The sequence below is a fragment of the Candidatus Falkowbacteria bacterium genome (assembly GCA_018674305.1).
Taxonomy (GTDB): Bacteria; Patescibacteriota; Patescibacteriia; order UBA11705; family JABHMO01; genus JABMRF01.
Genome location: JABHAL010000004.1, coordinates 115,343 through 171,381, shown reverse-complemented (window position 1 = coordinate 171,381; position 56,039 = coordinate 115,343). Strand labels below are relative to the sequence as shown.

The window sequence follows — 56,039 nt, the reverse complement described above, 5'->3', positions numbered from 1 at the left end:
CTTTATAACGTAGGATCAATTTTCCGAACCTGCGATGCCATTGGTGCTGAAAAATTATATTTAGCTGGTTATACTGCTTCACCAAATGAAAAACCAATTCAATTAGCCAAGACTGCTCTTGGTGCTGATTTAACTGTCCCCTGGGAAAAGATCAAGACCTTGGCACCAACCATCAAAAAATATAAATCTTTGGGTTATGAAATTATTGGACTGGAAGAAGTTAAAAACAAAAGTTTGGATTACAGAAAATGGCAACCAAAAAATAAAGTGGTTATTATTCTTGGCAATGAAGTAACCGGTATTCCTTCAAATATTCAAAAACAATGTGATAAAATCATTTCACTCCCAATGTTAGGCATAAAGAAAAGCCTTAATGTAACTGTAGCTTTAGGTGGCTTATTGTATTATATTTTAGCCACTAAGTGACCCCTTCGGGGCTAAAATTAAGTAAGAAATATTGACATTAAATACCTTTCATGCTATAGTGGCTAGTTCTATGTTCATTTTACTTCATCTAGCCATGTAGGAGCATATCATGAATTGGTCCAATATATTTGGAACAATGACCATGGTATTTGGAATTGCCATGGTTATTCTTGGGCTTTCAGCTCAAGTGCTAAAAAACTTCAAGGAAAAAAGAAGTGGAAATCCTTTAACATTAGCGGTCTTAGCTTGTGCAGTTTATCTTTCTCGAGCTGGTTATGCTATAACAATTGATTCTTTCTACATCTTGATTCCTGACACCATTGGCATTTGTCTTTCGGCAATTACTATTATTCAGTGGTTTTACTACAAGAAACGAATATAGATCTCAATGCCGGGTTGGTGGAACTGGTAGACACTGGGGACTTAAAATCCCTTGGGGTAATTCCCGTGCGGGTTCAAATCCCGCATCCGGCACTAATTGTCTCAAACTTTAAATGGAGGTACTCATGTACTGCATTAGATTTTATATCGAAGGCAGAGGAAGTAGAGAAGTGATTATTACTAAAACTGAAGCTGTTTATGACCTGATAGGAATTCTTGAAAAATCAAATATAGCTTCAAGAATACATGTATTCCACTGCGGAACAGGCTCTGAATTGGACATTGAGAAGGGACTGGAAGTTATTCCCTTTGATGTCAGACAAGCCCGTGATGAAGCAGTTCTGGCTACAATGTCTTCTCCTTAAATGAACACAAAAAGTTCTAGTCTCTCACGACTGGAGCTTTTTCTTTTTCTAATATTTACAACCTATATTTCTTCTGATATACTCTGAAGTACAATCGCTGGAAACCTTGGGGAGGAGTGAGTATGAGAGACAAAACCTTTCGTAGACACCATGATCAAAGGATGAAAGACCGAGCAGAAGATCTGGTTCTGAATACATTCAGAGAAGATCCTATTGATCCAACCACCAAAGCAATGGCTGTAAAAAGGGCAGATCACTTGAGTGCACCGGCAAAGGTTGCCAAAGAAAAACTTCCCTTTGATAAAAAGCCATTAGCGGTAAGAGCAGAAATAACAGAAAACGAGTTTCTGAGAGAACTATAGAACAAACAACAAACCAAGCTTCAAGCACACCACTTGAAGCTTTTTTATTAGCCCTTGACAAAACATTAATTATTCTATATAATTTTAATACTTTCACATAATAGGAGGTGGATGATGGCAGATGAATTTGGAAACAACGAATTTACTGGAGTTGGTCTTGCTACCATGCGAAGGACATTGGTCCATGAGGAGATGGAACGGAAAAAGTTCGCACGAATTCAGACGCCGGAAATAAAGCCGGATTTTCAGCCTCTTACGACGTTCATTGAACCCAAGGAAAAGGATCCTTTCCCTTGGCTTAAGTAGCCTACATTACCACATTAAATCACAAAGCTCCCAGTTTACACAAAGCTCTTACTGGGGCTTTTTTTTATATTGACATTCATAATAATTTTGCTATAATGACCTTACATTTGATTGCGGGAGTAGCTTAGTCCCGACGTCACGTTGTTCGTCGGGATCCCGAAATTTAGCTTTGCTAAATCATCGGGATTGGTTAGAGCGCAAATAAACAAAAATTAATTTTTAAAGGTTGCGCGATTTTTAAAATATTATGCGGGAGTAGCTTAGTCCCGACGTCACATTGTTCGTCGGGATCCCGAAATTTAGCTTTGCTAAATCATCGGGATTGGTTAGAGCGCAAATGAATTTAAAAAGGTTGCGATCAAATTAAAAATTTATGCGGGAGTAGCTTAGTTGGTAGAGCGCAACCTTGCCAAGGTTGAGGTCGCGAGTTCGAGTCTCGTCTCCCGCTCCATTCTTCGCTCTGTATTTCATCAGAGCTTCGAATGGCAAGCCATAACAAGTCATGACAATCCATTACATTAAATAAGCCTCGGTGGCGGAATTGGTAGACGCGCTGGACTTAAAATCCAGTGGTTGTATAAACCGTGCCGGTTCGATTCCGGCCCGAGGCACCATTCTTCGCTCTGTATTTCATCAGAGCTACGAATGGCGCGGCCATAAAAAATACGGTATCTTACCGCATTTTTTATTGACAAATAATATTTCCATTAATAATATTCTCTAAGATATAAATCTGATCGAACAGATCCCAGAAAACCAATAATTCAAAAACGCCCACGATAACCATCGGAGCGTTTTTTATTTTATGTTTTACTTTATGAACTTTACAAACTTTCAACTTTTTACTGCTTAATAGGCATCACAATATACAAATAATCAGTTGTTCCTTTTGGTCTAATTAAACAGGGGAGATTATTATCGACTAAACTTATTTCAACTTCGCTAGCATCAACATTATTTAATCCATCAAGTAAATATCTATAGTTCAAAGTTGTATCATTTGTTTCACCAGTGAATTCAACATCAATATCAGCTTTACTTTCACCAAGTTGAGAGTTTGTAGCTTGTACAGTTAATCCTTTTTGAGCTTCAAACACTAAATTAATATCAAATATTCCTGTCTTGGAAAATAGGGCAACTTTTTTTATAGCTTTAACTAATTCTGAAGTTGAGGTAATAATCTTAGTTTTTGTTTCTTGTGGAATAATCTGTTTATAATCTGGATACTGTCCTTCAAGTAGTCTAGATATTAATTCAATATTAGCACAAGTAAATAGAACTTGATTTTCGGTAATATAAATTTCCAAATTTTCTGGAGTATCAGCCTTGTCCTTTAAGTTACCAAGGATTCTAAGTAATTCTTGTAAAGTTTTTAGTGGTACTATAACTTCTTGTTCTTGTTCATTCTTTTCTAATTCCACAAATTTTTCAGCTAACCTATAACTATCAGTTCCGACCATTACTAATTTGTTTTTACTAAGTTTATTAAAGTTCATTAAAATACCACTTATTTCAGGTCTTGTTTCTGAACTTGCTACTGAAAATATAACCTGCGATAGAGCTTTTTTAAAATCACTGATTTTAATAGTAAACGGATCTTTCTTTTCAATTTGAGGAATAACTGGGAAATCATCAGCAACAATTCCTTTCATTTTAGTTTCAGAGGATAGACAGGCTATCTTCATAAAATCATCTGCTAATAATTCCATATTAACTTGGTCTTTGGCTAAAAGATTAACATAATCAGCCAGAAGTCTTGCGTCCACTGTGAAGCTTCCTTCTTTTTCAACTTTACATCTAACAACACTACTAATCCCTATTTCTAAATTTGTACTAGAAAGTTTCAAGCTTCCTTCCTTGGCTTCAAGCAGTACATTGTTTAAGATAGGTAAGTTGATATTTTTATTTACAAGGTGTCCTGTAGTTTGTAACCCGAAGTTTAAGTTCTCTTGAAGACATGTGATTTTCATAGATTCTCTTTTTTATAATTCTATATATATAAAAACAATAATAATAATAAGGCTGTGGATACGGGTGGATAAGTGCTTTTTTGTAATTAGTTTATTGAAAAAATCATTGCGTAACCCTGTTGACATGGGTGTAGATGAACAGTCCTTAAATGTTTATAAGTGGTCTTTTGGTGATTTCGAAATACTTATGAACAGAAATGACTAAAAGTTATAAACAAGAATGTGGACATTTTTTTATATGGTTATGCACAACTTATCAAGATGAATATACCTTTTGTTTGATTAAATTTATTTCTTGACGCAATTTTTCATCTTCAGCAATTAATCTAGAAATTTTATCGTAAGCATGCATAGCAGTTGTGTGATCTCGACCACCTAGTTCACTTCCTATCATTGGATATGAACAGCTTAATTCTTCACGAAGGAGATACATTATGATTTGGCGAGGAAAAGCTAATCTTTTTTCTCTACTTTTACCTAGAATATCGTCCAGTGATAGTTCATAAAAACCACTAACCAAATCAATTAGCTGTTTTGCAGAAACAGCACCACCCTTTTTACTTGATTCAGAAATTGAAAATAGTATCTTTTTGATATTTTCTAGAGTAGGTTCAAGTTTATTTAATTGATGGTAAGCAATAATCTTATTTAGGGCACCTTCGAGTTCACGAATATTATTTTGAATATTCAAGGTGATGTACTGAATAATGTCTCTTTCTAATAAAAATTCTTTTTCTTGGCATTTAGTTTCCAAAATGGCAATTCTGGTTTCAAGATCAGGTTGAGAAATATCAGCAATCATTCCCCATTCAAAACGAGATAATAAACGATCTTCTAGGGTAGAAATAGCTTTTGGTGGACGATCAGAAGTTATAACAATCTGTTTATCTCTCTGATGAAGATCATTGAAAGTATGAAAAAAAGCTTCTTGAGTTCCTTCTTTGCCAGTTAAAAATTGAATATCATCAATTAGTAGAACATCAGCAGTACGGTAAGTATTATTAAAACGAACAGCCTGGCCAGAAGAAATTGAACTTATAAAGTCATTGGTAAATTGTTCACAAGTTACATAAACGATCTTTTTTTCAGGATTTTTTTGTGAAACGGCATGCCCAACGGATTGTAGTAGGTGAGTTTTTCCTAATCCAACACCACCATAAATAAAAAGAGGGTTATAAGTTAATCCTGGTTTTTCAGCCACAGCTAAAGCTGCAGCGTGAGCTAGTTCATTAGCTTTACCAACAATAAAGGAGTCGAAAAGATATTTAACATTGAGTCCTTGTTTTTTTGTTTGCTTAGCGAGAACTTCATTTTGGGTAGCTTCTGGGATTTGTTCTTGAGTAGAAACAGTTTTCTTTAATTCATCTATTTGTTTGTTGTAAGATTTTAAGCTTTGAACTTTATAGTTTATTTCTTTAATTCTCTCTTTGCTTTTTGTTTGAATAATCTTGTATATCTGTTGGTGGTATTTTTGTTTTAACCAGGCTTGTGAAAAAGTATTAGGCACACCAACCTCAATACATCCTTCATCATTTTTTATAATAAAAGTATTTTTTAACCAGGTGGTAAAACTGGCTTTACTTAAGGAGAGTTCAAGTTCACCAAGAACAGCTAACCAAAGTTGCTCATTTTGATCTTCCATAGCTTTTTATTTTTATTAGAGATTACTTATAGTAGAGGACTGTTTTTATTTTAGCACTCAACTAACATGTGGACAAGCTGTTGAAAAGTTACTAAACTGTTAATATCATGTTGATAACGTGGAAGGTAGCTCTAGAGAAAATTTTATAATAGTCTGAAAAAAAAAGCAAGCTATATTAGCCTATTGACAAAAACAAAATAAAGAAGTATACTTTTGAAAGTTAATATCTAGCACAAAAATATGCCAAAAAGAACATTTCAACCGAATATTCGGAAAAAGCTGAAAAAGCATGGATTTCGATCCAGAATGCAAACTAAAAACGGCCGATCAATTTTAAAGAGAAGACGAGATAAAGCTAGAACAAGCTTAAGTTCTTCTGACCGTTGATAACTGGAACAAATATAGAAAAGAAGCTACACTATAAGTGGTTTCTTTTTTGAATAAAAGAAACCAGAAATTTAGTAATGCTTAAAAAGTCTATTATGTTGAAAAAGGAAAACAGAATAACTAAGCAAAATGAATTTGATGCCTTTTGGGGCAAAGATTTTAAACAAAAAAAAGGGTTGAATATAGCTGGAAAATTTTTGATTGTTAAAATATTTAATAATAGCCTTAAATATAATAGATTTGGATTTATTGTAAATAATAAAATAGATAAAAGAGCTACTGAGCGAAATAAAATAAAAAGGCGACTTAGGAATATAGTTCAAAGAGAGCAAAGTCAGATCAAGGGAAATTATGATTGTTTAATAATTACTAAACCAAGTATAAAGCATAAAGAACTTGGGGAAATTAAAACTGAGCTAATTGGACTTCTTAAAAAATTGAATCTTTTATGAAATTAAACCATCACTTAAAATATTTTCCTAGGATTTTTGTTCTAAAGTTGATAAAAATTTATCAAAGTACACTGTCTTTTGATCATGGCCCATTGAAGGATAATTTTCCGGGAGGCTATTGTAAATATAAACCATCTTGTTCAGAATATGGCTATCAGGCAATTGAAAAATATGGAGTATTTGTTGGTGGGGCAAAGGCAGCTTATAGAGTGCTTCGTTGTAATCCCTGGTCCAAAGGTGGTCATGATCCAATGAAATAATTTTTTGAGAAAATGAAAAAGAGCGTTGATGATATCAACGCTCTTTTGTTTTTGACAGACTATTCTTCGTTTTCTTCATTAATAGAAGATTTCAACTTGATTAGAAAGTATATACCAATAATGGCAATTACCACTAGTAGTAGACCCAAAAGCCACTGTATTCCAATTATAAAAAGAAATGTTCCTAGGCAAGCAAGACCAGCATAAATCAATGCTCGGAGAAGCGGGCGGGTGGATCCTTTAAAAAACCTTCCTTGAACAAAAGTTACAATGAGTACTATTATAAAAATGAAAAAGTACATTTTCATGGAGACTCCCTACTTAGATTGTCGGACAAAATGAACCTTGATCTTAGTAATCTCAAGTCCATAACTGTCAAACAATGGTTTTAGGCCAGTTCGTACTTTATCAGTGAAAACGAAATTATTATCTACTTCAACAAAAGATAATTGCTGAAGTAGTTTAATAATCCTTGTTTTAGTATTATTTTGAACTTCTTGCAATAGACGTACTAATCCATATTTAATAGTAGTAGCAGAAAAAGACATACTCAAACTAATTTTAAGATCAACGTGAACCTGGTCTTTGGTTTTAAGCGCCTCATTACCAATCATTTCTAGGCCGATTTTTGCTTGTGAACTGGACTTTCTGGTTGAAAGCCAATAAAGCAGAGTTCCAAGAATTAAAACAGCACTAATAGTAATTATTTCAGCCATGGTTATCTCCTTCTAATTGATTTTAAGGAACTTGTTATATTAACATAGAGATTAAGCTTTGTCAAGGTTGCTATTTGTCGTAAAATACATAAGGGTTGAAGTGGATTTTTATAATAAAAAAGCTCCTGTTTGTAGTTACAAACAGGAGCTTGTGGTTTTACTTAGTAATTAGTAGTACTTACTACTACTTTGCAGGATCAACTGGCGGTACCGGAGCCTTCTTGGCAGGTGTCGGGGGCGGAGTCGGAGCAGCGGTCGTTGCAGGAGCATCATCAGCCGGTGCATCCTGAGTCAGCCGATCAGATACTGCTTCGGCCAGTCCACCAACCTTTTCAACGACACCATCGACCAGTTTACGAGCAGCGCTACCCTCGGGCATGCTGGCCATAAAGCCTTCGAGAGACTTCCCAATTCCCATGGCGTTGTTGTACTTACCAACGATGTCCGCAGCAGAGGTGGGATCCCCAAACAGCGTCATTTCCGCATTGCTCAGCATCGTACCGAGCGCCGTGGCCTTGGCGATTTCCACTTCCTTCATGGCCTCGATCTTGGCCAGAGTGATCTGCAAGTCGATACCAGCACGGCCGAACTCTTCCTTCTGCTCCAAAGCCTTACGCTCCACAGCAACTTCAGCGTCCTTCACTGTCACGGATGCGCGGTCAACTTCGACCTGCTTGGCAGCCACGTCGACCACAATCATCTGACTTGCGCGATCAACTTCGACCTGCTTGGATCCGACCTGTACAGGCACCATGTCCGCAGCTTGCTTACCAGCTGCCTCACGTTTCAGAGTCTCCTCTACGGCCTGAGCTGCCTTGACCTTGGCGGAGAAGTCAGCTTCTGCAGCTTCCTTACGAGCTTCAGCATCCTTCTTGACTTCATAGGCAGAAGCATCAGCCTTACGCTGAAGGGTTACGTAGTTCTTCTCTGCGTCGGCTTCGGCAGCAATGATCTGCTGCTCTTTGTCACGCTTAGCAGCCTCGACGACCTCGACGGTCTTCACAGCCTGCTCATTGGTTTCACGGAGAGCCTCAGCGGCCAGTCGGGCAGACTCAGCCTTGGCGCGCTCTTCTTCCTTGGCCGCGATTTCAATTTCCTTGTCACGGTCAGCCAGAGCCTGTGCCTTGTCACGTCCAACCTCGGCTACACGGACAGCCTGCTCACGGGCCTTGTCAGCCAGTTCCTTCTTCTTCTCGGCATCGATAATCGCGGCTTCCTTGTCGCGTTCAGCGATCTCAACCTTCCGAGCCTTGTCCACGTTCTCGAGCTCAACTGCTCGATCCTTGCCGATCTCACGCTTGGCAACAATTTCCTGCTGCTCGATCTCGAATTCATCGGCCTTACGCTTGGCTTCGGAGTTGGCCATTTCTACGTCACGTCCCTGCTCTGCCTCGGCCCTTTTCTGGTCGAGTTCGAGAGTCAGGACCTTTTTGCGAGTCTCAACGTCCTTGTCCTTGATGTCGCGCTCAGCGTCACGCTCCAGTTTATTGGTAACGACACGGGCAGCCTGAGTAATCTCAGCTACGCGCTTGCGACCCTGGGCGTCGAACACGTTGGATTCATCAAAGTCCTTGATGTCAGCCTGGTCCAACTGAGAAACAGTAACTGTTTCCAGCGTCAGACCGTTGTGCGTCAAGTCCTCGGTTACGGCTTTCTTCACGTCGTCCGCAAACTTTTCACGTTCAGAGTTGAGTGCGAAAAGCGTAGACTTCGCAGCCACGGTTCGTAGTGCAGATACCAGCTTCTCAAATACCAGGTCCTTGATGGTTCCCGGATCAACCGAGCGATCACCAAGTGAACGAGCGGCACTGACGATGTCCTCGTCTGCAGGCTGAACCTTGATATAGAATTCTGCCTCAAGATTGCCACGCAGATAGTCCTCGGTAATGAGAGCTTCTCTGCCTGCACGTTTAACGTCTAGCCGCATGGTCTGCAAAGAGACCTCGATGACTTTGTGGATGACGGGAATAACCAAGATACCTCCATCGAGGATAATCTTTTTCCCGCCCATGCCTGTTCGCACAAAGGCCATGTCGGCTGACGTTTTGCGGTAGAGTTTTGTAATAACTACCACAATCGCCAGAATGAGAAGGGAAACAATCCCAAAGGCCATCATAATGAATTGCGCCAGGCCTCCCATCTCGAATTTGGGAATCAGTGCTGGGGCCAAAAACGGCCCAATTGCCAGAATCAGTGATACCACCAACCAAAGAATGTAACCCATGTTTTTCCTCCCTATTTGAGTGAATGGGCTCTACAAAGAAACGACCACTATAAATTAATAGCAGTAATTTATGATTTTACTAGTTCTGGGGGTGCTTTCTTTACCAAGAAACAGCCCTTTTCTTTATTGTAGGTAACAATCAGAACAGAATCTCGAGCTTTGATTGGATTATCAGGGTCAATGTTAATACCCTTTTTTTCCAGCATGGTATGATTGTCGTCAACGACTTGGAAAAATCCAGTGTTGTCGCTAAAATCATAGTTTGCTTTACCGATTTTTCCGTGTAATGAGGCAGTGCCTTTTACATAGGTTTCCTTGGTTGGCAAATATCGTCCGATTAATCGAGCAATTGAACCAGTCAAGAATAATGCACCTAGGAAGGCTACTGAATAGGAAACTGTTCCAAAAATGACAGACGTGAAAGTGATCGGCTTGAGAATCAATAGACTACCAATTCCAATCCCTGTAAAAAGGAAAAGGAACGTCATCATAATGATGGACAGTGGACAACGACCAATTCCCAAAAGATTGAGAATTGAGTGCATTAGTCCGTGAGCCTGTTCGACTTCGTGGTCATGTTCACTTTCGTGACCAACGTCATGATCAGTTTCAACGTCGTGTTCCACGTCAATGTCATGATCAATATCGTGATCAAGGTCATGTTCAGCTGCTGCGTCATGCTCTCCGACACCCATTACCGCCAGGACTAGGAACATCAAGCCAAGAATGAACGTGGCTAAATATCCTGCACCGTACCAGGCAATGAAGTCAGGGAGAGTAAGGGCAGCTACCGGTAAAAATGGTAGAAGCCTAGAAAAATTCATATCAACGCCTCCCTTTGGTTTTACTCTTGGGTATTTTCACCCGCATTTTCAATAGTTGAATCAATATCAGCAGCCTTGGTGTCTACCACCTCAACTTCAACTGCTTGAGCAACTATTGTTTCTGGTTCATTTGCCGGGGTCAAATCACCCAAAGCCAGGGAGTCGAAAGCTGGCGAGGACAGAAGCATAGTCGCTTTGCTCGCAGGCCCTTCGATCACTTGCGTTTCACCGGTAGCAGCACTCAAAGCCATCTCAGCCTTGAATCCTTCTAATAGTCCAGCTACTTTCTGAGTTTCCAGCTGTTTGTTGATTGAAAGATCAGCCCGCTGGCCAGATACATCAGCAAGAGCATCTCCAGCTGTCAGCTGAAGAGCTTTACGCTCGATTTTGCCAGCGATTTGGTCAAACCTCTGTGCTGCGCCATCAATGTTAAAGCCAACCAGTTCCGCTTGAACTTGTTCTCGGATCTTGTTGATCTGCTGGAGAGCTTTGAGGTTTTCCAGTTTCTCCAAGCGTGTTTTTACCTGTTGCTCATTGGTCCGGAAGGTGACAATAGCATTGTCAGCTGCCGACTTTTGGCTCTCATACAGCGTCGCAGTCGTCGCGAGCTTACCTTGCAAGCTAAGAACTTGCTGGGCAAGTCGCTGTGCCTCTGTAGTTTTGCCAGCACCTAAAAAGACCTTAATGGCCTTCTTGAGTTCGTCCAGCTGAGCAACGTCAGTTTCCAGTCGAGCCCTAGTCTCTAGAGACAGAGCCATTGTCTGGGAAACTGAGCTTCGGTTAGCTTCCAGTTGAACGAGCATTTCCCTGGAATCTTCTTCCAGTGTGGCCTCATTGACGTTTTCCTCGCCAAAGATGCCGTTGATAATGTTGTCCCAAATTTTACGAAACAAACCTCGACCTCTCTTCTTTCTAGCCATTGGGTTCCTCCTTTTTAGTTTGAAATCATCATTGTTAACGATCCTTCTATAAATAAAATCCTTATGTAAAGGACACTACATCTTACACATTATATTTTATTTGTCAATGTTAAAGAGTACTTTTTGTTTAATTTTAGACAAAATTAAGACATCGGGAATCTTGGAGCATTTCAAATTAAATAGATTAATGGTAGAATTAGGTTATAAGCGGTAGATTTTAGATAGTAGGTATTTATAATTTTATTGTTCCTTATTCTTTATGAGTCTTGATAAACAAATTGCAAAAAATACAGTTATTCACTTGGCTGGTAAATTAATCAGCCTAATTTTAGGATTGGTTGCTATAGCTGTAATGGCGAGATATCTAGGGCAAGAAGGTTTTGGTTATTATATTACGGTAACTGCATTTTTACAGTTTTTTGGAATTTTAGTTGATTTCGGATTAACATTAACAACAGTACAAATGATTTCTAAGCCCGGAGTAAATATTAGCCGGACTATGAATTCCATTATTTCATTCAGAGTTATTACTGCTTTTTGTTTTTTACTTTTAGCGCCCATTTTAATTTGGTTTTTCCCGTATAATATTTTTATAAAGCTTGGCGTAATTATAACGGTGGCTTCGTTTTTTTGTATTACAATAATCCAAACCTTAACGGGAGTCTTTCAGCAAAAACTAAAAATGTTCAAATTAACATTAGCGGAAGTTATTGGTCGAGTTGTTTTTGTTGCTTTAGTTGTTCTTGCTGCCTGGTTAGGAAAGAACATTTATTGGATATTTGGGGCAATGTCAATTGGAAGTATTGTTAATTTGGTAATTGTATTTTTGTATTCGAAAAAATATATTAAATGGAGACTGGAATTTGATTTTACCATCTGGAAAGAATTGATCAGTAAAACTTGGCCGATTGCATTATCAATTTCTTTTAATCTGATTTATTTAAAAATGGATATTATTATATTATCTTTATTCAGAAGTCAGGGGGAAGTAGGTTTGTATGGCGCAACCTATCGCGTGGTGGATATTTTGACAATGCTCCCCGCTGTATTTATGGGGATTGTTTTACCAATTGCCACAAAATATTATTTAGAAAAGAATAAAAAAGAATTACGTGCGATTTTGCAGAAATCATTTGACGCATTAATGATTTTTGCGGTACCAATAACGATAGGAACTTTTGTGATTGCTGAAAAAATAATGATTTTCATTGCCGGAGCGGAGTTTATACCATCAGGTGAAATTTTGAAAGTTTTGATCCTTGCGTCATGTGCAATTTTTGCGACAAGTTTATTTGCTTATGCGGTAGTAGCAGTAAATCGACAAAAAACAATGATGTGGGGATATTTAACTGTGGCAGTATTGACGTTGGTTGGTTATTTTATTTTCATTCCAAAGTATGGATATTGGGGTGCAGCCTGGATGACCGTTTTTAGTGAAGCATTGATAATGATATGGACCGCAGTTCTTATCTATAGAGCAATAAAATTTTTCCCAAGTCTAAAAACATTTCTAAAGACAATCCCAGCAGCTATAATTATGTCTGGAGTTTTGTATTCTGTGAGAAGTTGGCATGTTCTTATTTTGTTAATGATTGCCGGAGTGGTTTACTTCGGGTTTTTGTATTTGTTTGGCGGGATCAGAAAAGAAACGATTCAGGAATTTGTAAAACTGAAATAATATGATACCAGAAACTAGAATTCTGATAACTAAGTTTCCATTTAAGGCCAGTTTGAGCGGAGTGGAAAAGCATACATTTAGTTTAGTGAAAAATTTAGAGGGCAAAGGGGTGCGCTTTTTTTTGTTGGCCTCTTGTCCTGTGATGCTTAGTGAGTTCAAAAAACAAGGTTGGCCAAATCAACGATGGTGGCTAGGTTTAGCACCAGAAACTCGTGGTTCAAAAGTTACTTTTTTATTTAGTTGGCCATTATTAGTTTTGAGTTCGTTGATCGGATTGGTGTATTGTCGATATAAATTTAAAATTGAAAAACTATATTGCCTGGGATTAACTGATAAATTAATTATGACACCAGTGGCATTACTTTTGGGTTATAAAGTTATATGGCCAGAAGCTTTGTCAATAGATCCGACATTAAGCAATAACATATATCGCTTTTTATATAAGTGGTGGAGCTCAAAAGTTGATGTTGTGGCAATTTCCCATTTCGTTAAACAAGAATTAGAAAATTTGGGAGTAAAAGATGTAATTGTTATTCGTCATGGAGTAGAGCCAACAATATTCAAAAAGCAAGAGGATTTGTTTGAAATGATGGCCGAGAAAAGATCTGTAAACTATGAAAAAAGAAATTTTACAGTTGGTTGCGTGGCAAGACTAGATGAAATAAAGGGGTTGGAATATTTGATTAAAGCTGTTGATATTTTAAAAGATAAAATTCCAAACATAGATTTAATAATTGTTGGGGAAGGACCACAAAGAAAAAATTTACAATGGCTAACTGAAACGTTCAGGATGGGAAATAAAGTTAAATTAGTTGGGTACAAAGATAATTTTTTGGATTGGATTTATGATTTTGATGTTTTTGTTTTACCGTCGCTCAAGGAGTCATTGGGAATTACTTTAATCCAAGCAATGGCCTGTTCAAAACCTGTGATTTCAACTTTGACCGGTGGTATTCCGGAAGTTGTAGAACATGGTAAAAACGGCATCTTGGTTGAAGTCGGTAGTCCTCAGGCATTAGCCAAAGCAATTTTGTTGTTGTATAAAGAAAAGGATATCGCTCAGCAATTTGTAGAGGCAGGGCTACGCAAGGTAAAAAGTAAGTTTTTACTCAGTGAAATGTTAGATGAATACAAAAAGGTTTTGTTGAGTTAATTATAAATATATGATTTATTTGCTGACAATTTATTGTGTGTTATTTGCCATATTGGCATGGAAACGAATTGACTGGGCAGTGGCCTTCGTTATATTTTGTTTACCAACATATTTGATTCGATTTTCGGTTTTTGGTTTACCAATGACTTTGCTGGAAGTGATGATTTTGTTACTGTTTGTTGTTTGGTTGATTAAGAAAGTTACAAATGCTGCAAATTTTTACAAATATTACAAATCCGTAACTTTAAGTAATTACAAGTGGTGGATTTTGATATTTTTGTTTTTTGCGACAGTTAGTGTTTTTGTTTCACCAGATAGAACGGTAGCGCTTGGAATTTGGAAAGCTTATTTTATCGAACCAATTTTATTTTTTGTAGTATTAATAAATATTCCCCGACTAAAGTCAGGGGTAAAGTTGGTTTCATTAATTACTGGGGCTCTTGGTGCTTCCGCTTTGGTGGTTGCTATCCCGGCAATTATTCAGAAGTTCTGGCCAATTGGAATTGAAAACTCATTCTGGGCAGCTGAAGCTACGCGTCGAGTTGTTTCGTGGTATGGATTTCCAAATGCGGTTGGTTTGTATTTAGCTCCGATTGTTATTTTGTTTTTAGGTTTGATTATTGTTTTTTTTGGAAAAGGGAGACGCGATAAATCGCGTCTGTACAGTTGGGTTTTTGTGCTTTCGTGCTTTTGTGTTTTAGTGCCATTATCCGCGATTATCTTCGCTCGCTCCGAAGGAGCGTTGTTCGGAATCTTGGCAGCAGTTATTTTTCTAGGATTATTTTACCCAAATAAAAGATTGCGACTTATTTCGCTCGTTTCGCTTGTTTCGCTCGTCTTGCTCGTCTCTTTTATTCCTCAAGCACGAACTTACGCTGTTGATAAAATTTCTCTGTCTGATCATTCAGGTCAAATTCGCGTTCAGCAATGGAAAGAAACGTGGACTATGTTAACGGACGGGAGAGAAGTTTTTGGTGCAGGATTAGCTGGCTATCAAACTACTATCGAACCTTATCACGCAGAGGGGATTTGGATTGAAGATAAACAAGATCCTGAGTGGCTAAGAAAGGTTTTGTATAATGAAGAATTCAAAAAGCAAGCTTGGCAGCCAACTGAGATCTATATGTATCCACATAATATTATTTTAAACTTCTGGAGTGAGATAGGTTTGTTTGGCATGTTGGTGGTGTTGGTTTTGGGAATGAAATTTTTGATGAATTATTGGAAGGTTAAAAATAGAGAAAATCAGAAAATATACTTAGTTCTAATTGCAGTCATGGTTGCAATTCTAGTTCATGGTTTGGTTGACGTGCCGTATTTTAAAAATGATTTAAGTGTTTTTTGGTGGCTCTTGTTTGCAGTTGGTTGGCTGGTTTCTCGTAGCAAAACAAAAATTGAATTTTGTAAAATTTAGATTATTACTTGGCCCAAAAGTGGAGGGCTGTCCCGCAGTAATTACGGGGCATGCTAATTCCAGTGGACGTTTCAATCAAGGAGGGCTGCCAGAGTGGTTGAATGGGACGCTCTCGAAAAGCGTTGAGCCTGAAAAGGTTCCGTGAGTTCAAATCTCACGCCCTCCGCTTTTGGACTAAGGGGAGATTGATAGGAATAGAAAATAAATTGTTATGAATCATGGTAACCCGCATCACATAGTTGAGGCGGTTTTATATTTTTAAATAAAAAACCTCCACTTTTCTTTGAAAAGTGGAGGTGTGTTGATTAACCTTAATAGAAAATTGGAGGAGTAATTTTGTGTCCGCAGAAGGGACAAGCTACAATAAACATTTCAATCCCCATAGTTATGAGCTGTGCTCTGCCCTCTGAGGTGTGCCAAGCAATATCTAGAGTATCGGCAGTGCATTCGTCTTGCAGAAGCTTTTCTTCTGTAATAAGAGCATCACACCTGTGAGTAAAACAGTGACTACTTAATTGGGTCCAGAACTCCCAAAGTCGCTGTTTTTCAGCCTGGAGTTTCTTGATTGCAATCCAGTGGTCAAATCCCATGTCATCTTCGGTCAAAGAATCAATGTCGCAGATAACCAGTTCCAGTGCGTCTGAGTCCGCAAAACAATCTTTAAGAGCTTCTTCTGATTCGAGGTGAACCAAGAAACATTTGGAAACTCGGCGATCTTCGTCAGGTTGTTCTTCTCGTGGATCACGGCCAATCTCGTCAAGCCAACACCACTCAACCAGGTCTTCAAGCGTTACTGTTTCCAGATGAATTTCTTCGTTGGCTTCGCGTAGCGCAGCGTGTGGAACACTGATGTCTGGCAAGTTACGCTCATGCTCAGGCAAGTTTTCATTGTGCTCATTATCTGCGTCAAAATGACCACCAACGATACATAATTTTTCCAAGCACGGCCACTTGGCTCGCTTGATTAGGGCCACCCTTTTCCAACCAATTACCGGAAGGAGATCTACTGCTAGAACTGATTTTTTGCCTTTATACGCCATATTTCCCCTCGAGTATAAAAGTTTAAAGAACGAATGACAGTTTATTATAGTGTAAATTAAACATTTTGTCAATAGGAAGGTCTGTTGATTAAATTTTGGTTAAATTTTGTAAAAAATGTTATAATAAACAAGACAAAATATAAGCTCGAATAATTCAATTCGAAAATTTTTAATATTTAACTTAAAATTATGTTACATTTTCTAGAGAAATTTTATCAGCACACTAGAAATACATTAATGTGGTTCATTGTGTATTTTGTTTTGCAAACTGTTATCTGGATTGCCTTGGGTGTTTTGGTTTTGGTTTATCCTCAAACTTTGTTTATTTTGTTCGCCCTATTTTTTGTCTTGATAGCAGCAGTGAACGTTTATTTTGCAATTCTGTTTATTCATTATTTTACAAAACTAAAGAAATTGAAAGACACTTTAAAAATTGGTTAATGATTTGAATATATGGTTAAAGTCAAAAAATTAATTATTCCAGTGGCTGGGTACGGAACTAGATTTTTGCCAGCTACAAAGGCGCAACCAAAAGAAATGTTGCCAGTAGTTGATAAGCCGATTGTTCAGTATGTGGTTGAGGATGCAGTAAGGTCTGGTATTGAAACAATAATTTTAGTTACCGGTAGTGGTAAACGAGCCGTGGAAGATCATTTTGGTTACAATTATGAATTGCAGAATTTTCTAAGAAAAGCGGGAAAAGAAGAAATGCGAAAAGAGATTAAAAAAATTGCGGACATGGCCAATTTTATTTATATACGGCAGAAAGGTCCATATGGCAATGGTACACCAGTTCTGTGTTGCAAGCATTTGATTGGAGATGAGCCGTTTGCTGTAATGTGGGGAGATGAATTTTTTTATACCAAGAAAAAACCACAACTCAAACAATTAACGGAAGTTTATGAAAAATATGGAGATCCTGTTTTGACTGCCTATGGCGTATCCAAAAAGGACACAAATAAATATGGCATTATTGATGGGCTGGAAGTTGAAAAAGATGTTTTACAAGTTAATACAATAGTAGAAAAACCAGGACCAGAAAAGGCACCTTCATTATTAGCTTCTCTTGGTGGTTTTGTTTTGACACCAGATATTTTTGAAGAATTAGAAAAAACCAAATTAGGAAAAGGCGGGGAATTGTGGTTGGTTGATGCTATTTTTAAATTATCCAAGAAGCGACCAATTTATGCCAAGAAGATTGATGGTATTTATTATGATACAGGTTCAAAGCTTGGTTATTTACGTGCGAACGTTGAATTGGCACTAACTAGGCCGGACCTGAGAGCTGACTTTAGAAAGTATTTGAAAAGTTTAAAAATATAAAAATAAATATGACAAAAACAAAAACATACAAAATAGTATCAATTTTGTTGTTGGTGGCTGTGAGTTTTTCTGTTTCTGCTTGTACCAAAGGGGGCGATGGAAATGCGCAAAAAGCTTATAAAAAGGAAACTTTAGTTTGGTGGAATTTGTGGGATAACTCGGCAGATGTACAGGGTCTTATAGCAGCATACAAACAATTACATCCGAATGTAAGGATTGATTATCACAAGCTTCGATATGATGAGTACGAACAAGAATTAGTAGAGGCTTTGGCGGAAGATCGAGGACCAGATGTTTTTACCATGCAGAATACTTGGGTAAAGCGCTATATGACCAAGTTACTGCCAGCACCAGACAAAGTGGTAACTCCAATTAAATATATTAAAGGTTCAATCAAAAAAGAAGAAATTGTAGAATTTAGAACAACAAAATTACCTACCCCAGCTGAAGTTAGAAAAAAATATTTAGATGCCGTTTCTTTAGATACAGTTGTTGTTAACGATACAAGTAACAAAAAGAGTGAGCAAATAGAGAGGGTTTGGGGATTGCCCATGAGTATGGATTCTCTGGTAATGTATTATAATAAAGATATTTTGAATAATGCCGGGATTGTTGAGCCAGCAAGTAATTGGAATGACTTTCAAGAGCACGTGAAGAGAATTACCCAAATAAGTAAAGATTCAGGGCAAATACTATTGTCTGGAACTGCGATGGGCACGGCTGACAATGTAGAAAGAAACTTTGATATTTTATCACTTTTAATGATGCAGAATTTAACTCCAATGACTAATGCTTATGGTCAGGCTACGTTTACTGAAAAACCAGAAGGCGTAACAGGAGTGTCTGCTCCACCAGCTATAGGAGCAGTTGAATACTATACTCAGTTTGCTTCACCACTACACGAGGTTTATACTTGGAATAAGCAGATGCCTAATTCAATAGATGCCTTTATTGATGGCAAAGTAGCATATGTATTTGGTTATGCGCATCATCGTGAACGAATTAGAGCAGAGGCACCACAATTGGATTTCAATGTTGCACCAGTTCCGCAGGTCGGAGATAATCAGAGAGTTAATTATGCGAGTTACTGGGTGCAGGGCGTGTCTAAGAAAACTGAGATTAAGGATTATGCTTGGGATTTTGTTAATTTTATTACTAGTGAAAAAAATGTTGTTGAGTATTTGAATGAAACTCAGCAGACCACTGCTTTGCGTTCAACTAAGTTGATTAATGAACATTTAGCAAATGAATTATTATCGGCAAAGGCTGATCAATTATTAACGGCCAAGAGTTGGTATCGGGGAGAAAGTCCAATTGCAGCTGAGGGAATTTTTAATTCAATGATAAACTATATTTTAGAAGGAACTTTGGAAATTGATGAAGCAATAGAGAATGCTGCCAGTCAAATAAATTACTCGATAAAAAAGAAGTTATGAAAAAACAAATTATATTTGTAATTATTTTAATTAGTTTTGGTTTGCTGGTTGGACAATCAACACTGGCCTTTCCTTCAATTGTTCCCGGCGAATGTTTAGGAGATGCTCCTGTTGATAAATGCAACCTAGGAAGTGTAGAACAAACTATTGCGAATGTTGCCCAGATCATTTTGGGAATTTCAGGATCAGTTACTCTTCTGGTTTTTGTAGTTGGCGGTATCATGTATATGCTCTCTGGTGGGAACAAAGAAAGAATAGGTAAGGCAACAACTATGTTAAAAAATGCTTTTATTGGTCTAGTTATAATATTTTTATCAGGGGCTCTTATAAAGACTTTATTAAAAGTTTTAGCAGGTTCCTAAATTATTTAATATGTATAAAAAAATAGTAGGTGTTTTATTGCTTTCATGTTTTTTCTTTTTCGTAGTGTCAATTGCTGTTGTTCACGCGGATGCTATTTCTGATGCTACCAGTAAGATTAATTCAACGTTTGGTGACGAAATTGTTAAAAGTGATGATTTTAATGCATTAATTGGAAAAGCTATTGGTATGGCATTGGGGATAATCGGGACAGTTGCTTTGGTGATTTTTATCTATAGTGGTATAATATGGATGACCTCAGGCGGTAATGAAAAAAGAATTAAGACAGCCGAGCATTCAATGATTTGGGCGGCTTTGGGGTTATTTATCATTTTTATGAGTTATATACTAGTAAGTACAATAATTTCTAAATTCGGAGTTTAATAATTTAATATATATAAAAAATTAATAATTAAGAAAATGCACATGTACGTAGACACAAACAAAATCAAAATGTTCGCGGGACTTTTCCTAGTAATTTTCATGCTTGCAACATTTGCTTTACCAGCCGTGGCGCTTGAGGATCCAGCACCAGACCCATTTGGGATTGGCGCAGTTGGTGACAACACAAATTTAGGAAATAAAGATTTGAAGGAAACTATTGGAGCTATAATTAAAGTTGCACTTGGATTTTTGGGTGTGATCGCGATCGTAATTGTTTTGATCGGAGGCTTTAAATATATGACAGCTGGTGGTAGCGATGAGAAAGTACAAGAAGCGAGGAAATACATTGTTTCTGGTATAATAGGCGTAGCAATTATTCTAAGCGCATACGCGATTACCAGTTTTGTAATCACTAATCTAGTTACTGCAACAACCGAATAAAAAAGTTTAAAGGGCAGATTTATCTGCCCTTCTCATTAGTTAATAATACACATTGTTAATTAATGAGAAGAAAGCTTTTTAGAAATAAGATTCTATGAAAAAAAACTCATATTTTTTAATTGTTTTTATATTATTGATCGGAATTTGTTTTTTAGCTATTCCTAATTTAGCTATAGCTGGCGATTTTGCGGATGGTTTAAAAGGAGCAGCTGAAAAACCGGGCTTATTGCCTAAAGCTGATAATACAATTGAAAAGGTTATTGGTCAGTACATTGGAGTTTTTTTTGGCTACGTTAGTATTGCTTTCCTAATTATGATTGTTTACGGCGGAATTATGTGGATGACCGCTGGAGGTACTCCGCAAAATGTAGAAAAGGCAAGAAAAACTTTGATCCATGCGGCGATTGGTTTAGTTGTTACCTTAATGGCATACCAATTAACTGCATATGTAATTGCTAAGATTTCCGGGACTCTTTAGTTTATTAGAGGTTTTAATTTATATTGAATATGCTTAAAAAATTAGTATTATTTTCAATCATTATCAGTTTATTGGTTTTTAATTTAACTATAATCACCAATAATGTTTTTGCTAGTGGTGCTACTGACAAAGCCAAGGCAGGTCTTGATGCTGCTGCGCCTGGCGCCGGATTTAGTACTACAGCCGCTGATCCAGCGGGTGTAATTGGTAAAGCTTTGAAAGTTGTAACTTCAATTTTAGGAATTATTTTTGTGATCATAGTTGTTTATGGTGGAATCACCTGGATGACCGCTGGTGGAAATGCTGATCAGGTGAAAAAAGCTCGAAGTATGCTGATTGAAGGTGTGCTAGGTATGGCCGTAACTATGGGTGCTTATGCAATTGCTTATTATTTTGTGGAGAAGCTTAGTACAGCAGCTGGAGTTTAATAAAGTAAAAAGTAAAAGGTAAAAAGTAAAAGGTAATCACTTGTTACTCTTTACTTATTACTCTATACAAAAAAATTATGAATTTTTTACGTCAAAATCCATTTACATTAAAAGTAGTAACATTTTTGTTAGTAATCTGTTTCAGTTTTGTTCTGTGTGGTGGAATTGCTTTGGCTGCGGATGGACCACTTGGTGAATTGGGTAATGTAGGTAAAGGTTTACACGGTGCAGATAAACCAAAAGCAGATTTACCTACAATTGTTGGTAGTATAATTAAAATTATTTTAACTTTACTTGGTATTATCATGGTAATATTAGTTGTTTGGGGCGGTGTACAGTGGATGACCGCAGGTGGCAACGAAGACCAGGTAAAAAAAGCAAAGCAAATGTTGACTAATGCTGTAATTGGTTTAGCTATAACTTTGGCAGCTTATGCGATCGCCTACTTTGCGGTTGATTATTTAGTTACAGCAACAACCACCTAAAATAAATCAAATCAATATGAAAAATTTAATTGTAATTTTAACTTTGTGTTCTCTGTTTGCTATGCCCCTGGTAGCTACAGCAGCAACAATTGGTGGTGATCCTGTCAAGGAAATGGAAACATTCAAAGACAAAACTGGATATACAGGTAAGGGAACTTTAGTAGATATCGTTGGTAATATCATCAAGATAGTATTAACATTGGTCGGCATAATAACTGTTGTAATTATTGTTTATGCTGGATTTTTGTGGATGAGTGCTGGTGGAAATGAAGATCAAGTGAAAAAAGCTAAACAGTGGTTAAAAAATGCAGTAATTGGTCTGGCGTTAATTTTAGCAGCCTATGCAATTGCTGATTTCGCAGTTAGTTATCTATTCGCAGCGACTACAACTTAAGGAGATTTTAAATAATTAAAATTAGTATGAAAAAATTGTTTGTGATATTAACGCTATGTTCTTTATTGGTTATGCCAACAATGACTATGGCAATGGATGTTGATTTAACTAAAACTACAGCAAAGGGTTTAACCGACTTTCAAACTCAAGCGGGGTATGCAAGTAGTGATAAAAACTTAGTTGAGATTGTTGGTAATGTCGTCAAAATTGTGCTAACATTACTGGGAGTCGTAGTGCTAGTAATAATCATTTACGCAGGTTTTCTCTGGATGACGGCCGGCGGTAATGAGGACCAAGTAAAAAAATCGAAACAATGGTTAATAAATGCGGTAATAGGCCTGGCCTTGATTTTAGCAGCTTATGCAATCTCCAGTTTCGTAGTGCAAAATCTTGCATCAGCAACAACTAAATAATAAGATAATAAATAATTAAATATAGAAAACTTATGAAAAAAGTAATGCCAATTTTAGCAATATTATCTTTATTGCTATTACCAGGAGCTATTGGAGCTCAAGACATATTAGATCAAGGCTTAACTCCTATGGATGCTGAAGGAAATATGGAGTTTTTTGCTAAAGACTTTGGTCAAGACAAAGACGGAACAGACTTGGTTGGTATAATCGGTAACATTGTTAAGATCGTTTTGACCTTACTTGGAGTGATTGTTCTAGTGATTATTGTTTATGCTGGATTTCTATGGATGACCGCTGGTGGAAATGAAGATCAAGTGAAAAAAGCTAAACAGTGGTTGATTAATGCTATTATTGGTTTAGCGTTGGTCTTATCTGCTTACGCAATCTCCAGTTTTGTAGTGACCAATTTGTCGTCAGCTACTACAGTCGCAAATTAATTTTCAGACAATAAAAAAGCTGCCCTCCAAGCATGGGAAAGGGCAGCTTTTTTGTTTGCCAGCACATCAAGGGACATTTATCCCCGTAGCCGACACAAAGGTTATATTAAAGAGCGGCTTGGTTAGATACTTTTGAGTGAATAAATTACTTAGATTGGAAAAAAAGAAAAAAAGCAAGAAAGCAAGAAAACAATTATTAAATCAGTTTCTTGAACTCTTCGACTAAATCAACAGGCGTAGGATCAACTTTATTGATTAGGGCTAAATAGTAGGAAGTCCATTGGCCAAGTAGTAAAGTACTTAACAGTTTGTAAAAAGCTGAGCCAGATTGCATATCGATTATTTCAATGTCCAGCTTGTCAGCAAGTACTTTCTGGAAAACATCCATTCTTTTTTGAATGTGAGCATGTTCTTCTAGATCTTTTAATATAATTATCTTGTAGTTGCCAATAATATTGGTGTAGCCTACCATTTCATTGTGGTTTAATTCTGGAAAAGCATTCCAAAAACTTTGGGTCTTGGTATTTTCGTTGAAATTAATTTTCCAGACCATCGCCACATACTTCCAGATGTTGGAAGTGTAGATAACTGGAATTTTATTTTGCAAAGATTTTGCTAACTTCTCAGCCTGAAGTTGCATTTCTTTCTCAGAAGATAAAGCTTTTTCCACGTCAGAGGTTAATTCTGCGAAATTAAGGTCTACCAGCTCGGAATTGGCTAAAACTTTCAGTAGAGCGCCCATTACGTAGCCGTAGGCCATACGTGGTTGTTTGGTGTCCGGAATTTTAATGAACTTATATCCTTTTTCTTGAGCTATTTTTTCTAGCTTTCCGCCATGTGCCAGAACTACAATTTGTTTTAGGCCTTTGGTTTCTGCTTCTTCTATTGCAGATAAGGTCTCTTCTGTATTTCCTGAATAAGAATCAAAAAAACCGCACCAGTTTTCATCTACCACCTGTGGTAGAGAATAGTCGCGGTTGATCTTAAAAGGAATATTAAAATTTGTTTTAGCTGTTGCTAAAAAAGTTTTCAAAAGATTGGCTGGTAAGGCAGAGCCTCCCATACCACAAAAAACTATTTTGGTGGTTTTCTTGTCAATGCTAAGATCTGTTTCAGTAAAGGCAGTTGTAAACTGCTTTGGTAAGTCGGCAATCACTTGATAAAGATTTTGTGAATCAAATTGTTCACGAAGTGCCTGCATAAAAGAATAACTAACGAAGAAATGAACAGTGAACAGCGTGGTGTTCTTTTGTTTTTTTGTTCGTAGTTTAATTTCAGTTAACTTATTACTAACTTAGCAAATGTGATTTAATGTTGCAACTAAGTTATGCACATTTTTCAATAAAAATGTCAAAAAGAATTTTGGTTGTAAAAATATTAAAAGGATTTTTAGGTTTTGGAAATAACAAAAACCCTTGATTTTTTCTTTCAGATTTGATATGCTCAAAATGCGAAAATTATTGTAGAATAAGGCTATACGAGGCTAGATAAGGGAGCAGGTTTACAGGGTAATGATATTAATGACGATCTTATTACCATATAATCTTGTTTCGCCCTATTTAGCCTTCTTTCATTTATGAGCGGACATTCTAAGTGGGACAAAATTCATCGTCAAAAAGGAGCAACTGATGCAGCTCGCGGTAATTTATTTACAAAACTTTCAAGAAATATTTCGGTCGCGGCTCGGGGTGGTGGCGATCCAGATATGAATTTTTCCTTAAAGATAGCAATTGACAAGGCCAAGGCTAGCAACATGCCCAAGGACAAAATTGAAAATGCAATCAAACGTGGGACCGGTGAACTTGGTGGTGCGGTTATTGAGGAGGTTTTGTATGAAGCTTATGGTCCAGGGGGAATGCCTTTATTGATTGAAGGAGTGACCGATAATAAAAATCGAACTACGCCAGAAGTGAAAGCTATTCTTACCAAAAACGGAGGTTCACTGGGAGCTCAAAACTCTGTTAAATGGATGTTTGAACACAAAGGAGTTATTCGTGTCGATTTAGCTAAACTGGAAGATAAAGATGAATTAATGATGGAAGTGATTGATTTAGGCGCTGATGATGTGGAGGAAGAAGAAGGTGGTCTAACAATTGAGACTAGTTTTTCTAATTTTGAAAAGGTAAGAAAAGAATTGGAAAATAAAAGCATTAAACTTGATTATGCGGAAATGGAATGGGTAGCTAAAGATAAGCAGGAAGTTAATGAACAATCGGCTGAGAAGATTGAGAGGATCATGGATTTGCTTGAAGCTCACGATGATGTGAATGGCGTTTATACTAATATCGAGTAAAAAAGAAAGAAAGAAAGAAAGAAAGAAAAAAACATGAATGCATATCAAGAAAAACTGAAGAAATTGATGAATGATTATGTTCATTTTGTTTATAGGATAACAAGAAACTTTCCAAAGCAAGAAATGTATAGCTCAGTATCACAGTTTCGAAGAGCAGCTTTGTCAATAATACTAAATTATATTGAAGGCTATGCCAGAAGAAAGACATTGGTAAGACTTAATCATTTGGAAATCAGTTTAGGGTCATTTAAGGAGTCAAGTTATCTTTTGGAATTCTCATTAGTTGAAGAGTTTATTTCGAAAGAGGAGTATGAAGAGGGAACTAAGCTGGAAAAAGAGATCGGAGCTATGTTATGGACCGAGCTTACTAATTTAGAGAAGAGTATTCGCAAAAAGTGATTTTTTCTTTATTTCTTTCTTTCTTTTTTAACTTATGTCTAAACAAAAAGTAATTCTCGGAATCGACCCAGGCTATGGCCTCACTGGTTTTGGCGTGATTAAAGTTAAAGGATCTGTGTTTGAATGTGTTGATTATGGAGTTATCAAAACCCATAAAGATGAGGAGTTTGTTCAGCGTTTAAAATACTTGAGTAAAGATTTAAAATCAATAATTAAAAAATATAATCCAGATTTGGTGGCAGTTGAAGAACTTTTCTTTTTTAAAAATGTAAAAACTGCGATTAAGGTTGGTCAGGCACGAGGCGTGATTTTGCTAACAGCGGTCGAAGCTGGCAAGCCTATTGTTGAGTTTACACCTCTTCAGGTTAAACAAGCCATAACTAGTTATGGCCGAGCTGAAAAGGCGCAAGTTCAGCAGATGGTTAAAGTGTTTTTGAATTTAGAAAAGATTCCAAAGCCAGATGACGCAGCCGATGCTTTAGCGGTGGCTATCTGCGCAGCTAATTCAGATAAGTTAAAAAGTTAAAAGTTTATAAAGTATGAAGAAAATTATTATATTAATGGTATTAACAATTCTACTTTGTCCAGGTTTTGCGTTGGCACAAGACGAAATTGATACTACTCCATTGTTGAAAGCGGTGGCTGGGCAGGATAGAAACGTAGTTGTTTACCACCAAGTTATTTTCTCAGCTTTGGGTTCAATTACTAATAATGTAGACCAAGTTGAATATCGTTGGGATTTTGGTGATGGTTATTGGGCAAATGGCAAAGAGGTCACACATACCTATGACAACTCCGGTGTTTATAGAGTCAAGCTGGAGCTCAAGGCAGTAGCAGGAGAAGATCAATTGACTGGAGTGGATGAGATTATTGTTAATGTTGATAAGGATGTAATGATTCTTATTAGTGACGTAAATCTTGAGCCAGAAAAATTACAAGCGGTACAAACGATTGCTTCTGCACAGGGTACTCTTGTTGTTGATTTTCAAGTCAAAGATGAAGTTGATTATATTGCAGAAAAAGAATTAGCTCAAAAAATATTAAAAAGTAAAGAGGACATCAGACAAGCTAGTTCAATTGTAGTTTGGACAAAAAACAATGTTGGGCTTAATGCGTTATTGGAAGTCGCGCAAGACTTGACCAAGGCATCGGACGAGAATGGAAGTAACCTAGATAGTTTTGGTTTTGCAAATAAATACTTTGTGGTCATTACTGATCAAAATTTTTCAGCTACAGCTCGCTTGGGACAGAGCGTTTATAATTTAATTTCACCACAATTTATTGTTTTGACTCGGGCGGACGCTATGAATGAAGTATTTTCCACGACTGATTTTCCTGGCCTTCTAAATCGATTAAAATATGGACAAACTGATTACCGGCTAGTTGGCCTACATACTCAGCGGGATGTTAATCGTTTAAAGTGGTCAAATTTTGTTTCGTATTTTGTTAGTTACATGGTTGATAACGGTGTAGCCTTGAATACAATTTATTTAATTTTAGTTTTGCCAATCATCGCTACGGTGATTGCTTTTTTTCGTCAAATTATCGGAGTCAAGGCTATGGGTATTTACATGCCTTCTATTGTGGCAGTTTCTTTTTTGGTCACAGGCTTAAAATATGGTTTAGCATTGTTTCTAATGACACTAATTGTAGGAACGGTGAGTCGTTTGTTGGCACGCAAAGTTCGGTTGTCTTACTTACCGAGAATGGCGATTGTTTTGACTATGGTAAGTTTTTCGATTTTCTTGGCGTTTTTATTAGGTGCCTCGATGAACAAAACGGGACTTTTGGAAATTTCTATATTCCCTATTTTGGTGATGGTGCTCTTGACTGAAAAGTTTATTTCAGTACAAATTGAAAGAGGTCACAAAAGCGCAATTGTTTTAGTTATAGAGACTTTATTTTTATCAATTATATGTTATTGGCTGGTCAGTTGGCAGTTTATGAGAACGTTTATTCTTGGTTACCCAGAGTTTATTTTAGGTACCATAATTTTGAATGTTTTGATTGGAAAATGGACTGGCTTACGTTTAACTGAATATTATCGTTTTAGAAAGGTTATAAAAAATGTTGAGTTGGCTACAAAAAAGTAAACTAATTCTTGGCATGAACGCCAGGAATTTGAAATTTATAAGACCTACAGCCACCAAAAACCGGGTGGCCTTGGTTGATGATAAATTAAGGACCAAAAAGTTGTTGGAAAAACATGAATTACCAGTTTGTAAAATTATTGCCAAGATACAAAACAGAAAACAGTTTTATAAGTTTGACTGGACAAGTCTACCAAAAAGTTTTGTTTTGAAGCCCAATAGAGGATTAGGTGGTGAAGGGATAGTAGTAACTTTTGGGAAAAAGAAAAATGGTAATTGGGTTTTGCCAAACAATAAGGATGCTAGTCTGCGAGATATTGTTTCAAGAGTTTCTAACATTTTGGACGGTAATTATTCTAAGACTAATGTACCAGACACCGCTTTTTTTGAAGAGCGGTTAAAAATTCATCCAGCATTTAAATTATATAGTTATAAGGGGGTTCCAGATGTGAGAGTGATTATTTATAATAAAGTTCCGGTTATGGCGATGCTTAGACTTCCGACCAAGGCGTCTCGTGGCAAAGCCAATCTTCATCAAGGTGGAATTTGTGTAGGAATTGATATTTCTACTGGAGTAACCACCAATGCTATCCAGTCGGACAGGTTAATTGAGACTTTGCCAGATATTAAAATACCCTTGAGAGGAATAAAAATTCCTTATTGGGATGAAATTTTAGCATTGTCAGTCAAGGCTGCAATGGTTTGTGGATTGGGGTATTCAGGTGTAGATATTGCCATTGACAGAGAAAAGGGCCCTATTATTCTAGAATTAAATGCGCACCCAGGTCTGTCAATTCAAATTGCTAATTTGGCATCACTCAAAGATCGGTTACTCCGCGTTGAAGGTTTAAAAATCAAAACAGTAAGCAAGGGGATCAAAGTTGCTAAAGAATTGTTTGGTGGTGAAATTGAAGATGAGGTGGAAGGCATTACAGGAAAGAAAATTTTAGGTATAATAAATGATATAAAAATAAAGAATAAAAAAGGCGAGTGGATTGAGTGTTCAGCGAAGTTGGATACCGGAGCAGGAATTACTTCTATAGATGAAAATTTCTCTCGTCAGTTGGGATATGGTGAAGCTATTGAGTATTATCAAACTTTTGATATTAAACGAGTATTAACAAAACAGGAATTGGATGATTTGAGCAGTCGTAAAGTTTGGAAAGAATTGGAAAAGCATGAAGACATTGTAGCGGTTGCCAAAACTTATAGTAGTCATGGCGCATCTTATCGAATGGAAATCCCTTTGAAAATAGAATTAGCAGGAACGTCAATTAACTCGAATGCCTCTGTTATCATGAGGGAGAATATGAAATATCCTGTTATAATAGGAAGGCGAGATTTACGCAAGTTTTTAATTGATCCAACAAAAGGGTAATAAAGGTTCGTGAAGGAAAAAATTTATAAAGTTTATTTTTGTTTATTATGAAGTTATTAATAATTGGACCGAAGTCAAAAGAAAATATCAGCATTGCTCAAGAGGCGAAAAAGCGTCATCACCATGTGGTACATACTTCTCTGAGTAAAATATCCTTATTAGTAAGAGGTAATAAAATGGAAGCATATTGGCGCGGTAAAAAACTGGATGGTTTTGGTGTTTGTTTGTTCCGAGGGATTTCACCACACTTTGCTAAAGCTAAAACCTTGGCACGCTTTCTGAAATTTTCTGGCACAGAAGTGATTGATCGGGAGTTGTATAATAAGGCTTATGAGTTTGATAAAATGTTTATGTCTTTTGAGTTTTTTCAGAAGGGATTACCTTGTATTGATACATTTCACTTTTCGACTTATGAGGAATTATCTCGCTATATGGCTAAAATCCCTAGACCGGTTGTCATCAAGGATATTGCTGGTATGCAAAGCCGTAATATTTATTCATTCAAAACAAAAAAAGGCTTAGAGCAGTTTTTTCAGAAAAGAAAAAATAAAGTTAAACAATTTCTAATTCAGAAAAGACTAAACAGTAATTTTTACTATCGCGTGGTTGTGGTTGGTAATGAAGTTTTAGGCGCAATGAAAAGAATGAGTTATTTCAATTTGGAAAGAAAAAACATTCCGTTGGCCAAACGATCAGTTTTTGCAGAATTGACCAAGGACCTGAAGATATTAGCACTGAAAGCAGCTAAAGCAACGAATACAGATATTGCTGGAGTTGATATAATAAAAGATGGTGATGACTTGAAACTTTTGGAAGTAAATCGTTCACCTAAATTTAAACGTTTTACCAAGATTACCAAAATTAATGTTGCTGAGCAAATCGTTAAATATCTTGAAAATTGCTAACATAAGGTAAAAATTATATTTATGAAAACATCTCCTTACGTAAAAGTAGTATTAAATGAGGCTGAGAAGTTTGGCATTAAAGCTAGACGTATTGGCAATAGTAAGAGTATTTTTGCGTTGCAAAGAAAAAATAAATTTACTTATGTTTATCAAACATTAACTGAATTGGTTAGTGATCCTTATTATACAATTGCTGCAAATAAGTTTTTGACCAGTTATACTCTTAAAAAAGCTGGTTTTCCGGTTCCTGAATTCAAATTAATCAAGGATTATAGTGAAGCGATAAATTTTCTAAAAAGACACAAGAAAATAGTTATCAAGCCTTTGTCTGCCAACCGAGGAAAAGGTATTACAATTGGTATTAAAACCGAGGAGGATCTTCGTCGAGCTGTTAATTTTGCATTGAAACATACCAGTAAGAAGAAACTACAAAAAACTTATTCAAAGTGTGTGTTAGCGGAAAAGGCCGTACCTGGCGATGATCACCGCATTTTGGTTATTGACTATAAACATATTTTTGCAATAAAAAAAATACCAGCTTACGTCATTGGTAATGGTAAAGATACAATTCGTCAGTTGATTAATAGAAAAAACAGAGAGAAAAAAGAACACAAGCGAAAAATTGTGATAGATGAATCACTGGAGCATGTATTGGCTCGTCAGGATTTAAATTTACAAGATGTTCCGATTATGGATGACCGAGTTTTTGTGCGGCGAACTGCAAATTTGGCAACTGGTGGTGAAACTATTGATATTACTGATAAAGTGAATCCTAACATAAAAAAAATGGCCATTGATGCTGCCAAAGCATTGCAGATGACAGTTGCTGGCTTTGATTTTATGTGTCGTGATTATACCAAGGATAAGGGGTTTTTTATTGAAGTTAATCCAATTCCTGGATTTATGATGCATCATTATCCTCATCAAGGCAGGAAAAGAAATCCAGCAAAAAAACTAATTCAAATGTTAATTAAACATCACAAGATATGAGAGAACCAGCTCACGTTAAGGTGCTAAGAAATTCAGCTCGAAGCCTGGGTCTTCGTTTTGCTAAATTTGATCCAGAAGGTGCTCTACATGTCGTGAGCAAGGGAAGGCAAACTAGATTGATTAATCGATCTGCCACCGAGTTTACCAGTAGACTTAGTTATCTTTTGGCAGATAATAAGATGATGACAGTTGATGTTTTAAAAACTTTCGGATTGCCGGTCCCAAAACAAAAACTAGTAACTAATTATAGTGAACTCTTGGCGTTTTATCGAAGACATAAACGGGTGGTTGTTAAGCCTAATAAATCTTCTTTGGGAAAAGGAGTGACAGTTGGAGTAACAACATTAAAAAACCTGAAAAAAGCTTTTAAATTTGCGAAAAAGTATGGTAAGAAAGTATTAATAGAAGAGTTTGTTCCAGGGGATGATTATAGGGTTACGGTGATTGATTATAAACATGTGTATGTAGTAAAGCGAGTACCAGCTTTTGTGGAAGGTGACGGCAAGCATGATGTTGAATGGTTAGTAAAAAAGAAAAATAAGATAAAGAAGAAATACAAAAAAGATATCAAGTTGGACGAAAAATCTGAAAAGATTTTAGCGTCTAGGGGGTATACTTTTGATAGTATTCCTGCAAGAGGTGAAAAAGTTTTTTTAAGAAATGCAGCTAATGTTGCAGAAGGTGGTACAAGTATTGATTGTACAGAGCAAATTTCAGATAAATTAAAAAGCGTTGCTATTGAAGCTTGTCGAGCTTTGAAGTTAGCTAGCGCTGGAGTTGATGTTTTAACTGAAGACATTTCCAGCGACAAAGGCGTTATTATTGAAGTAAATCCACGACCACATGTTGTTTTGCATCATTATCCTCATTTGGGTAAGTCAAGATTTCCTGGACGTGATATAATTAGAATGTTATTTAAGTAATTTCGAGTTTTTCAAGCTTATGCCAATTCCTCAACTTCGTGTAGTTCGTAATGGACCTCGGCGACCACGAAAAAGAAAATTTTTCAAACAGAAACTAAGAAAAAAAATTCGCTATTGGATTAGCAAGGGAGTTTATATTAGTATTGTTTTGGTTTGTTTGATTGGAATATATTTAATTGGCGCAGTAGCTTGGTATTCTAGGAGCTTGCCGGATCCGAATAAGATTTTGGAACGTAATATTTCACAAAGTACAAAGATTTATGATCGTGATGAGGAAATGGTTTTGTATGATATTCATGGAGCAGAAAAAAGAACTTTAGTTAAACTTGAAGATATTCCCGAATTTGTTAAATGGGCAACTATTTCAGCTGAAGATAAGCATTTTTATGAACACAAAGGATTTAATTTACTGGCTATGTTTAAGGGGGTAATTATTGATCCGTTAATGGGAAAAAGGGTGCGCGGTGGCTCAACTTTAACTCAACAGTTTGTAAAAAATGCAATTTTAACTAATGAAAGAAAAATATCTAGAAAAATAAAAGAATTTATATTATCTTATAAAATTGAAAAAGCTTTTGACAAGGATGAAATTTTACAAATGTATCTAAATGAGATTCCTTACGGCTCTGTTGCTTACGGTGTTCAATCGGCCAGTCAAACATTTTATAATAAGGATGTGCAAGAATTAACCTTAGGAGAAGCTGCTGTTTTAGTAGCGTTGCCACAAGCTCCGACCTATTATTCTCCATATGGTTCACATACCGATGATTTATTCAACCGACAAAAGTATGTTTTAGATCAAATGGTAAAAGGTGGCTACATTACTGAACAGCAAGCTGAGGAAGCTGGTAATGAAGAAATAGAATTTGCCTTGAAGAAACAGTCAATTATTGCACCTCATTTTGTGATGTACGTAAAAGAATTATTAAGTGAAGAATTGGGAGATGAATTAGTTGAAAATGGTGGACTGAAAGTCACTACTACTCTTGATTTGGATAAACAAGAAAAAGGCGAGCAGGCAGTTATAGATGGAGTGGAACTTAAAGGAGCTCAATATGGTTTTCATAATGCTGCTTTAGTAGCTCTTGACCCGAGCTCAGGTCAGATATTATCCATGGTTGGTTCAAAGGATTATTTTGATTTAGAAAATGATGGTAATGTAAATGTGACTTTGAGTTTAAGACAACCTGGTTCATCAATGAAACCCCTAGTTTATTTAGCGGCATTGCAAAAAGGATATACTCCGGATACTATTTTGTATGATGTAGAAACAACATTTAAGACAGATACCAAGGATTATCACCCACTAAATTATGATTTAATGGAACATGGACCTGTGGCAATGCGCAAAGCTTTGCAAGGTTCTTTGAATATTCCAGCGGTAAAAGCAATTTACTTAGTAGGGGTGCAAAAGGTGATTGATATGTTGGAATTATTTGGTTACACCACCTTTGAAGATAGATCTCGCTTTGGTTTATCTCTAGTTTTAGGTGGTGGAGAAGTGAAATTATTAGAACATACAGCAGCTTTTGGTACTTTGTCTAATCAAGGTGTCTACCATCAGCCAGTAGCAATATTAAAAGTTGAGGACAGTAAAGGAAATGTTTTAATTGAGTATAAAGAGAAAAAACGTAAAGTAATGAACAAAGATAATATCAATATTTTAACAAATATGTTGTCTGATGATGCAGCACGCGCCTATGTGTTTGGTGCTGGGAGTTATTTGACTTTACCTGGTCGACCAGCGGCCGCTAAAACAGGTACCACTAATGATTATCGTGATGCTTGGACTGTTGGTTATACGCCGTCTTTAGTCGCTGGAGTATGGGTAGGTAATAATGATAATTCAGAAATGAAAAAAGGTGCAGCTGGTGGAGTGGTAGCAGCGCCAATCTGGCATAACTTTATGGCCAAAGCTCTTGAAGGTTCACCAGTTGATAGTTTTCCTGAAGTGGAAATTGAAAAAACCGGTAAACCAATTCTTGATGGTGAAGTATCTCCAGAAATAGTAGTCAAAATTGACAAGCATTCAGGTAAATTAGCCAACGAGTTTACACCAGAAAGTTCAATTGAAGAGAAAAAATTCCGTGATGCTCATAGCATTTTGCATTATGTTTACAAAGATGATCCGCAAGGTGGTGCCCCAGAAAATCCTGCAAGCACGGATTCAGCATATGAACAATGGGAGGCTGGAGTTCAAGATTGGATAAAACGTACAGACGAAGAAGGCGGTGAAGATAGTGAATTTATTTTTGAAACTCCACCAACGGAATATGATAATGTGCATACAGAGGAAAACAAACCAACGATTTTTATTGTTAATCCTAAAAATAACCAAACAATTTCAGATACAACTTTAAGTGCGTCAATTAATGCGTCAGCTCCACGTGGTGTTCATCGAGTTGAATATTATATTGACAACATTCTAATCGCTACTAAAACCAACGCACCCTTTAATCTTCATTATTTACTTAGTAGCTATTTTAGCAAAGGCTATCATAAGTTGAGGGTTATCGCCTATGATGATGTTGATAATAGTAATGAAACACAAATTGATTTAAATATTACCGTGGAATTACCAGAGCCTAGTGTTATCTGGACATCAATTAGCAGTGGCGAAATAATAAAGCAGAGTCAATTTCCAGTCCAAGTCAATATGAAGTTAACTGACCTTGTCTCAAGTAAAAAGGTTGATTTTTATCAAAGAAAAATGGACACTGGTCAGATTAATTTATTGTCAACAGTTATTTTACCAAAGCAAAGTAATATTGTGTTTGAATGGCCAGCAGTTTTTGAACAAGGTGAATACCAACTTTATGTAGATATTGTTGATCCGGGAGGTAAACATTTCAAATCTAGTTCAGTTGGAGTGACTGTTGAATAAAAAAGATTGTATAATGAAAAGAACCTTCACGTGATGAAGGTTCTTTGTTTTTATATATTGTGTAAGCCTTGGCAGTTATGATAATTTGTCAACAGCTAGCCTTTGATTTGGTTTATTTTTTTGCTATAATAACAGCATACCTTTTGATGAATATTCGAACTTCCCGATATTTAAATTCTAAATAAATTCAAAAATTTGGATTTTAAAGTTTTGTATTTGTTTAGTGCTTAGAATTTAGGATTTAGAATTTTATCAGAGTATGTATTTACAACGATTAGAAATTCAAGGATTTAAGTCTTTTGCGAAGAAGACTACTTTTGAGTTTTCCGCAAAATCAAATCATGACTCTGCTGCCAAAAGTATTGTAGCTATTGTTGGGCCCAATGGATCTGGGAAATCTAATGTAGCAGATGCAATTAGGTGGGTTTTGGGCGAGCAGAGCTTAAAGTTGATTCGTTGTAAGAAGTCGGATGATGTTATTTTTGGTGGTAGTGAAACAAGGGCCCGGCAAGGCTTTGCAGAGGCATCTCTGATTATGAATAATGAAGATAATGAACTGCCTATTGATTATACAGAAGTAGTGTTGACTCGTAGAGTTTATCGTAATGGAGAAACAGAATATTTATTAAACAAAAGCAAGGTTCGTCTTTATGATATTTTAATTTTGTTGGCCAAGGCGAATTTTGGACAAAGAAGTTATAGTATTATCGGTCAGGGTATGGTAGATCATATTATTAATGTTTCAGCGTTTGAAAGAAAAGATTTTTTTGATGAAGCTACCGGAGTTAAACAATATCAGATTAAACGTGATCAGTCAGTAAATCGTTTACGCCGGTCGAGGACAAATCTGGATCAGACAAATAAAATTTTAGCTGAGTTAGAGCCACGACTCCGACTCCTAACCAGACAAATTAAAAAATTAGAAAAACGAAAAGAGGTTGAAACATTACTCCGTCAGCAACAGAAAAAATATTATGGTTATATTTGGAAAAACATGCAACGTGATCGCCAGCAATTTGAAGAGAAATTCAGTATAAAAGATGCCTTGAAACAGGATCTGGAGCAAAGACTAGAACAAGTTCAGGCTAACTTGGCAAAACTTGCTAAAGCAGAGTCACGTAAAGATATTTTCAATAATTTACAAAAAGATTACAACCGACTACAGGCTGATAAGAACGAAATTCAAAAAGATTTATCAACGATCAAGGGGAAGATGAGTTTGGAGTATGTAAAAGTTGGAAAACAAAATTTATCTTGGTTGGAAAACAAGAAAGAGGAAATAGGCAAACGTGTAAATGAGATAAAAGAAAGTCTGAATAATTTAGAAACCAAACTAGAACATAAAAAACAAGAGCTGGAAAAGAGTGAAGTTAAAATTCATGAGCTAAGTGGTCAGTTAACTGTTTTGAACAATAATTTACGAGCTGCTGAGAATGATTTATCGAAAATACGAAGTGGTGGTAGATATTCGGTTGGGATGGAAGCGGTTAAGGCTGTTATGAGACAAAAAGATTCTATTAAGGGGATATATGGGACTATTAGTGACTTAGCTAATGTAGACAAAGCTTATGAAACAGCGTTGGCTGTAGCTGCTGGCAATCGCTTGTCGGCCGTTGTGGTCCAAAGCGACGAAGTTGCCGTTAAGTGTATAAATTATTTAAGAGAAAATAGATTGGGAACAGTTACTTTCTTGCCGTTAAATAAATTACAGGTATATTCGCCAAATACGGAAGCAAAAAGAGTTTTAGAGGAGACGGGAGCTATTGGATTTGCGGTTGATTTGATTGGTTTTGATCCAAAATACAAAAAGGCATTCCAGTTTGTGTTTGGCACCACAGTTGTTGTTGATAATGTAGAACATGCTAAGCAAATTGGAGTAGGCCGGGCCAGAATGGTTACCCAGGATGGCGATATTCTTGAAAAATCTGGAGCAATGCGTGGGGGTTACAACAAGGGTTCTGCTATAACTTGGCAAATTGCTAGTCAAGAACAACGTTTGGTTTCTCAGGAAGGAAAATTAAAAGAAATTGCATTATTAAAGCAGAAGATTGAAGACTTCGTTAAACAAAAGCAGAGTTTGCTACTACAGGTAAATGATCTGAGAGTTGAGGTAGAGGTTGGTTCAACCAAGAAAAAGGGATTGGATCATGATTTTGCTGACCTAACTAAGGAAAAAGAAAAAATCAGTGATGAGATTTCAGAAAATCAGGTAGCGCCAAAAGATCAGGCAGTGTTGTTAAAAAATCTAACAAGTAAGAAGCAGGAACTTGAAAGGCAATTGGAAAAAATTGAAGAAAAAGTTGCGGAAGTTAGAAAAAAACTTGACCAATTCAATTTAGATGAAGAAAAGAAAAAAAATGAAGTTTTTGAATTGCAAGGCCAAATGCAAAAATACCAGATGAAATTGAATGATGTTAACCGAGAGGTCAATGATGTCAACATTTCCCTTGCCAAACTAGAAACCAAGAAAGAAGAGCTTGATAAAGAAATTGTTCAGGAACTGGGACCAGATTTTAAATTAGAAACATTGAAGGCTGATGAGCAGATTCTTAATCTTGACCAGCTTTGGTTTGAAATAAGTAAACTAAAACATAATTTGGAGCAAATTGGAGGGATTGATCCTGAAATAATTGCGGAACACAAGGAAGTTGCAGAAAGGTACGAGTTTTTAAGCGTGCAAGCGCAAGATTTAGAAAAAGCGATCAACGATCTAGAGAAGATTGTTAAAGAGTTGGATGTTATTATTAATAAACAGTTCAATGCTTCATTCAAAAAAATAAACAAAGCATTTGAAAAATATTTTACGAAAATCTTTGATGGAGGGAAGGCCAAGTTGGAGTTAATTCAAAAAGAACGAAAAGAAAAAAATGAAGTTGGCGAAAATCTAACTTTGAATCTTCACGATTCTTCTGATGATACCGATGCAGAGGTCGAGGAGCTTTTGCCAGAAGAACAGTCCAAGCTATTAAACACTGGAATTGAAATTATGGTTGCACCCCCAAACAAAAAGATAAGTAATATTGCTGTGTTGTCTGGTGGGGAAAGAACTATGACCTCATTGGCTTTGATCTGCGCTATTATTGATAGCAACCCTTCACCATTTATTGTAATGGATGAAGTTGAAGCTGCCTTAGATGAGTCTAATTCACATAAGTTCAGTGCCATATTGCAAGAGTTGTCGTATAAGGCTCAGTTTATCATCATTACCCACAATCGCGTTACTATGCACGTAGCAGATGCACTTTATGGCGTAGCCATGGGAGATGATGGGGTATCCAAGACTTTATCTTTGGATCTGCAGGCGGCGGAGAAAACAGTTAAGTAAATTTAATTATTAATATATAACTTTATGAAGGGTGGAAAATGTTCTTATTGGAAACGTGCTAACCATATTGGCTTATTTTTTCTAGTAATGTTCGTGTTGTGTTTTCTTTGGTATTATATTCGACCAGTTGAACAGTCAATGCATTTAAGTATGCTAAGGATGTCCTTTTTCGGCTTTGAAGGAATGAATACTCTCAGTTTCATTTTGGGCGCGATCCAGGCCTATGTTTGGGGATATATTGTATCAGGAGTTTGGGTGCTAGTCGGATGTCACTGTAAAGACGATAAGTGTAAAAAATAAAAGGTAGATAAAAAAAGAGGCTGAAAGGCCTCTTTTTTGGTTATCCCCAATAGTAGTTGACAGTAATTTTTTAATGGAGTATTATGTACCCACACCTGGGGTGGGGGTGTCGTGAATATCAAAGACCTAATAATCAATATACAATAAAAATTATGAGTAAAAAAGAAAAAGCGTTGATTAATTTTAAAAAAGCGAAAAGTCTTTTGGCGAAAATTTCCAAGATGACAGAGGAGGATAAGTATTGCGTAGATATTATGCAACAAAATTTAGCAGCTATTGGTCTTTTGAAGTCAGCTCACCATCTTTTAATGGAGGGGCATTTAAATAGCTGTTTTAAAAAGGCTATGTCTACAAAAAATAGTAAACAAAAACAGCAAATGATTGATGAAATTTTAAGAGTAAGTAAATTAACCAATAAATAATACCATTGTAAATATGAAAAACAAAGTATGGATTTTTGTATTAGTGCTGTTGGTCGCTGGAGTTGTAAGTGGTTGTACTGAGAAGCCAGCTGCCAAATCAAGCTCTGAAAGTAAAACCTCCAGTGCAAGTTCTTTTCAAAAGTCAATTCAACCAAAACCTACAGTCAAGCCCCAAGAAGCGACCTTTACTGGAGAGGCCGGAGATCCAGTTATTTTCGAAAATGATCAGATTAAATTAAGTAAAGCGATTTTTGATGATGGTAAGGCTCATTATTATAATGTGGAATTAGATGGTGACATGGTTTACTTTTTTGTAGTTAAAGACAAAAACGGAATATATCGTGCTGCGGGGAATGCCTGCCAGGTTTGTGCTGATGCGAAAATGGGGTTCCGTCAGGAAGGAAATAATATGGTGTGCAACACTTGCGGTAATAAGTATCCTTTGGAAAAAATAGCCACCGAAAAAGGTGGTTGTAACCCTGTGCCGGTCAATCCAAATTTAAAAGTCATTGGTAATGATTTAATCATTGAGAAACTTGATTTAAAAGATTTAAAAGGTCATTTCTAATATGAAAACAAAAAAAAGTGAGAAAAATCAAAAATGCAAAATTATAAAAGTTCATGGGATGACTTGTGTTTCTTGTGAAAATTTACTAGAAGAAGAATTGCAAAAAATTGAAGGTGTGAAATTAGTTAAAGCTAGTCACAAGAAAAGGCACATCGAGCTTCATTTTGAAGATGTTGAGCCAGATGAAAATAGAGTAAACGAAGAAATTAAGAAGCTAGGATATGAAATTGGTGAGAATTTAGAAAAAAAATTCTTCAGTAAAAACAGGGCGACACCATTGCAATGGTTTTGTTCGTTACTTACAGTTGGTTTTATTGTATTAGCCTATAAAGTTCTTAGTTTATTTGATGTTTGGGGGTTAGTTGGGTTTGACACAACGGATGTTAGCTTGGGAATTGCCTTTTTGATCGGAATAGTTGCATCTTTGTCTTCTTGTTTGGCAGTTGTTGGCGGAGTGGTAGTTTCTTTTGCTTCCAAGTATCAAGCAAAAGGCAACTTTTATCAAAAAAACGTTAAGCCACATTTACATTTTCATATTGGTCGACTAACTTGTTTCTTTGTTCTTGGCGGATTATTAGGAGTAATAGGTAGTTGGTTCGATATGTCCTCTGCCTTTAATGGTTGGTTAACAGCGCTTGTGGCAGTTGTAATGTTTTTGCTTGGCCTTAATATCCTTGGTTTTTTGCCGTCTCCAAGTTCGTTCGGAGTTAGGCTGCCTAAAAAATCAATGCAGTATTGGAATAAATTAAAAACATCAGAACATAAATCTGCTCCATTTTTACTTGGTGCCTTTACCTTTTTTCTTCCATGTGGATTTACTCAAAGTATGCAGCTTTTTGCAATCACAGTCGGAAGTTTTTGGCTGGGTGGATTGAGTTTATTCTTGTTTGCTCTTGGCACCGCTCCAATTTTAATTGGAGTTGGAATCGCAGCTTCTAGATTCCAGAATAAAAAAATGATTGTTTTCCAAAAAGTGATGGGTTTTGTTGTCTTAATTTTTGCTTTTTATACGCTTTTGACTGGACTAACAATTGCAGGGATCAATTTAGACCTTGGCTGGGATAAAGATTATGGATCGACCATCACTAAAGAAAATATTCAGGAAGTTATTATGAATGTAGATTATCGCGGTTATTCTCCAAATGTTTTTACAATAGAAAAAGGAATACCTGTTAAATGGGTTGTCGATGTGAAACAAATGACTGGTTGCACCAACGAAATTATTGTTCCTGAATTAGGAATTAAAAAGAAATTACAGTATGGCAAAAATGTAATCCAATTTACTCCCACAAAAGTTGGAGATTTATCATTCAGTTGTTGGATGGGGATGGTTAGAGGTAAGTTTATAGTAACAGATAGCTCAAGCTCGGTGAAGAAACCGGCAAGCGGTGGAGCTCCTTATAAAGTTAAGGCAATTCAAGATAATAGCTTGAACACAACATGTGACGGTGGTGGTGCGTGTGGTGGTTCTTGTGGCCAGCCATCCTGTGGTTGTGGTGGTTAAGTTGAATAAATATGTCAATAAAAATAAAATTTTTTGAAATAACTGCACCGTTTTACGAAATGATTCATTTTTCAGGCAAGAAGAAGATAATTAAATCAGTCAAAAAAGAAAAGTTCTTCAATCAGAAAGATAGGGTACTGGATTTGGCTGGTGGAACTGGGAGAATTGCTAAGATACTTTCTTGGCAGGTAGATGAAATGATAGTGCTCGATGCATCAGAAGAGATGTTAAAACAATGTAGAAAAAAAGGAATAAAGTGTAAGTTTGGCGTAGCAGAAAAGATTCCTTTTCCAGATAATTCATTCGACAAAATGCTTATAATTGATGCTTTTCATCATTTTCAGGATCAAGCGCAAGCAATTAAGGAAATAAAGAGAGTTTTGAAGGATGGCGGGAGTATTTTTGTGGAAGAAGTAAATCCTAGAAGTTTTGGTGGATTTATTTTGAAAATTGCTGAAAAGATTTTATTGATGGGGAGTAGGTTTCATTCACCGAAACGATTTAAGGAAATATTTGAAAAAAATGGATTCAAGGTTGAAATCGTTGGTTGTCAACATTCATTTTATAATTTAATAATTAGAAAATAATATAATTGAATATGTCCAAAAAAGAGCTTAGAATTTCGGGAATGCATTGTTCGTCTTGCGCTTTGATTATAGAAAAAAAATTAAAAAAAATCCCCGGAGTAAAGTCTGCCGTGGTTAATTATGCTAATGAAAAAGCTGTTGTTGAATATTCGGAAGAGGTGAAGAAAGGTGAATTGGAAGATTCTATTAAGCAATCAGGTTATGGAGTGGATGAGTATAATAACACAAAGAATAATGCTGGTCATCAGCATAGTAAAGCACCCGGTGCTCGAGAAGCCAATAGAGATCGAAATTATTTTCTTGTAAGTTTGGTAATTGCAATACCGGTTTTTATTTTAAGCATGGTAATGATGAGCAAAGGCATTGAAAACAAAATTGCGCAATTAGTTTTGGCTGGAATTGTTCAGTTTGTGCTTGGTGCTCGGTTTTATCGTGGTGCGTTTTATGCTTTAAAAAATAAAACGGCAAATATGGATACTTTGGTTGCGCTTGGAACAAGTGCTGCCTATTTTTATAGTATTGCTACTACTTTTTTCATTGCCGGAGATGTTTTTTTCGAAACTTCAGCACTTTTAATTACTTTTATTTTACTTGGTAAGTGGTTAGAGTCACGGGCCAAAGGAAAAACCGGTGAGGCTATTAAAAAATTAATGGAACTTGGTGCAAAAACAGCTAGAATAATTGTTGATGGTCAAGAAAAAGATGTTCCAATTGAACAAGTTAAAGTTGGAGATATTATTTTAGTTCGTCCTGGTGAAAAAATTCCTGTTGACGGTGAAATAATAGATGGGCATTCAAGTATTGATGAAGCGATGGTCACTGGCGAAAGCATCCCAGTAGAAAAAAAAGCAGGAGACTTGGTTATTGGTGCAACCATAAATAAAACTGGTAGCTTCAAGTTCAAGGCTACAAAAGTCGGGGCGGATACTATGCTATCGCAAATTATTCAATTTGTGCAAAATGCTCAAGGGTCAAAAGCGCCTATTCAAAAATTTGCAGATATGGTTTCAAGTTATTTTGTGCCGACCGTAGTTGTGATTGCAATAATTACATTTCTAATTTGGTACTTTTTAATTGGAGTGGTTTTTGTAAAGGCTTTAATGATTTTTACTGCTGTCCTTGTTATTGCCTGTCCGTGTGCTCTGGGATTAGCTACGCCTACTGCGATTATGGTTGGTACTGGTAAAGGCGCAGAAAGTGGGATTTTAATTAAAGGTGGTGAGTATTTGGAAATTGCAAATAAGGTTCAGGTTGTAGTGTTTGATAAAACCGGTACGTTGACTAAAGGTGAACCGGAAGTAACAGAGATAAAAATGACAAATGACAAATACAAAAGGACAGATATTTTGGGTATTGCTGCTTCATTAGAAAAAAACTCAGAGCATCCTTTGGCTGAATCAATTGTAAACAAGGCAAAGGAGGAAAAAATTTCATTAACTGAACCTGGTGAGTTTGATGCTATTGTTGGTATGGGTGTTAAGGGAAGAATAAATGGCCAAGAGGTTTTAATTGGTACAGAGAAATTAATGTTACAAAATAATATTTTGTTTGATGAAAAAGTTAGAAAACAAAAGCTCGAGCTTGAAGATCAGGGTAAAACAGTTATGATTATTGCCATTGCTAAGGAAGTAGCTGGGTTAATTGCGGTTGCTGATGTTGTTAAGGAAACTTCAAGACAATCAATTGAAAAATTAAGAGAAATGGGAATTGAAACGGTGATGCTTACTGGTGATAACCAGCGAACAGCTGAGGCAATTGGCAATCAGGTTGGAATTGATAAAGTATTAGCGCAAGTTATGCCTGAAGAAAAGGCCCAGCAGATTAAGAAGCTTCAAGCTGAAGGTAAAATGGTCGCTATGGTTGGTGATGGAATTAATGATGCTCCAGCCTTAGCACAAGCTGATTTAGGGATTGCTATGGGCGCTGGAACTGATATTGCTATTGAAACTGGTGGGATTGTTTTAGTGAAAAATGATTTGAACGACGCAGTCCGTTCAATTAAACTCAGTAAAATGACTTTGAGTAAAATAAAACAGAACATGTTTTGGGCCCTGTTTTATAACAGTATTGGGATTCCAATTGCGGCACTCGGTCTTTTACGCGCAGAATTCGCTGGATTGGCCATGGCTCTGTCAAGTGTGTCGGTGGTGATGAATTCTTTGTTACTGAAGAGGAAGAAATTAAAATAAGTAAAAAAAGGCGAGGATGTATATCTTCGCCTTTTTTTTATTTACAGCTAAAAATGGTTCTGGTAAAAAAAGAGCCCTGTTCCGTTGGAACAGGGCTTTGTTGTTTTAGACGCTATATCTTTCCGCGCCGTTTTCAATTGTTTTTCTTGGAACAGGAATTGTGGCATAATTGATTTTGGGACGTATGACTCCCAAAATCATATCTGCAATTGCTCCAAGAGTGGTACTACCTGAACATTCACATTTGTGAAGGTCTACGTAGTAGGTGCTGGCATCTCGTACTTTTCGTTTCCAGTCACAATGACAAGCAACCAACTGGACCTTCATGCGAACATCGTGTCCGAGTGCTGAAGCCAGACGCGCTGGCCAGTCATTTCCATTCACGCCATCGTAAACAAAAATGTTTTTGATCAGGTCACGATCGGTACGCCACTCAAAGGTTCTGTAAATTTCTTGAAGCTTTTGTCTCAGAACTCTTTGTGCTTTGTCGCCGGCGTTTTTGGGGAAAGATAGAATGATTAATTTCCCGTCGCAGTAGACGCCTTCCTCATACCCTTCAATCGGGTTGTATGAAATAATCAGAGTGATTTGAGGATCTGTTTCATCCTTTGTTGGAGCAGGACGCAATTCAAAGTAGAATTCTTTGGCTAGGATATCTAGTAATTCGTCAGTTTTTACTACTTGAACAAGCCTGTTTTTATGGACGTCGCTGCCTACCCAGCCTGGTTGGAAGCTTGTATAGAAAATCCTAGCACTTGTACCAACTTCTATGATGCGCTTTAAGGTTTCTGGACCTTTCGCGACCTTGAGATCATTGGCATCATTGTCAATAACAATGAAATCAAAATTGTAAGACTGAAGTAGTTGAGCTGCTGCTTGACTGGCAATTTGAATCTCTAAATTTTCAGGAAGTCTTTCTTGCATCTGTACTGCGTCTTCAGTGTCGTCATTGATCAACAACATTGTCGAAATTCCCATTCTTGGCTCCTGTAAAGGGGTTTAATGTTAAAGGCCAAATTTAAGTGTAGTATCATTTACTGTATTTGTCAAGAGGTATATAAAGGACATTTACAACTGATTATATTTATGATAATCTTGGGTTGACCTTAGATCTTTACCAATCATTTCTCAGGAGGACTCAATGGATGAGAAAAAAGCAGACAGGCGTTTGTCAACAAAGGCTATTCACGCTGGTTTTCGGTTTAGGGAGAGTTATGGTTCAGCCGCGGAACCAATGTATCCGGCCACAACCTATGTTTTTCCCAGTGCAGAAGCGGCAGCTGCTGCATTTAAGAATCCTTATGCTGAGGAAAGTGATTTTGTTTATTCACGAATGAGTCACCCTAATGCGGCTATGGTTGAAGAGCGACTGACAGCCATTGAACCAGGTTCTGGAGCAGCTGCGATTTTTGCCAGTGGCGAGTCAGCGATTTTTGGCACGATATGGGGATTACTTCCTAATGGTGGAGTGATTGCCTGCTTAAATCCAATTTATGGTGGAACACATCACATGATGGCTAGGTTTTTTGGCCACATGTCTGATTTTGCGATTAATGAATATGATGCGCGAGATGGTGTGCCTGATTTTGGCTTTGGTCCGGACGTTTTGTTTTTGGAAACGCCAACCAACCCAACTTTAGTTATGGTAGACATAGATGCTGTAGCAGCAGCTGTTAAGCAATCCAATCCTAATTGCATTGTGGTCGTTGATAATACGTTCATGGGAGCGTTGCAAACGCCTTTTGAAATCAGTGAACATGTTGATTTGATTGTTTACTCTGGTACCAAGTACATGGGTGGTCACAGTAATGTTCTGTGTGGAGCTGTTTTGGCTCGAAAAGGAAGGGAGTATTTAATCCTGGACATTGAAAGAGTGCGTGGTGATTTTGGTGGCATTCTTCATCCGTTTGAATGTTGGCTCTTGCTGACTTTCTTGAAAACCTATGCAATCCGTATGAATACTCAGTCCGAAAGAGCGCAGATAGTTGCTGAATTTTTGCAACAGCACCACTTGGTAGAACGCGTGGACTTTCCAGGTTTGTGGCAATCTGGAGATGTGTATTATGAAATTTTCAAAAAACAATGTACAGCTCCAGGCGCTATGATTGCTTTTTATTTAAAGGGATTTGACCGAGAGCGGATTTTCCGTTTTCAGAATATCTTAGCGGAAAGACATCATATCTTGTTGGCGGTATCCCTTGGTGGAGTTAAAAGTCTTCTTTGTCACCCTGCTTCGACTACTCATGCTTGTATGGGAGAAGAAGAACAATTGAAATATGGTATAACTGAAAACCTGATTCGCCTATCCGTTGGTGCAGAAGAGGCGGAAGTATTGATAGAGGATTTACAGTTCGCTTTGGAAAATTGTTAAACCATAAAGCTCTGACATCTAATGTTGGAGCTTTTTTGTTAATATTGACAAAAAATTGTTTATTTGCTATTATATATTGTCTGTTAGTTATTTGAATTATATTGTTTACACCTAAGGAGGTTGAGGATGAGTTCGCGAAATACACAGATAAAAGAAGCACTTCGTAGAGCTGGCGTATTGAGTGGCCATTCAGGTCGTTGTACTTGCAGTGTGTGCATCGGCATGAACATGGGGAAGAGTTTTAGCCAGGCGCTGGAGGGACATTCATCTCGTTGTACTTGTAGCGTGTGTATTCGTTTGCGCAATCCGGGATTTTGTAAGTAACAATAACGGCGCCTTGATTCAACATCAGGGCGTCTTTTTATTGACAAGAGATTAGTTTTGAAGTAGTCTATTAAAATAAAGGAGGATCGAATGACAGAAACTAAAGAATTCGATTTTGTTTTGTCCGATAAAATTTTGGACAAGTACATTGAAAGTCAGGTTGACAATCTTTGGAGGGAGAAGTTAATAGGTCTTTTATGCGCTCCATTGTTGTTTTTTCGTTTTCCTATTAATATTCAATCTGAAAGATTGGATGTAACTCAAACACAAGCCTGGAGTAGATTGGGAGAACCATTGTCAAAAGCTCGGTTAAGGGAGAGGTTTCGGCAACATATGAATAGTATGTTCTCTGCCATTGCTGATAACATTAGATTTGATAAAACTGGTCAAGTAAATTTAACTGAAAGTTGTGCTGGTGGAAAAAAGATTTTTGTGACACCGTTTCTACTGAATTACTTCACAAGTGGAAATGATCGAGAAAAAGAGTTTTGGTTAAATTGGCACAGGCGAATTGTGATGGAGCTTGTTAATTGGCTTGATTACAAACATGATGGCGCGGCCAGTTTTAGCTGGGGAAAAATGATATTTAACGAATACAATAATATTGTAATTATCCCAGCAGAATTGTCAGCTTCAGTTTAAAAAAAGAGAGCTTAACTCCATGAGTTAAGCTCTTTATTATTTCTCCCCTTGACAAAATTATTCAGTGTGTTATAGTATATAGTTATAAAACAATATGGATTACTTATCACTTACAATTGTAAAGAAAGGCAAAAAGACTGTTCATGTCAGAACAGGCGCTTTTTGCTTAAGATAATGTGATCTAACTCTTAAACAAAAAACAGCTGTTCTGACGGACAGCTGTTTTTTGTTATGTTCTTTTTTAATTTAAGGAGGCAGTGATGACGTTCAATGAATTGCAAGCAGAATTAGAAAGTTATTGGCAACAGGTTCGCGATCATGATGATAATCGCAATGGACAGGAATTTGTTAGGGGATTAGTGAGACAACTGGCTTGTCGAGAAAGGAGGTCTTATTATCAGAGTTTTCTAGCTTGGGTAGAAAGTTACGGGTATGACATTGATGAAATTATTAATCGTCAGCGATCGGTAAGACAAGAGTTTGCAGAATTTTGTGGACAACAATATCCAGAATTTGCAGAAGTGACTAGATTAGATCAAGAGGAATTAGCGGAATTGGCTGGAATAACCAATATGGAAGAATTGACCAGATTGCATAGCTTTTATGATGCAATTAGTGATGATGGAAACTATGGTTATGCTGAACTAGTTCGTTATACAATCCGGTTTTTTGCTATGTTTGAGCATTATCACGATTCTCGACAAGGATATAATCTACACTTACAGTTGCGCAGTCGGATTGAGAGAAATCGTTCACTATTACGCCAAACTTTGGATGAAGTTCTAGATTGTCGTTTAGACGATGGTGACATTGAAGGTTTACAATTGCTTAGGGAGCGTTTAGATGATTTGATGGAACTGGTTACACGAGGAACTGGCTACTTTAGTTTAATTTTCAGATAGTAAAACGAAAAAGCTCAGCGACCAAGTCGTTGAGCTTTTCATTTAATTGAATTCTAACATTACTGATTCCACAGCGACTCAAATTGCTGTTTATACATATCGTGTACATGTTTGTTCTCAATAACAACTACGATGGGGTCCTTTTTCGTCCAGTTGCTGATTGCTACTTTGTTTCCAAAAATCCAGAACACGCTTAAGTTTGAAAATTCCTTTTTAAGAGTATATTTTGTTTTTGCAAATGGAAATTTCGTAATACGATGTCCTTTTGAGTCGGCGGCAACAATGTTGCGCATTTTAAATCCTTTTTTAATGGCGCGTTTTTCCCAGTCGTTAGTGAACTCGGGTCTTTTATCAATAAAATATCCGCGAGCGCCGATTAGATCAGCTTGTTCGTATTGAAGCATTTCATTAAAAAGATCACCAACCGCGTTTACGCCTTTTAAAATATAAGTATCTTTATTCCAAAGCTCATCAAAGTATTGTCGGTTGGTTTTGGCTAGAGTTTTATCTTCAATAATAAAGGCAGCAGGTTCTCCTTCGAGAGAAAGAATAATTACTTTGTCTTTAAAAATTAAGGTTACTCCTGGCGCTTCATGTTCGTGTACAAATTTAAATTCTGCAAAAGCGTCAGTTACTGACGGGGTCTTTTTGTGATGACTGCCCATGATTACCCTAGTTTTAATTCCACGTTTTCTTTTTTCTTTTTGCCACCATCGAAAAAAATCTGCGCCAAGGGCATCAACAATTTTCTCAGCTCCGCCGATTGCAACATAGTCACCCATATCTAAAACTTTCCGTATAACATTTCTTAATCCTTCTCGGCCATGATAAACTTGTATTTTTTGATCCCAAGCTTTATCAAATTGATTTTTAAAACCTTCAAATACTTCTGGTTTGTCAAAAGAAATTACAGTTGGTTCTTTTTCATAAATAATAATATGAGCTTTTTTCTTGTAAAGGCAAATTTGCATTGGGTTAGCAGAGGCTGTAGTATATATTTTTAATTTACTCAGTAAGCCCTTTGGATCTTCAATATTAAAACGATTTTTTATATTTTTGTAAGCTTCTTCATAACAAAGCATTTTTACTTTAATACCTTTTTTTATTCTGGCTTTGTGAAATTTATTATAGAAAGCTGCAATATTTTCGTCTTCATCAAGCTGTCTGCCGGTGGTACCAAGGATATAATATTCATCACCAGCTTCTAATTCATCTAAAAGATTGTACATTGCATCATGAAAAGCTGCTGTTCCGGTCTTGGTAGTTACTTTTTGGTCCCAGATGTCATTAAAGTAAGTATTAAAAGTTTGGGAAATGACAGGGTTGTCAAAATAAACGACAACTGGTGTTTTTTCGTACAAAATAAAAAATGTTTTATCTTTGTACATATTAATTTGCATTGGAATAGGAGTCTCAGAAGTATATTTTTTTAGAAAACTAATTTTTCCACTAATGTCACCGCAGGTTTCAAATCGTTTTCGTAAGCCGTTATAGGATTCTTCGTAACAAATCATTTTTGTTACCACGCCTTTTTTAATTCGATCCAGATGAAATTGATTAAACAATTCATCCACGCCTTGTGGGTAATCCTTGCCTTTAGCGCCAAGTATACGATATTCTTCGCCAGGCTCTAGAGAGTTAAGTTGTTCGTAAAGTGCTTCTTTGACAGCAGAAACCCCAGTTTTGACTAGGACTCGTTGATCCCAAAAGTACTCAAAGTATTTCTTAAAACCATTGACCAGGTCACGGCTTTTAATATTAATTGTCAGCGGATCCTGGCCAGCAAAGCCAAGATTAACTTGATCTTCGGCAAAGTCAAACCAAAAAGGTGAATCAATTTCAAATGGCAAGAATCTGGATTCCATATTCGGTAATTGGTTTCGCCATTTAATGCTGTCTAGGACATTCTTATCAGTTGTGCTTTCATATAGCAATTTTTGTTTTATACCTTTAGCCTCTCTTTTCTTGTGGAACCCGCGCCAAAAACTTTCCAGTTCTGGTGTCTGACTTAGTTTGCTGGCACCTAGGACAAAAAACTCACTGCCTTTGGGTAAGTTCAAAATTCTTGACCTAGCTTGTTTAATGCCATCAAGGCCTTCGTAAATTTTAATGTCGCGTTCTTCTTGCTTAGACATTTTTTTCAACTGTTCAACAGCTTGTATGGCGAGCTGTTTTTTATTATCTATTTCATCAATAAGTGAAGTAGGTGAGTTCGCTGAAAACTCAGCCACGCCTTTAACCATAACTTTAGTTACCAGCTGGCGATTTTCAAGACTATCGAGAGCTGTGTAAACAAGATTGCGATGCAGGCTTGTGTGTTCGATTATTTGACCGGCGCGGGATTTGCCCAAATCAAATAGAGCCAAATAAATACTTGATTCATTTTCTGTAAAGCCTAAGTTTTTAAGTTGATTTTTGAGCATATTTGTATATTGTCATGATTTATATGACAACTCTATCGTAGCAAATTTAGGTAAGACTGTCAATGATATATTTTTTTGTCTCGTTAATCATGACTGCCTTTGAGCTAAATTTACAAGAAAAAGCTTGACAGGTCATTTTTTGTATGATATAATGCGGTATTAAGTGACCTTTGACAAGGAGAAAAACTATGAAACGCAAATTGATGATGTTTAAGATTGTACAACTTTGTTGTTTTTTGTTATCGATTGTGGGTATTCTGATTATGTTGTCAATCACTTGGGCTGATAATCCGGCTGATGTCGGACAGGATAGAATGATGTTTGGTTGCTTCTTGGCCGCTGTTATGACAATTGCCACTTGGGAATTGCGATTTCGGAAAATGAGACTTGTTCAAAAAACTAAAACGGAGATCTAACAATGAAAAAGGTTATCTTGTTGATTTGTTCGTTTGTTCTTTTGTTGACTTGTTCGTCTGTGGCTACTGCTCAGACCAACACTTTTTTTGAAACTCAGACAATGGCAACGGAAGTATATGACAATTGGGTTGTTGATGGCGGAGTGTTTCATCGATTTTCCGATAACTGGAAGATCCGAACTTTTTTTCTGATGAAAAATTCTTGGGGACAAGCGCACTTGGGCCCGATCTGGCAACCGTTGGATTGGTTACAGGTTGGAGTTTCCGTGGGAGTGAGAAAAGGAATTGATGGTTGGGATTTTCAAACTTCATATTTGTTGGTTCTCAGTAAAAAAAAGTTTTCCTTTGTTGGGATGGTAGAGGCTGGCCGGCTGGCTTATGCTGGAGATCATGATCAAGTTTGGTATGATTTGACTGTCCGATGGAAAGCCATGAAGTGGCTGACGATTGGGTTAAAAGATCGCCGGCCGGCCGGGGTGGGCCCGCTGGTTGAATTTCATTTTTGGAAGTTAACTGCCTGGGCGGCCTGGGTTCCAATGGATTCTGAAGCACCTGAATTTGACTGGCCGAGAACTTTGCTGGGTCTGAAGATTTGTTTGTGAAATAAAAACCCAAAAACTCGGCTTCAGTGAAGTCGGGTTTTTTCTTGGAGGTGAAAATGCCTATTGCTATGTTTGTTGGGTCTTCCGTAATGCTGATAGTATGTGTGGTTGCTACGTTTGTGTACAAGGATCCCATGGCAGCTATTTTGGGTGTATTTTTTCTTGTTTTTTCTGTTTTGAACTATCATGAAATTCATGTTCACGCTTTGAAGAGTAATCCTTTGTACGAGCAAGTCGATTTTGTTAAAGAAATTCCTCAATCAATCGATGTTAAAGATGCCTTTAATACCAAAGAAAAAACAGAATACGTTTCCCGTGGTGTTGGTGTGGGGGTTGGCGTTGGGTTGGCGGAAGTAGAGCTGGAGAGCAAGGAACAATTTTTGGAAATGATTCCGAGTGACAGCATCATTTACAGTACATTACAGCAACGAGATAAATTTAGTATTGCTTTTAATTATCTAGCCTTTATGGCGGATAAACCCGGAGTATTTGTTTACGAGCAAGTAATTTATTGCCCGGCAGATAAAGAGAGAACGGTCATGGGAATGGATTCAACGGCTGAAGGTAAGGTTTTCGCATTTGGAGCTGATTTTTTGAAATGTAAATATACGAGGTGACAAATGGAACAAATTAAAACTTGGCCGGAACTGCTAGAGGTTCCGGATGGAAGTTTTGCCGAGTTGAAAAATTTTACTGATACTGATGGGGTGAAACATAGAAAAGGACTGGCGGTTGTTTATCAAATTCGAAATAAGTTGGATTATTGCAAAGTTCCGGGGGGAACACCCAGAAGTCCAGGGTGTCTATTTGTTATTGAGTGGGAAGGAAGGATTTCTGTTTTGGGAGTGGTAATGATTGAAGACTGGAGCGGTCAGGACGTTATACCAGCAAGAGATATTGAATTTGCAGAACATGATATTGATTTTGGAGGAAGCGTTGGTTCTGTGCAATTTAATATTATTTCTGCGCTGCTAATAATCAATGGATTGATTGAAAAAAGAATTCAGATAACAAGACAAGCACAGCAACTTTTAAATATGATTTAGTGTAGAAGCAAGGAGGAGGTAAAAAATAAAAAACCCTCGACAACATTGTCGAGGGTTTTTTGATACAATAATTATTGTCGAGCATAGACGACAGGTTTAAATATTGTATTCCATGGGGAAAATTGTTTTTTTGTTTTTCTGCCGAGTGGGGATAACATTTTTCTTGGATTTATAATTTTTGATTGACATAATAAAAGTAGAAAGCCGCCTGGGGGTGCAACCCCCAGGCTAGTGAAAGCAAATCCCTGTGAACAGGGATGCGGGTTGAAATTAATAAATAAATATATATTATGTCAAATGCTTATTATCGATTGTTTTATCATTTTGTTTGGGCAACGAAAAATCGAAAACCAATTATTACACCGCAAATAGAATGTATATTGAAGGAATTCATGCCTGGCAAAATTGGAGAATTGGGCGGTAAACAGTTAGAATTAAATATGACAGACGACCATCTTCATTTAATGGCAAGCATTCCACCAAGAATAAGTTGCGCAGAATTTGTTCATTCGATAAAAGGAAGCGCGTCAAATCATGTGAATGTCAATTTAAATGAACGGCTGTTTTATTGGCAGTCTGGCTATGGGGTTTTAAGTTTGTCGGAAAAAGATGTGCCTTTTGTAGGTAAGTATATTGAAAATCAAAAAGAAAGACACGCAACAAATAAGTCGTTAGAGATTTATGAATATATTCCTTAGCCCGCTTTAGGGGGCTTGTAAAAATCTAGCCTGGGGGTTGCACCCCCAGGCGGCTCTGTTGGCGATTATTGATTGTTAAGTTAAATGTAGAGATACAGCATTGATTATTAGGCACCATTGACTTTTTAATGATAATATATTATCCTTTTATTACTAAGAATTATCCCTTAACTTTAGATAGCTAAAAAGGAGGTACTATGGATGCTTTGATTTCATTTGTTTTTGAAATATCGCTCTGGGAAATTTTGGCATGTGTTTATTTAGTTGGAATTGTAGTTTCGTTTATTTTTCTCCAGTATGTTTCCGTTCAAGAAGGAAAACCCGGATTGACAGGTGCCGGACGTTTTTCCTTTGCAGAGTTGGTTATTTCAGCTATTTTATCTTTGTTTTCTTGGTTATTTTTGATTGTAATATTTTTACTGGGAAGTTACCGCGAGCCGGTAAATCGGCAAGGCTTATAGTCATTAATGTCATTGCGTTTTAGTAACACTAAGGCGCTTTTTTTTTATTTTAAAATTAGATGCATGTTAGAACTAGTGAAACCACATCCCTATGGGGAGTTCGGTGGTTTTGTTTTTTAGTAATCTGTGTTATCATTTTTTTGTAACAATAAACTATAAAAATATGAATGTAATTTGGTTGTATACTTTAGGAGGTGTTTTTATCGTCAGTTTAATTTCCTTTGTCGGAGTTTTAGCTTTGGCAATGAAAAAGGAAAAATTGGAACATTTTCTTTTGTATTTTGTTAGTTTTTCAGTAGGAGCACTTCTCGGTGATGTGTTTATTCACATTATTCCGCATATAACAGAGGAACATGGTTTTAATTTGCAAACTGGATTGTATTTTTTATTGGGAATAGTGGTGTTTTTTGTGGTTGAAAAATTTATTCACTGGCATCATTGTCACAAAGCAGAGCATGAACACACGATTAAGCCTTTAGCTTACACTAATTTAATTGGAGACGGTTTACATAATTTACTTGATGGTGTAATTATTGCATCTAGTTTTATGGTTAGTGTTCCAGTTGGCATCGCTACAACTTTAGCAGTTATTTTTCATGAAATACCACAGGAAATTGGTGATTTTGGTGTTCTTTTATACGCAGGCTTTAAAAAGAAAACCGCTTTGTTGTTCAATTTTGCATCAGCATTATTAGCAGTTGTTGGTGCAGTTTTAACTTTATTGTTAGCTCAGCATATCCACGGTTTAGAGGTGATTTTGTTAGCAGTTGCTGGTGGTGGCTTTATCTACATTGCTGGTTCAGATTTAATACCCGAACTACACAAGGGTGAGTGCACTAGGTGTCATGCTGCTTTTCAGTTATTATTTATTTTATTGGGAATGGCAGTTATGGCAGGATTGGTTTTGTTTGAATAGGTTAATAGAGAAAGAATAAAAAAACCAGCCTTTTTATAAAGGCGGTTTTTTATTATAAGGAAAATTATAAATTAATATATCCTCTAGTTACTGGGCCATAAAAGCCTTTGGCGGGAAATATATTATTGGCTTCTTGGAATTTTATCAAGGCTGATTGAGTTTTTTGACCAAAGAAAGTGGATTCATTCCCAGGTGAGCCGAAATCTGTATTACTGACGATGAAACCGTTGTCATTTAAATATTTTTGCAATGCTCTGACATCCTCTCCTGCCATGCCTTCTTCCAAGTTTCGGCTAGAAAGATCTTCTTGTTCTTGAACTTCAATCGTTAGTTCAATTGTGGCAGGTTCTTCGTACAAAATATTTTCTCCATCACTAAAAATGAGGGTATTTGGTAATTCTTGAATTGCTGTCCAGTCATAGTCATTGTGATTAAAGGAGTATTCATCAACAATCCATCTTTTTAAATTATTTTCGATTAAATAAACGTTTGGAGCGTCAGGATACTTGATTAATTTTTCCTCATAAATGGAGATGTCTACTAAGAGGGATTCACCATCTTGAAGCTGTGTTGCTGAATCAATCTCATTGATTTTGCTCCAGTCAAATTCTCTTTGGTTAAAAGTAAACTCATCAACGATCCATCTTTTCTTACCGTTTTCAATTAGATATATTTTGGGAGAGTCTGGATATTTAATTAATTTACCTTCATTTAAGGATGTTTGTGCTTCAGTTCTATCGGTTGAAGCTTCTTGTCTTATCGTTTCGTCTTCTTTGCGAATGGTACTTTGATCATCTGTTGGGGAAGTGGTAGGAGTTTCGACTTGAACAGGAACTTGATTATCAGTTGGAACGGTTCTTCTGCCAGAAATAGTGAAGTTTGCGGTTACTGTTATATCAGCACTTGCACTTAAATCAGTTCTTGGATTATCTAAAGATTCGTCACTCCAGCTTGAGAATTGGTAACCGTTTTCAGGTACAGCTGTAACCTCAGTTCCATTTTCTCCAGTATCAATTGTTTGTTCAGTTGTTCCAGTTATGGAACCATTAGATCCTGCGATGTAGGTTAAGTTATAGGCAATTGCCTCACCGAAAAGACCAACAACGGAAAAGTTATTTGTAGAACAAGTAACCGAGTTGGCGTCAGGATCAACAACACAGTCGGCTAATTCAAACCATTCGTCGTCATCATTTCGATGAAGTTTCAATGTACTTTCCTGGAGACCAGCAATATCTTCTTCATCATAGGTAATTGTTATTTCAACATCAGAATCAAACTCACTGACAGTTGAAGAAGGAGTATCAAGGGCCTTTATATCGAAAATGTTATCGCCGATTTTATTATAATTAGTTGGAGAAGAAAGAGCAGATATAACAGTAGCC

62 protein-coding genes and 4 tRNA genes (2 of these 66 running past the window's edge) are annotated in these 56,039 nt (G+C 36.7%); 55 read left to right on the top strand and 11 right to left on the bottom strand.

Annotated features, from left to right (window positions below; all coding sequences use genetic code 11):
- From HN643_01935 to HN643_01900, 8 genes are all read left to right on the top strand, one after another.
- A protein-coding gene (locus HN643_01935) for a TrmH family RNA methyltransferase (protein MBT7500407.1) crosses the window boundary here: on the top strand, positions 1-426 show its 3' portion. 45 nt of this gene lie to the left of the window's left edge; 426 of the gene's 471 nt are visible here — the last part of the coding sequence; its start codon lies off the left edge, out of view; its stop codon occupies positions 424-426.
- A 109-nt stretch (positions 427-535) separates the two neighbouring features.
- On the top strand, positions 536-808 hold the full coding sequence (locus tag HN643_01930) for a hypothetical protein (GenBank protein ID MBT7500406.1): 273 nt from the start codon (positions 536-538) through the stop codon (positions 806-808).
- Between the two features lie 8 nt (positions 809-816).
- Positions 817-900, top strand: a tRNA-Leu gene (locus HN643_01925).
- 32 nt (positions 901-932) lie between these two features.
- Positions 933-1,172 carry a hypothetical protein gene (locus HN643_01920; GenBank protein ID MBT7500405.1) on the top strand — a complete coding sequence of 80 codons (240 nt, stop codon included), beginning with the start codon at positions 933-935 and terminating at the stop codon, positions 1,170-1,172.
- A 122-nt stretch (positions 1,173-1,294) separates the two neighbouring features.
- Positions 1,295-1,534 (top strand): hypothetical protein, encoded by a 240-nt coding sequence (locus HN643_01915; protein ID MBT7500404.1) that lies wholly within the window; start codon positions 1,295-1,297, stop codon positions 1,532-1,534.
- 114 nt (positions 1,535-1,648) lie between these two features.
- The gene (locus HN643_01910; GenBank protein ID MBT7500403.1) at positions 1,649-1,840 is read left to right on the top strand and encodes a hypothetical protein; all 192 of its coding nucleotides are present in this window, start codon (positions 1,649-1,651) and stop codon (positions 1,838-1,840) included.
- Positions 1,841-2,215: 375 nt separating this feature from the next.
- A tRNA-Gly gene (locus HN643_01905) sits at positions 2,216-2,291 on the top strand.
- Between the two features lie 75 nt (positions 2,292-2,366).
- A tRNA-Leu gene (locus tag HN643_01900) sits at positions 2,367-2,454 on the top strand.
- A 228-nt stretch (positions 2,455-2,682) separates the two neighbouring features.
- Here HN643_01900 and dnaN read toward each other — a convergent pair.
- A complete protein-coding gene (gene dnaN / locus HN643_01895; protein MBT7500402.1) occupies positions 2,683-3,810 on the bottom strand; it encodes a DNA polymerase III subunit beta in 1,128 nt (375 codons plus the stop codon).
- Positions 3,811-4,066: 256 nt separating this feature from the next.
- Entirely contained in the window at positions 4,067-5,452 is a 1,386-nt protein-coding gene (gene dnaA / locus HN643_01890; GenBank protein MBT7500401.1) for a chromosomal replication initiator protein DnaA, read from the bottom strand.
- A gap of 240 nt (positions 5,453-5,692) precedes the next feature.
- Between dnaA and rpmH the strand changes: the two genes are divergently transcribed.
- The 4 genes from rpmH (at position 5,693) to HN643_01870 (ending at position 6,758) form a co-directional block, all read left to right on the top strand.
- Positions 5,693-5,839, top strand: coding sequence for a 50S ribosomal protein L34 (rpmH, locus tag HN643_01885; GenBank protein MBT7500400.1), 147 nt, complete (start codon positions 5,693-5,695; stop codon positions 5,837-5,839).
- Between the two features lie 95 nt (positions 5,840-5,934).
- Positions 5,935-6,291: a ribonuclease P protein component gene (gene rnpA, locus HN643_01880; protein MBT7500399.1), complete on the top strand. Its 357-nt coding sequence runs from the start codon at positions 5,935-5,937 to the stop codon at positions 6,289-6,291.
- Positions 6,288-6,551 (top strand): membrane protein insertion efficiency factor YidD, encoded by a 264-nt coding sequence (gene yidD / locus HN643_01875; GenBank protein MBT7500398.1) that lies wholly within the window; start codon positions 6,288-6,290, stop codon positions 6,549-6,551. The genes rnpA and yidD overlap by 4 nt, the downstream gene beginning before the upstream one ends.
- Before the next feature lie 12 nt (positions 6,552-6,563).
- Entirely contained in the window at positions 6,564-6,758 is a 195-nt protein-coding gene (locus HN643_01870) for a hypothetical protein (protein MBT7500397.1), read from the top strand.
- Positions 6,759-6,868: 110 nt separating this feature from the next.
- On the opposite strand, the gene HN643_01865 is transcribed toward HN643_01870, so the two are convergent.
- From HN643_01865 to HN643_01850, 4 genes are all read right to left on the bottom strand, one after another.
- On the bottom strand, positions 6,869-7,267 hold the full coding sequence (locus HN643_01865) for a hypothetical protein (GenBank protein MBT7500396.1): 399 nt from the start codon (positions 7,265-7,267) through the stop codon (positions 6,869-6,871).
- Between the two features lie 184 nt (positions 7,268-7,451).
- The gene (locus tag HN643_01860; protein MBT7500395.1) at positions 7,452-9,491 is read right to left on the bottom strand and encodes a hypothetical protein; all 2,040 of its coding nucleotides are present in this window, start codon (positions 9,489-9,491) and stop codon (positions 7,452-7,454) included.
- 68 nt (positions 9,492-9,559) lie between these two features.
- Complete coding sequence (locus HN643_01855) at positions 9,560-10,315, bottom strand: DUF1449 family protein (protein ID MBT7500394.1); 756 nt, start codon at positions 10,313-10,315, stop codon at positions 9,560-9,562.
- 20 nt (positions 10,316-10,335) lie between these two features.
- A complete protein-coding gene (locus HN643_01850; protein ID MBT7500393.1) occupies positions 10,336-11,118 on the bottom strand; it encodes a hypothetical protein in 783 nt (260 codons plus the stop codon).
- A gap of 376 nt (positions 11,119-11,494) precedes the next feature.
- Between HN643_01850 and HN643_01845 the strand changes: the two genes are divergently transcribed.
- From HN643_01845 to HN643_01830, 4 genes are all read left to right on the top strand, one after another.
- On the top strand, positions 11,495-12,913 hold the full coding sequence (locus tag HN643_01845; protein ID MBT7500392.1) for a flippase: 1,419 nt from the start codon (positions 11,495-11,497) through the stop codon (positions 12,911-12,913).
- Between the two features lies 1 nt (position 12,914).
- A complete protein-coding gene (locus HN643_01840) occupies positions 12,915-14,066 on the top strand; it encodes a glycosyltransferase family 4 protein (GenBank protein ID MBT7500391.1) in 1,152 nt (383 codons plus the stop codon).
- 10 nt (positions 14,067-14,076) lie between these two features.
- Positions 14,077-15,480 carry a hypothetical protein gene (locus HN643_01835; GenBank protein ID MBT7500390.1) on the top strand — a complete coding sequence of 468 codons (1,404 nt, stop codon included), beginning with the start codon at positions 14,077-14,079 and terminating at the stop codon, positions 15,478-15,480.
- Between the two features lie 79 nt (positions 15,481-15,559).
- Positions 15,560-15,646: transfer RNA gene (locus HN643_01830), tRNA-Ser, on the top strand.
- Between the two features lie 145 nt (positions 15,647-15,791).
- Here HN643_01830 and HN643_01825 read toward each other — a convergent pair.
- Positions 15,792-16,520: an NUDIX hydrolase gene (locus tag HN643_01825; GenBank protein ID MBT7500389.1), complete on the bottom strand. Its 729-nt coding sequence runs from the start codon at positions 16,518-16,520 to the stop codon at positions 15,792-15,794.
- A 189-nt stretch (positions 16,521-16,709) separates the two neighbouring features.
- Here HN643_01825 and HN643_01820 point away from each other — a divergent pair, with 189 nt between their 5' ends.
- From HN643_01820 to HN643_01765, 12 genes are all read left to right on the top strand, one after another.
- Entirely contained in the window at positions 16,710-16,961 is a 252-nt protein-coding gene (locus tag HN643_01820) for a hypothetical protein (protein MBT7500388.1), read from the top strand.
- 12 nt (positions 16,962-16,973) lie between these two features.
- Positions 16,974-17,843 (top strand): UTP--glucose-1-phosphate uridylyltransferase GalU, encoded by an 870-nt coding sequence (gene galU / locus HN643_01815; protein ID MBT7500387.1) that lies wholly within the window; start codon positions 16,974-16,976, stop codon positions 17,841-17,843.
- An 8-nt stretch (positions 17,844-17,851) separates the two neighbouring features.
- The gene (locus tag HN643_01810; GenBank protein ID MBT7500386.1) at positions 17,852-19,279 is read left to right on the top strand and encodes an extracellular solute-binding protein; all 1,428 of its coding nucleotides are present in this window, start codon (positions 17,852-17,854) and stop codon (positions 19,277-19,279) included.
- Positions 19,276-19,641, top strand: a complete 366-nt coding sequence (locus tag HN643_01805; GenBank protein ID MBT7500385.1) for a hypothetical protein — start codon at positions 19,276-19,278, stop codon at positions 19,639-19,641. The genes HN643_01810 and HN643_01805 overlap by 4 nt, the downstream gene beginning before the upstream one ends.
- Before the next feature lie 10 nt (positions 19,642-19,651).
- A complete protein-coding gene (locus HN643_01800; protein MBT7500384.1) occupies positions 19,652-20,023 on the top strand; it encodes a hypothetical protein in 372 nt (123 codons plus the stop codon).
- 99 nt (positions 20,024-20,122) lie between these two features.
- Positions 20,123-20,464, top strand: coding sequence for a hypothetical protein (locus tag HN643_01795; protein MBT7500383.1), 342 nt, complete (start codon positions 20,123-20,125; stop codon positions 20,462-20,464).
- A 94-nt stretch (positions 20,465-20,558) separates the two neighbouring features.
- Complete coding sequence (locus HN643_01790; protein ID MBT7500382.1) at positions 20,559-20,942, top strand: hypothetical protein; 384 nt, start codon at positions 20,559-20,561, stop codon at positions 20,940-20,942.
- 29 nt (positions 20,943-20,971) lie between these two features.
- Entirely contained in the window at positions 20,972-21,370 is a 399-nt protein-coding gene (locus HN643_01785) for a hypothetical protein (GenBank protein ID MBT7500381.1), read from the top strand.
- Between the two features lie 77 nt (positions 21,371-21,447).
- Complete coding sequence (locus tag HN643_01780) at positions 21,448-21,855, top strand: hypothetical protein (GenBank protein ID MBT7500380.1); 408 nt, start codon at positions 21,448-21,450, stop codon at positions 21,853-21,855.
- A 16-nt stretch (positions 21,856-21,871) separates the two neighbouring features.
- Positions 21,872-22,249 (top strand): hypothetical protein, encoded by a 378-nt coding sequence (locus HN643_01775; protein MBT7500379.1) that lies wholly within the window; start codon positions 21,872-21,874, stop codon positions 22,247-22,249.
- A 26-nt stretch (positions 22,250-22,275) separates the two neighbouring features.
- Positions 22,276-22,662 carry a hypothetical protein gene (locus HN643_01770; GenBank protein MBT7500378.1) on the top strand — a complete coding sequence of 129 codons (387 nt, stop codon included), beginning with the start codon at positions 22,276-22,278 and terminating at the stop codon, positions 22,660-22,662.
- Between the two features lie 32 nt (positions 22,663-22,694).
- Positions 22,695-23,099 (top strand): hypothetical protein, encoded by a 405-nt coding sequence (locus HN643_01765; GenBank protein MBT7500377.1) that lies wholly within the window; start codon positions 22,695-22,697, stop codon positions 23,097-23,099.
- A 196-nt stretch (positions 23,100-23,295) separates the two neighbouring features.
- On the opposite strand, the gene HN643_01760 is transcribed toward HN643_01765, so the two are convergent.
- Positions 23,296-24,300, bottom strand: coding sequence for a bifunctional phosphoglucose/phosphomannose isomerase (locus tag HN643_01760; GenBank protein ID MBT7500376.1), 1,005 nt, complete (start codon positions 24,298-24,300; stop codon positions 23,296-23,298).
- Between the two features lie 375 nt (positions 24,301-24,675).
- Here HN643_01760 and HN643_01755 point away from each other — a divergent pair, with 375 nt between their 5' ends.
- The 16 genes from HN643_01755 (at position 24,676) to HN643_01680 (ending at position 43,856) form a co-directional block, all read left to right on the top strand.
- Complete coding sequence (locus tag HN643_01755; protein MBT7500375.1) at positions 24,676-25,392, top strand: YebC/PmpR family DNA-binding transcriptional regulator; 717 nt, start codon at positions 24,676-24,678, stop codon at positions 25,390-25,392.
- A 33-nt stretch (positions 25,393-25,425) separates the two neighbouring features.
- Complete coding sequence (locus HN643_01750; protein ID MBT7500374.1) at positions 25,426-25,791, top strand: four helix bundle protein; 366 nt, start codon at positions 25,426-25,428, stop codon at positions 25,789-25,791.
- A 34-nt stretch (positions 25,792-25,825) separates the two neighbouring features.
- Entirely contained in the window at positions 25,826-26,317 is a 492-nt protein-coding gene (gene ruvC / locus HN643_01745; GenBank protein ID MBT7500373.1) for a crossover junction endodeoxyribonuclease RuvC, read from the top strand.
- Positions 26,318-26,330: 13 nt separating this feature from the next.
- Positions 26,331-27,884, top strand: coding sequence for a PKD domain-containing protein (locus HN643_01740; GenBank protein ID MBT7500372.1), 1,554 nt, complete (start codon positions 26,331-26,333; stop codon positions 27,882-27,884).
- Complete coding sequence (locus tag HN643_01735) at positions 27,859-29,259, top strand: hypothetical protein (protein ID MBT7500371.1); 1,401 nt, start codon at positions 27,859-27,861, stop codon at positions 29,257-29,259. The genes HN643_01740 and HN643_01735 overlap by 26 nt, the downstream gene beginning before the upstream one ends.
- Before the next feature lie 47 nt (positions 29,260-29,306).
- The gene (locus tag HN643_01730) at positions 29,307-30,164 is read left to right on the top strand and encodes a hypothetical protein (GenBank protein ID MBT7500370.1); all 858 of its coding nucleotides are present in this window, start codon (positions 29,307-29,309) and stop codon (positions 30,162-30,164) included.
- A gap of 21 nt (positions 30,165-30,185) precedes the next feature.
- Positions 30,186-31,154: an ATP-grasp domain-containing protein gene (locus HN643_01725; GenBank protein ID MBT7500369.1), complete on the top strand. Its 969-nt coding sequence runs from the start codon at positions 30,186-30,188 to the stop codon at positions 31,152-31,154.
- Positions 31,151-32,077 (top strand): ATP-grasp domain-containing protein, encoded by a 927-nt coding sequence (locus tag HN643_01720; protein MBT7500368.1) that lies wholly within the window; start codon positions 31,151-31,153, stop codon positions 32,075-32,077. Before HN643_01725 ends, HN643_01720 begins: the two co-directional genes overlap by 4 nt.
- Before the next feature lie 1,852 nt (positions 32,078-33,929).
- Positions 33,930-34,961, top strand: coding sequence for a hypothetical protein (locus tag HN643_01715; GenBank protein MBT7500367.1), 1,032 nt, complete (start codon positions 33,930-33,932; stop codon positions 34,959-34,961).
- Positions 34,962-35,220: 259 nt separating this feature from the next.
- Positions 35,221-38,286 carry an AAA family ATPase gene (locus tag HN643_01710; GenBank protein MBT7500366.1) on the top strand — a complete coding sequence of 1,022 codons (3,066 nt, stop codon included), beginning with the start codon at positions 35,221-35,223 and terminating at the stop codon, positions 38,284-38,286.
- A gap of 24 nt (positions 38,287-38,310) precedes the next feature.
- Positions 38,311-38,586: a hypothetical protein gene (locus HN643_01705; GenBank protein ID MBT7500365.1), complete on the top strand. Its 276-nt coding sequence runs from the start codon at positions 38,311-38,313 to the stop codon at positions 38,584-38,586.
- Positions 38,587-38,738: 152 nt separating this feature from the next.
- Positions 38,739-39,008 (top strand): metal-sensing transcriptional repressor, encoded by a 270-nt coding sequence (locus tag HN643_01700; GenBank protein MBT7500364.1) that lies wholly within the window; start codon positions 38,739-38,741, stop codon positions 39,006-39,008.
- A 13-nt stretch (positions 39,009-39,021) separates the two neighbouring features.
- Positions 39,022-39,576, top strand: a complete 555-nt coding sequence (locus HN643_01695) for a DUF2318 domain-containing protein (GenBank protein ID MBT7500363.1) — start codon at positions 39,022-39,024, stop codon at positions 39,574-39,576.
- Between the two features lies 1 nt (position 39,577).
- On the top strand, positions 39,578-41,080 hold the full coding sequence (locus HN643_01690; GenBank protein ID MBT7500362.1) for a hypothetical protein: 1,503 nt from the start codon (positions 39,578-39,580) through the stop codon (positions 41,078-41,080).
- A gap of 11 nt (positions 41,081-41,091) precedes the next feature.
- A complete protein-coding gene (locus tag HN643_01685) occupies positions 41,092-41,667 on the top strand; it encodes a class I SAM-dependent methyltransferase (protein ID MBT7500361.1) in 576 nt (191 codons plus the stop codon).
- Positions 41,668-41,678: 11 nt separating this feature from the next.
- A complete protein-coding gene (locus tag HN643_01680; GenBank protein ID MBT7500360.1) occupies positions 41,679-43,856 on the top strand; it encodes a copper-translocating P-type ATPase in 2,178 nt (725 codons plus the stop codon).
- A gap of 105 nt (positions 43,857-43,961) precedes the next feature.
- On the opposite strand, the gene HN643_01675 is transcribed toward HN643_01680, so the two are convergent.
- Positions 43,962-44,834 carry a hypothetical protein gene (locus tag HN643_01675; protein MBT7500359.1) on the bottom strand — a complete coding sequence of 291 codons (873 nt, stop codon included), beginning with the start codon at positions 44,832-44,834 and terminating at the stop codon, positions 43,962-43,964.
- Positions 44,835-44,997: 163 nt separating this feature from the next.
- Between HN643_01675 and HN643_01670 the strand changes: the two genes are divergently transcribed.
- The 4 genes from HN643_01670 (at position 44,998) to HN643_01655 (ending at position 48,095) form a co-directional block, all read left to right on the top strand.
- The gene (locus HN643_01670; protein ID MBT7500358.1) at positions 44,998-46,227 is read left to right on the top strand and encodes a PLP-dependent transferase; all 1,230 of its coding nucleotides are present in this window, start codon (positions 44,998-45,000) and stop codon (positions 46,225-46,227) included.
- Positions 46,228-46,353: 126 nt separating this feature from the next.
- Entirely contained in the window at positions 46,354-46,551 is a 198-nt protein-coding gene (locus tag HN643_01665; protein ID MBT7500357.1) for a hypothetical protein, read from the top strand.
- Between the two features lie 90 nt (positions 46,552-46,641).
- Entirely contained in the window at positions 46,642-47,193 is a 552-nt protein-coding gene (locus HN643_01660) for a hypothetical protein (GenBank protein MBT7500356.1), read from the top strand.
- A gap of 260 nt (positions 47,194-47,453) precedes the next feature.
- Complete coding sequence (locus HN643_01655) at positions 47,454-48,095, top strand: hypothetical protein (GenBank protein ID MBT7500355.1); 642 nt, start codon at positions 47,454-47,456, stop codon at positions 48,093-48,095.
- A gap of 59 nt (positions 48,096-48,154) precedes the next feature.
- On the opposite strand, the gene HN643_01650 is transcribed toward HN643_01655, so the two are convergent.
- Entirely contained in the window at positions 48,155-50,518 is a 2,364-nt protein-coding gene (locus HN643_01650; GenBank protein MBT7500354.1) for a hypothetical protein, read from the bottom strand.
- A 188-nt stretch (positions 50,519-50,706) separates the two neighbouring features.
- Here HN643_01650 and HN643_01645 point away from each other — a divergent pair, with 188 nt between their 5' ends.
- The 7 genes from HN643_01645 to HN643_01615 all read left to right on the top strand — a co-directional run bounded on the left by HN643_01645 (position 50,707) and on the right by HN643_01615 (position 54,657).
- The gene (locus HN643_01645; protein ID MBT7500353.1) at positions 50,707-50,934 is read left to right on the top strand and encodes a hypothetical protein; all 228 of its coding nucleotides are present in this window, start codon (positions 50,707-50,709) and stop codon (positions 50,932-50,934) included.
- Between the two features lie 2 nt (positions 50,935-50,936).
- Positions 50,937-51,536 carry a hypothetical protein gene (locus HN643_01640; protein ID MBT7500352.1) on the top strand — a complete coding sequence of 200 codons (600 nt, stop codon included), beginning with the start codon at positions 50,937-50,939 and terminating at the stop codon, positions 51,534-51,536.
- A 56-nt stretch (positions 51,537-51,592) separates the two neighbouring features.
- Entirely contained in the window at positions 51,593-52,153 is a 561-nt protein-coding gene (locus HN643_01635) for a hypothetical protein (GenBank protein MBT7500351.1), read from the top strand.
- 3 nt (positions 52,154-52,156) lie between these two features.
- The gene (locus tag HN643_01630; GenBank protein ID MBT7500350.1) at positions 52,157-52,582 is read left to right on the top strand and encodes a hypothetical protein; all 426 of its coding nucleotides are present in this window, start codon (positions 52,157-52,159) and stop codon (positions 52,580-52,582) included.
- A 290-nt stretch (positions 52,583-52,872) separates the two neighbouring features.
- Positions 52,873-53,280, top strand: coding sequence for an IS200/IS605 family transposase (gene tnpA, locus HN643_01625; GenBank protein ID MBT7500349.1), 408 nt, complete (start codon positions 52,873-52,875; stop codon positions 53,278-53,280).
- Positions 53,281-53,477: 197 nt separating this feature from the next.
- Positions 53,478-53,741 carry a hypothetical protein gene (locus HN643_01620; protein ID MBT7500348.1) on the top strand — a complete coding sequence of 88 codons (264 nt, stop codon included), beginning with the start codon at positions 53,478-53,480 and terminating at the stop codon, positions 53,739-53,741.
- Between the two features lie 163 nt (positions 53,742-53,904).
- Positions 53,905-54,657 carry a ZIP family metal transporter gene (locus HN643_01615; protein ID MBT7500347.1) on the top strand — a complete coding sequence of 251 codons (753 nt, stop codon included), beginning with the start codon at positions 53,905-53,907 and terminating at the stop codon, positions 54,655-54,657.
- A 64-nt stretch (positions 54,658-54,721) separates the two neighbouring features.
- Here the strand turns inward: HN643_01615 and HN643_01610 are convergent, their stop codons facing one another.
- Positions 54,722-56,039, bottom strand: partial view of a hypothetical protein gene (locus tag HN643_01610; GenBank protein MBT7500346.1) — the 3' portion only. The gene runs 11,438 nt beyond the window's last position; 1,318 of the gene's 12,756 nt are visible here — the last part of the coding sequence; its start codon lies beyond the right edge, outside the window; its stop codon occupies positions 54,722-54,724.

What these genes read in the sequence shown, in the direction of transcription:
- HN643_01930 (MBT7500406.1), top strand. Translation starts at nt 536, where the DNA reads ATGAATTGGTCCAATATATTTGGAACAATGACCATGGTATTTGGAATT.
- HN643_01920 (MBT7500405.1), top strand. Translation starts at nt 933, where the DNA reads ATGTACTGCATTAGATTTTATATCGAAGGCAGAGGAAGTAGAGAAGTG.
- HN643_01915 (MBT7500404.1), top strand. Translation starts at nt 1,295, where the DNA reads ATGAGAGACAAAACCTTTCGTAGACACCATGATCAAAGGATGAAAGAC.
- HN643_01910 (MBT7500403.1), top strand. Translation starts at nt 1,649, where the DNA reads ATGGCAGATGAATTTGGAAACAACGAATTTACTGGAGTTGGTCTTGCT.
- dnaN (MBT7500402.1), bottom strand. Translation starts at nt 3,810, where the DNA reads ATGAAAATCACATGTCTTCAAGAGAACTTAAACTTCGGGTTACAAACT.
- dnaA (MBT7500401.1), bottom strand. Translation starts at nt 5,452, where the DNA reads ATGGAAGATCAAAATGAGCAACTTTGGTTAGCTGTTCTTGGTGAACTT.
- rpmH (MBT7500400.1), top strand. Translation starts at nt 5,693, where the DNA reads ATGCCAAAAAGAACATTTCAACCGAATATTCGGAAAAAGCTGAAAAAG.
- rnpA (MBT7500399.1), top strand. Translation starts at nt 5,935, where the DNA reads ATGTTGAAAAAGGAAAACAGAATAACTAAGCAAAATGAATTTGATGCC.
- yidD (MBT7500398.1), top strand. Translation starts at nt 6,288, where the DNA reads ATGAAATTAAACCATCACTTAAAATATTTTCCTAGGATTTTTGTTCTA.
- HN643_01870 (MBT7500397.1), top strand. Translation starts at nt 6,564, where the DNA reads ATGAAAAAGAGCGTTGATGATATCAACGCTCTTTTGTTTTTGACAGAC.
- HN643_01865 (MBT7500396.1), bottom strand. Translation starts at nt 7,267, where the DNA reads ATGGCTGAAATAATTACTATTAGTGCTGTTTTAATTCTTGGAACTCTG.
- HN643_01860 (MBT7500395.1), bottom strand. Translation starts at nt 9,491, where the DNA reads ATGGGTTACATTCTTTGGTTGGTGGTATCACTGATTCTGGCAATTGGG.
- HN643_01855 (MBT7500394.1), bottom strand. Translation starts at nt 10,315, where the DNA reads ATGAATTTTTCTAGGCTTCTACCATTTTTACCGGTAGCTGCCCTTACT.
- HN643_01850 (MBT7500393.1), bottom strand. Translation starts at nt 11,118, where the DNA reads ATGCTCGTTCAACTGGAAGCTAACCGAAGCTCAGTTTCCCAGACAATG.
- HN643_01845 (MBT7500392.1), top strand. Translation starts at nt 11,495, where the DNA reads ATGAGTCTTGATAAACAAATTGCAAAAAATACAGTTATTCACTTGGCT.
- HN643_01840 (MBT7500391.1), top strand. Translation starts at nt 12,915, where the DNA reads ATGATACCAGAAACTAGAATTCTGATAACTAAGTTTCCATTTAAGGCC.
- HN643_01835 (MBT7500390.1), top strand. Translation starts at nt 14,077, where the DNA reads ATGATTTATTTGCTGACAATTTATTGTGTGTTATTTGCCATATTGGCA.
- HN643_01825 (MBT7500389.1), bottom strand. Translation starts at nt 16,520, where the DNA reads ATGGCGTATAAAGGCAAAAAATCAGTTCTAGCAGTAGATCTCCTTCCG.
- HN643_01820 (MBT7500388.1), top strand. Translation starts at nt 16,710, where the DNA reads ATGTTACATTTTCTAGAGAAATTTTATCAGCACACTAGAAATACATTA.
- galU (MBT7500387.1), top strand. Translation starts at nt 16,974, where the DNA reads ATGGTTAAAGTCAAAAAATTAATTATTCCAGTGGCTGGGTACGGAACT.
- HN643_01810 (MBT7500386.1), top strand. Translation starts at nt 17,852, where the DNA reads ATGACAAAAACAAAAACATACAAAATAGTATCAATTTTGTTGTTGGTG.
- HN643_01805 (MBT7500385.1), top strand. Translation starts at nt 19,276, where the DNA reads ATGAAAAAACAAATTATATTTGTAATTATTTTAATTAGTTTTGGTTTG.
- HN643_01800 (MBT7500384.1), top strand. Translation starts at nt 19,652, where the DNA reads ATGTATAAAAAAATAGTAGGTGTTTTATTGCTTTCATGTTTTTTCTTT.
- HN643_01795 (MBT7500383.1), top strand. Translation starts at nt 20,123, where the DNA reads ATGCTTGCAACATTTGCTTTACCAGCCGTGGCGCTTGAGGATCCAGCA.
- HN643_01790 (MBT7500382.1), top strand. Translation starts at nt 20,559, where the DNA reads ATGAAAAAAAACTCATATTTTTTAATTGTTTTTATATTATTGATCGGA.
- HN643_01785 (MBT7500381.1), top strand. Translation starts at nt 20,972, where the DNA reads ATGCTTAAAAAATTAGTATTATTTTCAATCATTATCAGTTTATTGGTT.
- HN643_01780 (MBT7500380.1), top strand. Translation starts at nt 21,448, where the DNA reads ATGAATTTTTTACGTCAAAATCCATTTACATTAAAAGTAGTAACATTT.
- HN643_01775 (MBT7500379.1), top strand. Translation starts at nt 21,872, where the DNA reads ATGAAAAATTTAATTGTAATTTTAACTTTGTGTTCTCTGTTTGCTATG.
- HN643_01770 (MBT7500378.1), top strand. Translation starts at nt 22,276, where the DNA reads ATGAAAAAATTGTTTGTGATATTAACGCTATGTTCTTTATTGGTTATG.
- HN643_01765 (MBT7500377.1), top strand. Translation starts at nt 22,695, where the DNA reads ATGAAAAAAGTAATGCCAATTTTAGCAATATTATCTTTATTGCTATTA.
- HN643_01760 (MBT7500376.1), bottom strand. Translation starts at nt 24,300, where the DNA reads ATGCAGGCACTTCGTGAACAATTTGATTCACAAAATCTTTATCAAGTG.
- HN643_01755 (MBT7500375.1), top strand. Translation starts at nt 24,676, where the DNA reads ATGAGCGGACATTCTAAGTGGGACAAAATTCATCGTCAAAAAGGAGCA.
- HN643_01750 (MBT7500374.1), top strand. Translation starts at nt 25,426, where the DNA reads ATGAATGCATATCAAGAAAAACTGAAGAAATTGATGAATGATTATGTT.
- ruvC (MBT7500373.1), top strand. Translation starts at nt 25,826, where the DNA reads ATGTCTAAACAAAAAGTAATTCTCGGAATCGACCCAGGCTATGGCCTC.
- HN643_01740 (MBT7500372.1), top strand. Translation starts at nt 26,331, where the DNA reads ATGAAGAAAATTATTATATTAATGGTATTAACAATTCTACTTTGTCCA.
- HN643_01735 (MBT7500371.1), top strand. Translation starts at nt 27,859, where the DNA reads ATGTTGAGTTGGCTACAAAAAAGTAAACTAATTCTTGGCATGAACGCC.
- HN643_01730 (MBT7500370.1), top strand. Translation starts at nt 29,307, where the DNA reads ATGAAGTTATTAATAATTGGACCGAAGTCAAAAGAAAATATCAGCATT.
- HN643_01725 (MBT7500369.1), top strand. Translation starts at nt 30,186, where the DNA reads ATGAAAACATCTCCTTACGTAAAAGTAGTATTAAATGAGGCTGAGAAG.
- HN643_01720 (MBT7500368.1), top strand. Translation starts at nt 31,151, where the DNA reads ATGAGAGAACCAGCTCACGTTAAGGTGCTAAGAAATTCAGCTCGAAGC.
- HN643_01715 (MBT7500367.1), top strand. Translation starts at nt 33,930, where the DNA reads ATGAAAAAAGGTGCAGCTGGTGGAGTGGTAGCAGCGCCAATCTGGCAT.
- HN643_01710 (MBT7500366.1), top strand. Translation starts at nt 35,221, where the DNA reads ATGTATTTACAACGATTAGAAATTCAAGGATTTAAGTCTTTTGCGAAG.
- HN643_01705 (MBT7500365.1), top strand. Translation starts at nt 38,311, where the DNA reads ATGAAGGGTGGAAAATGTTCTTATTGGAAACGTGCTAACCATATTGGC.
- HN643_01700 (MBT7500364.1), top strand. Translation starts at nt 38,739, where the DNA reads ATGAGTAAAAAAGAAAAAGCGTTGATTAATTTTAAAAAAGCGAAAAGT.
- HN643_01695 (MBT7500363.1), top strand. Translation starts at nt 39,022, where the DNA reads ATGAAAAACAAAGTATGGATTTTTGTATTAGTGCTGTTGGTCGCTGGA.
- HN643_01690 (MBT7500362.1), top strand. Translation starts at nt 39,578, where the DNA reads ATGAAAACAAAAAAAAGTGAGAAAAATCAAAAATGCAAAATTATAAAA.
- HN643_01685 (MBT7500361.1), top strand. Translation starts at nt 41,092, where the DNA reads ATGTCAATAAAAATAAAATTTTTTGAAATAACTGCACCGTTTTACGAA.
- HN643_01680 (MBT7500360.1), top strand. Translation starts at nt 41,679, where the DNA reads ATGTCCAAAAAAGAGCTTAGAATTTCGGGAATGCATTGTTCGTCTTGC.
- HN643_01675 (MBT7500359.1), bottom strand. Translation starts at nt 44,834, where the DNA reads ATGGGAATTTCGACAATGTTGTTGATCAATGACGACACTGAAGACGCA.
- HN643_01670 (MBT7500358.1), top strand. Translation starts at nt 44,998, where the DNA reads ATGGATGAGAAAAAAGCAGACAGGCGTTTGTCAACAAAGGCTATTCAC.
- HN643_01665 (MBT7500357.1), top strand. Translation starts at nt 46,354, where the DNA reads ATGAGTTCGCGAAATACACAGATAAAAGAAGCACTTCGTAGAGCTGGC.
- HN643_01660 (MBT7500356.1), top strand. Translation starts at nt 46,642, where the DNA reads ATGACAGAAACTAAAGAATTCGATTTTGTTTTGTCCGATAAAATTTTG.
- HN643_01655 (MBT7500355.1), top strand. Translation starts at nt 47,454, where the DNA reads ATGACGTTCAATGAATTGCAAGCAGAATTAGAAAGTTATTGGCAACAG.
- HN643_01650 (MBT7500354.1), bottom strand. Translation starts at nt 50,518, where the DNA reads ATGCTCAAAAATCAACTTAAAAACTTAGGCTTTACAGAAAATGAATCA.
- HN643_01645 (MBT7500353.1), top strand. Translation starts at nt 50,707, where the DNA reads ATGAAACGCAAATTGATGATGTTTAAGATTGTACAACTTTGTTGTTTT.
- HN643_01640 (MBT7500352.1), top strand. Translation starts at nt 50,937, where the DNA reads ATGAAAAAGGTTATCTTGTTGATTTGTTCGTTTGTTCTTTTGTTGACT.
- HN643_01635 (MBT7500351.1), top strand. Translation starts at nt 51,593, where the DNA reads ATGCCTATTGCTATGTTTGTTGGGTCTTCCGTAATGCTGATAGTATGT.
- HN643_01630 (MBT7500350.1), top strand. Translation starts at nt 52,157, where the DNA reads ATGGAACAAATTAAAACTTGGCCGGAACTGCTAGAGGTTCCGGATGGA.
- tnpA (MBT7500349.1), top strand. Translation starts at nt 52,873, where the DNA reads ATGTCAAATGCTTATTATCGATTGTTTTATCATTTTGTTTGGGCAACG.
- HN643_01620 (MBT7500348.1), top strand. Translation starts at nt 53,478, where the DNA reads ATGGATGCTTTGATTTCATTTGTTTTTGAAATATCGCTCTGGGAAATT.
- HN643_01615 (MBT7500347.1), top strand. Translation starts at nt 53,905, where the DNA reads ATGAATGTAATTTGGTTGTATACTTTAGGAGGTGTTTTTATCGTCAGT.